This is a genomic window from Bartonella sp. CM31XJBT (genome assembly GCF_028618555.1).
Taxonomy (GTDB): Bacteria; Pseudomonadota; Alphaproteobacteria; order Rhizobiales; family Rhizobiaceae; genus Bartonella.
The window spans coordinates 55,457-97,749 of sequence record NZ_JAQITD010000007.1 but is presented as its reverse complement, the minus strand read 5'-3'; the positions used below and the strand labels follow the sequence as shown (position 1 = coordinate 97,749).

Below are 42,293 nucleotides of genomic sequence, written 5' to 3'. Positions count from 1 at the left end.
TCATCAAGGCTACCGCTGGTCCCCACACATTGCCATCTATTTTCCCAACCGGAAAAGAATGAAATGGAGAAAGCGCTGCATAATTGCGGCTGGTTATCGCCCCAGAGCGGGTGCGATAAGCATAATTACCAGGCAATTGTGCCCACCAAGCCGCCGCTAACCCTAAATCTTCCCGTGCAATCACAGCCCCACCATCTGTAAGACGAGAACGCGCTTTGGCAAGATTATCCGCTAACTCTTGTGGCGTATCAGCAAAAACTGCCAATGATAAATGATGCTCCCCTAAAACAAAACGATTGGATTCAAGATCATCAAGCGCATCATCCAGTTCCATAATTTGTGAGCCCGCACGGTCTCCTGCATTGACCATTTGGTTTTGTTTGCGCCCCATAATCTGCTTGGCAATGTTTTTGCTCTTGAAAACAAAAGATTGGGTGAAAATAAATTCAAAGGGAAGGGTGAGCAAACCATCCGCCATGCCTACCCTGGTTTTTGCTGGATATTCTTTCCAACCAAACATGCCCGCAAAACGCTGTCCCGCCTCGGTGCGTATTTCTATGATCTCTTTCCCAAAAATGAGACGGTCTGAATAAACAGTCGACGCTATCGTCCCCCATGTCAACGGTATGCGTTCACGACGACCGCCTACCAATTGGTGGATAAACTCACTTTGCTGCGAATAAATATTACCTTCATGTTCATAAAGGCTCAGTCTTTTTGCACCATAACGCTCTAAATTTTGAATAAGATCTGTCGTAATATCTTCAAGCTTGCGAATGGACTCTGCGTCAACTTCTGTCTTTTCTTGCTTGGCTTTGCCTAAACGTTTGAAAAACTCCACTAATTTATCCGTTTGATCAACGTGTGGATTCCACAAAATAGAAAGATAAAGATCATTGCGATAAAGCTCCTGTGAAATCATCCGTTCACGATATTTATCATCTAATTGCTTGGCAAATGCCGATCTAAAAGTCCCATCCGGATAAACGGTTTCACGCTTTCTGATAATATGGCTATAAAGCGCTATCCGTTCATCCGCGATGTTTTTAAACAGATTATTGAGCTGTTCGTGAAGAACGTTCAGATCAATAATATCCGCTGTCTCAAAGTTAATCCCTTCAAGTTTAATAACGGACATGAGAGCGCGTGAATCCAGCGCAATGATGTGTTTATTGACATGGCGCACATAAGGAATGATCGCTTCTGGCTGCTTTTCACGTTTGCGCTCTGTTCTATTCATTGTAATTCCTCATAATTACGAATTAATCGTAATGGAGAAATACTTCCCCCACCCCATAGACTCGAATTTCTGGCAAAAATAGATGTCTTTTGCCATGTCAGAAGAATACGAAATTTGTTATGGTCATGCTTTAGGATTTCCTTGAATATGAAATGCAGCATCACACCAAAGGTTAGAAGAAAAATATTGCCTGCCATAATGAACAATATCATCGTTCCTATCCCATTTAATCCCATAGCTTCCACCGTCACGCCTGCGATCATTGCAGGGCGCGTGCAAGCAAGAAATAACGTATCTTCTGTTAGCTTGTCGTGCTCTTTCATGGCTTTGAAAGGCAACGTTTAATGGGAAAACATTGATACAATTTGCGATGCACCCATAACAATGCCGATGCCAACACAAACAAAAAATGCTTTACGCATTTCAACATAACCAGCAATCCAGGCAAGCCCAATACCAGCAACCGCAATGGTTGCAATTGATGTTGCAATTTTTCCTGTTAAAGCTTCAATGATTTTATCAAGAGCAGTTTCAATTTTTCCGAAGCCGCCATCTGCAAATGCTGGTTCACTCAGTGCCATGAAGGCAATAAACAGCATCAATGCTGCTGTTAACCATTTCTTTTGGGTGTTAGATAGAATAGTTTTTTGTAAGGTATGTTCACAACTGAACGAATTATTCATGTTTTTCATGAAAATTTCCCCGCTTTATGTTTAAGTTGTTTATAAAATTAATATTCAAAATATTATTCGGGAATCATATAAATGAAAAAAATAATTTTTTCTATCGATAAATTAATAATATTTAATCTTTTATTATTTAATGAACAAAAAATATAGTAATATTCAAAATGATACTTTTAAAATATCTTCGAGCAGCGCCTAAATATATTGTCTTAATTTGTATTATTATTTTGGGATACTTTTATTTAAGTAAAAATAATGAACAACTTATGCAAACTTCTTTTTTAAAAGGATCAGAAAAGACAATAGAAAATCCCGTTCAAAATCCAAAGTCACAATTGATAGATTATGCAAACAAACAAGACGTAAACCAACAAAATGTGCTATTGCATTCAGAACCACTCGCATCACAATTTTATGAAGAAAATGTGCCGGTTTATTCCGGTGCTATACAGGTCACAAGTGGTGTGACCTTTAAAATGATCACGCTTGTGGATGATGGGTGGAGAAAAAAGATTGTCCGTGATATCCGCTTATATGGTGTGGAAAGCTGTGAAATGAGGCAATTTGCTTCACGCAATGGCGTTAAGTGGCCATGCGGTGCTTTTGTTACGGCTTGGCTTGTTTCAAAAACAATCGATAAAAAGGTTACTTGTCGGCAAGCACGTGTCATTCAACAGGTTCATTATGCACAATGTTTTGTGGATGGGGTTGATCTGGCACGTTTGGGGCTTGCTGAAGGGTTGATGGTGTTGACAAAAGATCAGCATAATTTCCCATCCCCTGCAGACTATAAAACCCTACAATCTGCTGCTCAAAAAGCACAAAATGGCTTGTGGTCGAGCAAATTTCAACAACCAGAAGATTGGCGAAGAGATCACGGAAGCTATAATCCCATTGACCATAATTAATTATTGACCATTATTGATAAAGCGTCCTCTCAAGCACTATTTAAAAATTAAGACAATATTTTACTGCGAGCTTTATCAGGGAAAAGTTGACCACAAGCTATATAGGGCTGGAGGGGCAACGCTCTTCATGGAAAATTATTGTGTTTAAAGTTTGCTGTTGGTCAGTGCTATAGGAGAGCGCGTTTCCTTCTCCTAAACAAAATAGTCATTGTAACAAACATGAGTGTTCAGAAAAATATGAACACATGCAAACTACTGATGTGACCTATGGTCATGAAAAAAGGCTTATGAAAAAATAGAGAAAAGGTAAAACTGAAAACACCTTGCCTTCAAAAAACAACCAATTGCTTCAAATCAAACCAGAATTTTTAACTGAAGCACATTGCCTCATGTTGCTATGTTTATGAAACATGGGTTGTGCAATCTGAAAGAGATTGTAGCGGTTCTATGGAATTTTTAACCAAAATGAAGGGGATTTCTTTTCAGGCGCTTGGAGAAGCTAAAGAGACTATGAGGAAAAAATGTGCTTTCTTTTATAGCAAAAGAAAGCACATTGAGAGGGGGATTTAGAGTGACAGCTTTACATATTTTACTCTGAAAAGCGGTCTTTTTTATCTTTTTTCCACAGAAAATAAGTTGCAAGTCCGAGAATGGGAACACCCAATTTGGCAAAAGGGAGATGTTGACTGAGAGCAGCAAGGCTGGAAACGGTCGCATCTGTCATTAGTTTATGGCGTTGTTCTTCTGTCTTTTTTTGTTGGTCATAGCGTTGATAAGCCTTGAAAACCCGACTGATAATAAGACCTAATCCCGCAAGAGAAAGACAAATTAAAAACATGATACTAGCAGCGGCAAGAGGCTTCATAACAGAACATAACGCAATAAAACCGATGATACATAAAAAAAGCAAAGACATGAAGAATGAAATGCCAATAAACCCATAGCAAATTGCTTGAAGGCGTACTTGCTTGACTGTGCTTTTAAGCCCTCCACCGACAAGATTGTTTAAAAGAGGAGCGATAAACTTATGCATTGCTTAACGACGCAGTAATTGAGAAAGAATAAAACCAACCCCTGCGGCAAACAAAACGCTTTTGCCAGGATTTTTGCGAACGCATTGATTCATGGTTTGTTCAAGATCACTGATTTTGTCTTTTGCTTGAGACATCATGTCTTCACCACTTTCTTTCGCTGAGTGATATAGTTTTTCCGCTTTGTCTTTGGCGGCGTTAAATTTGTTTGCACCAAGGTCTGTCAGAGTTGAGGTAATCCCTGAAACTTCAGTGCGTAACTTTTCTAATTGTCCTTGTAGGTCTTTTTCTACGACTGTTTTATCGTGCTGTGTTGTTTTATTATGGGCCATGATATTTTTCCCTCTTGATTCATTATATTTGTATTGGTGTGTTCATAGTGATCATTTGCATTGGAGTGAAAATTTTCACTGCTTGAGTAACGCCAAAAGTTTTTTTTGGTTCCTTTCATTTTGTCGAATTTAAAATTGTTTTTGATAAAATAAATCTCGCCTATACAATATGCTCTGTTCGTAAAGGATCACATCGGTTGAAAATTGTCTTATGCTTTTGCAGGAATTTAGCTCCATTCTTCAGTTTCTCATGGCGCAGTTTTTTTATAAAAGTTTTTTTAAAAAGCGTGTTGAGGCTTATTTTTTAGGCTTGTGACAGATAAAAAACATGGTTATTGTGATTTTGCGGCAGAAGTTAATGTCATTTTTATGCTTTTGCAGAAGAAAAAGAAAATAATATTGCTGTTCTTTGCTCTCTGTGTATTTGGGGGCAACAAGCGCTCTCCCGTTATACTTTATACTTTTGGTCAGTTTAAGATGCTAAAAATGTAAAGTATATTTTTATTTTCGGATAGAAGGTATTTTAGTGCACTGGTTGTTAAAGATGTGCATATCCTTTTCTCCAAGAATTTTATGATATTTTTACTGCTTATTCCATGTAAGCAAATATTTTGTTGGATTTAAAAGAGCTGCTGAAATGAGAGAAGCTTGGCGATATGAGGAATTCATTCAACAGGAACGATGATAAATTATTCTTATAAATGAAAATATTATATGCGATATTTCTTGTAAGTTTATCATTTTGCCTAATTTATGCAATAAATTGATTAGGTAAGAGAAACTTGTTGAATTGTTAGAGAAAATTTCCTGAGTGATTTCTTTAGAATAAGAGAGAGCTTGTGGAATAAAACTATACTTGATTTATCAAGTTTTCTTTCTTAAGAGAAATGCGAAAGTGACGTTAAAAGGGTAGTGGCATTGTGGAACAGTGATGCTATGCGGGGTGACGATCCAGCTCATAAAAAAGATAAGACTAGAAGAATGTGAGATAAAAATGGAATCTGAAACAGTCCCTTTAGATAAAACAGTCCCTTTAGATAATATGTCTGCTGTAGTGACAGCGCATGATTTTTCTCCTTTTTCTATGTTTATGGCTGCTGATTGGGTGGTAAAAGCTGTTATCATTATTTTGTTACTTGCCTCTCTTATGTCTTGGACAATTGCTTTTGTAAAAATTATTGAGATCACTTTAGCAAAACGAAGAGTACGTCATGAACTTCAATTGGTTCTTAATGCTCAGACTCTTACGCGTTTGGCAGCTAGCTTGAAAGAAAGTAAAGGGGCTGGAGTGTTTTTTCTCAAAGAAGTTCTGAAAGAGGTTTATCTTTCTGCACAACAGGTTCATTTTTCTGCTCCTGAAGGGATAAACGAAAGCTCTGGTGAAAAAATCAGTGCAGGGGAAAGTGCACAAACGATTGAAGATATTCTCTTTTATGAGGAGAGCAATCAATATGAAGATGTTTCCCGCGATGTTCGCGATGCTAAGGCTCGCGATGTTCATGAAGGTTTAAAAGAAAGGGTTCATTCGCTTTTGTCACGCTGCTTGTTGGCTGCTACACGCCGTGTTGCATGTGGAAGCGCTGTTCTTGCAACCATTGGTGCAATTGCTCCTTTTGTGGGTCTTTTTGCAACTGTTTGGGGAATTATGAACTCTTTTATTGGGATTGCTCAGTCTCAGACAACGCGACTTGATGTGGTGGCGCCTGGGATTGCTGAAGCCTTATTCGCAACGGCTATGGGGCTTTTTGTAGCTATTCCTGCCGTTGTTATGTATAATAGCCTTATGCGTGCTTTGAGTGGCTATCGTAATGATTTAGGCGATATCGCTGCGGCTCTTGAAAGGCTCTTGAGCCGTGAACTTGATAGACAAAGACAACAGAAAAGTCGTAAAAAATGAACGCAAGCCTTAATAATGATTGGGATACAGATGAGAGTGGGTTGCAAAGTGAAATCAATGTGACTCCTTTTATCGATGTTGTATTGGTGTTGCTTATTGTTTTTATGGTTGCTGCACCTTTAGCAACATCTGTCATTCCCGTTCAGCTTCCTTCGATAACTCAAGTACCTTCAGTGGTTCAGTCTGATGAACCTCTTTATGTTACGTTGCAAAAAGATCGTTCTCTTTACATTGGTGATCATCTTGTAGAACAAGCCGCTTTAAAAGACGCTTTGTTAAGAGAAACTATGCAAAATTTAGAGACAAAAATTTTAATCAAAGCGGATAGTGAAATTGATTATGGTACTGTCATCGATTTATTAAATCAAATACGCATGGCTGGATATAATAAAATCGGTCTTGTAGGATTGCAAAACGCTACCACTCTTTCCTCAAGAGGTGAGCTCAATAATAAAACAACAGGGGTAGCGGATGCTGCTGTCAATGGAGTGGCTGGTAGCGCGGGTGGTAACGTTGTGGGGCATGTGGATGCCGTAACAACGGGCACTGCGGTAAACGCTAATATTCCAGCTGATGCCTCTGACCAGTGATAAAAAACAGCCTTTGTTGCAGGAAGCACAGTATATTACTTAAGTCGTAGAGTGAAATTGATGAGAGTTTTCTCGTGGGTTTATTAAACCAAATACGCATGGGTTTGATATTACGCAGGGGATTGATCTATTAAATCGGTTTTGTAGGATTAAGCTCTACTAATCTTGCCTCAAGAGGTGCGATCAAGAAAAACAGCAAGGGTGATTGTTGTGTGTCTTAGGGTATCTTAAAGCCCTTTTTGCGACGGTGTTCAGAAGAGTACACACTCTCCATAAATGGTATGACAGTAAAGCCCTCGTAAAATAATAAAAAATCTATTGAACTTCACTATCTTTACGCTTAACAAAAGAGCAAGCGAGCACCATTATCGTATTTATACTTTTTCCCAATGTTGTGACAGTGCTATTCATTATAGGCATTTTTCCAGTTTTTATCTACATGCTAGCCACATTTTGAACGTGAGAGACATGCTTTTGATTGATTTAATATAAATAGATTTGCAATGAAACAATCTTACAGTATTGAGATCTCTCATTTAAGTTGCAAGACAATTAATTATTATTATACATCAATAAGATATACAGATTGTCGATATTACAAGCGGTGTGTGAGCTTTCAATGGTTAATGCCAATGTTTTTGTTATGGGAGAGGGGTATCGGGTGATAATGAAGTTTTGTATAGCGCAAGAAACGTAATTGAGAGATGATTATTTAGAGGGGTGTTTAGTGAAAGAGCTTTGAAAGCAAGTGTGCATTCCTCCTGCACTTTAAAAGCGCAAGGGGCGTTAAGTGATAGAGTGGTTAGAATAAGCGAGTGTTATATTTGAGGGTAGCGATTTTTCAGAGCTTTTTAAGTATGACCCGTTGAACCAAAACCTCCTGTTCCACGGCTCTCGTTATGGCTTTGGGTATTTTGCTCTGGTTCAATGGCACAAACATTAACTTGAGATACAGGGGCGATGACTGTTTGGGCAATGCGCATTCCCTGTTTAAATGGAAAAGTCTTCTTGTCCTAAATTGATAAGAAGGACTTTGACTTCACTTCCGGATAGTCACACTCAATCGTTCCTGGAGTGTTGAGGCATGTGATGCCCGTGTTTTAAGGCTAAGCCAGAGCGTGGATGGATGCGTGCTTCAAACCCCAAGAGATCAATGAAAAATGAGACCTGTTGGAATAAGTGCCCGCTGCTCCTGGGCAGCGGTGAGCGTTTTTTCTTTGCCAATTGTTGCTTGTAAGTCCAAGACCCATAGAACCTTCTGTCGCGTAGTGAGGAAGCTTTCTTGTTGCAAGCGTGCGATGCTAAAGGGATAAAGTCGGGGCATGTGAAGATTGAGAAGAGACAGGAGAAGAGTAAGGATGATTATTTAGAGGGGCGTTTAGTGAAAGAACTTTGAAAGCAAATGCGCATTCCTTCTGCACTTTAAAAGCCCAAGGGGTTTTAAGTGAAAGAGTGGTTAGAATACGTGTGTGTTATATTTTAAGGGTAGCGATTTTTCAGAGCTTCTTAAGTGTGACCCGTTGAACCAAAACCTCCTGTTCCACGGCTCTCGTTATGGCTTTGGGTATTTTGCTCTGGTTCAATGGCACAAACATTAACTTGGGATACAGGGGCGATGACTGTTTGGGCAATGCGCATTCCCCGTTGGATGGAAAAGTCTTCTTGTCCTAAATTGATAAGAAGGACTTTAACTTCACCACGGTAGTCACTATCAATCGTTCCTGGAGTGTTGAGGCATGTGATGCCATGTTTTAAGGCTAAGCCAGAGCGTGGACGTATTTGTGCTTCAAACCCAAGAGATAAATGGAAAATGAGACCTGTTGGAATAAGTGCCCGCTGCCCAGGGGCAAGAACAAGCGTTTCTTCTTCTCCAATAGCTGCCCGTAGATCAAGACCCGCAGAACCAGCTGTCGCGTAGCAAGGAAGTTCTAAACCTTCTCCGTGTGCAAGACGCTGAACAAATAAAGTCCGGGCATGTGAAGATTGAGAAGAGACAGGATGATTGTTTAGAGGGCTGTTTGTTTCAGTGTGCGACATGATCAAGGCATTTCCAAAATATGAGGTCTAGAAGAAAATGACACTTTAACAAAAGATATCCATAAAACCAAGTCGATAAAGGTGTGTGGATACAGGTTGTCCCCAGAGCTTGGTTATCATCTCTTGCTAATCTAGAATATTCCAAAACACCCCCTAAAAGCACTATCAATGGCATTTTTCAATATGGCATCAGCAATGATGGCTTATACCTAGGAGTATGCGCTTATTTGAGATCTAAATTATGGTTACAGATAAGATTTTTTAGATACTACCGATAAGAATACCCGTGGCAAAAACCAGAGCACCACCAATGATGACCTGTAAAGAGGCGCGCCAAAAGGGAGTTGACATGAATTTGTTTTGGATCCAGACGATGGCCCCTAGTTCGAAAAAAACAATGATAAAAGCAATAATTGTTGCTACATAAAAAGAGTTGATCAAATAGGGAAGAGTATGGCCTAGTCCTCCTAATGTTGTCATAATGCCGCTGGCAAGACCTCTTTTTAACGGCGAACCACGCCCTGATAATTTGCCGTCATCGTGGGCTGCTTCTGTGAAACCCATTGAAAGTCCGGCACCAATTGAAGCTGAGAGCCCTATCAAAAAAGTTTGGTGCGTGTCTCCCGTGGCAAAAGCTGCTGCAAAAATGGGGGCAAGGGTAGAGACAGAGCCATCCATTAACCCTGCAAGACCTGGTTGAATCCAAGTCAAAAGTGTTTGTCTTTGCGTTTTTGAAGGTTTTTTTATGGTGTGATTTGCCGCTGTTGTTTTTTGGGAGGGATGGCGGCTCTTTCCTTTCACAAGAGAAGTTTTGTCACATAATGAACCGATAGTGTTTGCACGATTATGACAAGAAAGGCACAAAAGTTGCTTATAATTTTTAAGCTCTTGAAGCCCCATGGCGGTAAAAACCGCGGCTTCCTTAGAGGAATAAGGTTCTAGAGCTTTTGCATATTTTAAATAGAGCGCCGCATGTTGCTCTTTTATTTTGAGCGCTTTAAGTATCACGTTTTGTGCTGAACGAAAGGACAGAGCTTTACGTTGTACAAATGAAAAAAACGATCTCAACATTTTCTGTTCCTCTGCACTTTAGAATAATTCTAAAACATAAGAAAAATAAACCGAAAGTCAATCTAAAAGTTAAAAACTGACAAATTACAAAAAGGTTGCACTGAGAAAAAAGGTGATGGGATGCTGAGAAAGTACAAGGAGATTTATCAAATGGAGACGACAGGGGCGTATGAAAGAAATGATTACGTGAAAAAATTTAAGAGACAATGTGCTTTATTTTGCTACAGGGGCGTTTGAATGGAGCATTCTAATGTATTGATGCTCGAGAATATAGGAAAGGAATAAGCTAGCATCATCATTCATTTGATGCGTTCAAAAGACTGTAACAGCTCTTAGAATTTGAAATGATTCTTTTAAAGGAGATCTTTATTCAAGGGATAAAAGCCCATTTAGCGAGGGGCCCCCGTGAAGAGTATAGAAGGGTAGAGCCGCAAAATTTCCATGAAATAATATAAACTCCATTGAGTCTTCTTAATCTTTACGCTTCATAAAAGAGCAAGCTGGCATCATCATACACCTTAGCTCCCAGTGTTGCGACAGTCTTTAGCACGGTTCATTATAGGCATGGCATTTTATTGTACAGTTTTACGCCACTCGATCCCACTTGTGGAGGTGTAAGACAGTATTCTTATGATATTTACGCGCATTTTAGCGTTGTTACAGCTTTTGCATTTAGGTGGATTTGTTAGCGTGTAACGAATTATCTTTTGTGCTGTAATTGCAGGGGCAGGTTTAAGGGTGGGAGTGCATAAATGAGAGAGATATTATCATATCAAATTATTTGATCACGCATAAAAATTTACCCTTTATGAAGGGGCATTTATTGCCTTGTAACTTGCCTGATATCTTGTATGAAAGCCCAAAATTCAGTAGGATTCCTCTCATTTCAAAACTTCTTATATTGAAGCAATTCAAATCATTTTCTTGTGGATCACAAGGAGGGGTGTGGGTGTGAGGCTATTAAAAAGTGTGATAAGTTGCAGTGTGAGGGGAGTATAATCTCTGTGTAGTGAAGGAGATTGCTCTTAGCGTTTTGAAAAATATGTTAAGTTTTGTAGAAAAAGCGGGGAATATATGGAAATTGATGAAAGTTTGAAATTTTGGCGGCTTTCTGAAAAACTAACGTTATTGCAGGCAGCGTTATTGATAGCGGGCTTGAATCCAGGAAAGTGTCTGTTTTTCAACGAATTAGAACCAGTAAAAGGTGATATTTACGAAGGAAGGCGGCAAATACCGTTTGATAAAATTGCTCATTTTCGAGGAGCTTATAATGCCATCGTTCAAGCGGGAAAAAGCAATCAATTAAAGATAGAATGGTCGTATAATCCTTTTGGTGATATAGATGCAGATTCCTCATATGTTCGCGTTGATGATTTAAAAGAATGGCTTTCATTGCGTGGTCTGCGTCCTGCGTTTTTTTTTCCTGAGGATGATTCTGCTGAGACTAAGGATCAAAAATATGCGTTTCAAGATCCAACGCATCCGCGTTATGCTCCAAAGCTTGCTGCTATTGTTGCGGCATGGGAAGCGGTGAGTGAGGCTGAGGGTGGTAAAACTGTTAAAGGAACGCTCATAAAGTGGCTTAGTGAACATGCCGTTCAGTACAAGTTGGTGGATGATGATAATTTACCAAGAGAGAAGCTCATTGAGGAATTAGCGGCTGTTGCGAATTGGGAACCTACCGGAGGGGCGCCTAAGACACCTGCCAATTAATTTTATCAAAAGAAAAAAATAAAAAGATCACTAAAATTGTGCTGCTTTTTTTGATAATTTTGAAGATAAACTCTTTTTCTGGGGGAGATTTTTACTTTTCTTCCCTAGATTATAAGTAATTGTTTTTCAATGAAAATAATTTTTATAGTGTTCCTCTGACTGTTCAGGCGGGGGAAAATAGACATTTTGGGGCAGTAAAATTTACCCTGTAGTTTTCGTAACTTACCTCTCTATTTTTGTTTGATTTTTTTGGTCATTTTTAAAATCCAAATCAATTAAAATGGAGTTGAATATGAGAAAAGTATTTTCTTTTTTTACGGTGCGTGGAAGTGCAAAAAATCCTCAAGTCAATGCACCGATAAATGCACCAATATTGAAGCAGCCTGTTGCCGATGAGGTGGTGCGTAAATCGTTTAGAATAGGTGTATTGTCGTGTTGGTTAAAGTTTGAACTTATCCTTGTTATGGAAAAGGTCAAAGCTGAGCGCCATACGCTTTCTCCATAAAGAAATCTTGTCATCTATGAGCGAGTGAGGATTTCTCTTGAAAAATTTGCACAATAGTAAAACTAGTTAGCAAAACCCGTTCTTTGGCGTAACAAAAATGATGTCATAAATGATTATCTCATCATAAATATGCTTTAAAAATAACCCGTGCGTGGCGAAAGTCTATGGCGTAATCGCTATAGATTTTTGCTCCGTGTGTGATGATCAATACTCTTGTTTATCTCTTGTCAATGCAAGTGCCCATGAAAGTGATGAGAGTCTATTGCTCCATTGTGATGCTTGGTGGTTCATGTTTAGAAACGACAAGTGTATTGAACGCGATAGGGCTGATAGAAAGGAAAACGTATCCTGTAAAAATAGGTATGTCTTTAAAATAAAGCTGATAAACGAAATTATTTTTTTATCTACCTTTTATATGGTGAGAAAAAAGGCATTCAAAGTGCAAGCATAAGCAATTCAGCAGTAAATCCCAAAATAGCATAGATCGTTTCTAGGAGAACAGGGAAGAAAATCTATCTGCAAAAGCTATGTTAGATCATGTGACCGGTGAAATAATGTGGTTAGGGCAATAAACAATTGTTTTTGGTGAAGAGATAGAAATCGGTCGGGTGTTGATTTCTGGTTTATTAGAGAATTTTCTTTGTTATCTCGTCAAATACGATCGTTTGAGGTGTGGTCATATAAAGCGAAGCTTTTTTTCAATCTTGGAAAGATATTCCCATTGCGGAAAATCATATAAGGTTTAAGCAACGGCAGCACGATTTTTTGTGCAATGAAATGATAAGTATGTACAATATCTCGGTAATCTCCATGGGAAACTTTACCGGATCCAAGGTGTGGATATTGTCTTCTGCTTACCCCAAATCGCAGATATTTCAAAACAACAACGGTGGAGAATGAATGTTGGATATGTTCTAGGGAAGGTTGCAAAAAATGGCAGTTTTCAAAAAAATACCAAAAATGACGAAAGGAGCGGTTGCCCACTCCTTCGTTCCTATCTCCCCTTGCGGGGAAGCGGTCACCATTACTGATGCCGTGTATGGGGGTGCATATACGCTTATTTTTCCCAAAAGTCAATACTGTAAATGCGGTAAATATTTGAGCATCAGAGCTACAACTTTATGAAAATCTTCGCAGGATAACCTTGGAACGGTACGTGAGCAACTTAAACGACTTACAGAAACTGTTGTGACATAATTGCAGATAATCCATGCTTTTTTATTCTCTATGGGAGATTGTATTGGATACGCAGCGGGATTATTGGGTTGTGATTTCGTTGAAAAAGGTAAAACTGTCACATTTCCATATAATTTTGCATTCTTAGAAAGCACTAAAACAGGCCGCTTTTTCCAAAATTCAGGGAGTATCGAATCATGAGGAAAATCGCACCAAAAAACTTGCCTGATGCGTGGTGCCGATTTGATTCGTGGTTTTATATGAGGTGGTTTTTCGTAAGGCGCATTTAAATCTCTTTCTTTTATATGCTCACGCCATGCATTATGATCATGTTCCATCATAACACATGGTTCTTCAAGTTTGGTTATATCTAAGGAAATAGGTGATAGGGTAGAAGGCTCTGTGTTCTTATCTTCAGCCATAGCAGACCATTTATATTTATTGGTCCCCTCACTTATTATTTTACGGCTTTTCTATCACGAGTTTTTATCAAAATGTTGCTTATAAGTACAGAGAGGTGAAACCATAAAATGGATGTATCTGCTTATTTTTGTCTTTTGAGTACAACGCTAGAGGAGGGATGTTGGTGACTCGTTGGTGTTGGTGGGTTGGTTTGGCGGTGGGTGGTTTTGGGTGGGGATTGGTGACTGGAGAGTTGTTGGTTAGGGGGGAAGCGATTGGAGAGAACGAGTGAACGCGGTTTCGTTTCTATTTTATGGTTAGAGTTTTTTATTGCTTGAAAGAATGCCTTTTGAAGTAATATAGAGGCTTATAAGGCTGAAAAATAGGCTTGAGACGACATTCCAACCGGCAAATGAAAGAAAAAGAAAGCGTGCGGATGCTTCAGAACAAGAAGGGGGATGAATGTTGTTTAATTGGCTGAGCAGCTGGTTAATGTCTGAGGTTTTTCTCACTGCGCTTAAACCACAACTGAGGGGAGCAGCCCAAAAGCCATATTCAACACCCGCATGATAAATGGCTAAAACAAGGCTGATGCACATTAAGACAAAAACACACAAAAATAAAAGTTGTACCCAAGCAGTTATGCGAAAAAAATATGCCCCAAAACCTGCTAAAAGCAAAAATGGTATGGCACCATAATAGGGGAAACGCTCTATGAGACATAAATCGCAAGGAAGATACCCTCCGAAATGTTCAAAACCAAGGGCAATACCTATTGTGGCAGACAAGCAAAAAGCAAGAAAAAAAGCCCACAAACTTTGTTCTTTTCTGCTGGGTTCAAGATGAAGGTGCTTGTGTAAAAGTGGGTGAGAAGACAAAACGCATGCCATTAAGTCTGTTCCTTATAAAAGCTTCCTGTTTAAAAAAGCTATGAAAATCCCATAAATTAAAAGGAGGCTAACACAACCAATGAGAACAATCCATTTGAAATGCTGTACTAAAAAATTCATTGCTTTTTGTCCAAAATGTTTAATCAGCCACGCGAGAAGATAAAAACGAGCGCCTCTAGAAAAAATACAAATAAGCATGAAAAGTTCAAGACGTACACTCATTACACCGGCCAAAATTGTGACAATCTTGATGGGGGGAAGATGAAAAAAACCTGATGTTATCAGTAAAATGATTAGAAATTGCAGGGTTGCACTATTTTTCAGAGATTCAAAACTTTCAACCTTACCATAAATTTCTAAAATGGGTTTGGCAAGGGTATCATAGGCAAAATGTCCGATAAACCAACCGGCAATGCCTCCTAATACAGAACAGATTGTCGCAATCAAAGCATAGCGATAAACCCGCTTTTGATGGATAAGAAGCATCGGAATATATAAAACATCTATGGGAATTGGAAAAACAGAACTTTCAATAAAGGCAATGAAACCAAGCCAGTGTGGTGCTGTACGCCGATTTGCTAAAGAAATCGTCCAAAGCTTTAATTTGTTTAATATCATGAGGCTTTTTATAAGTTTAAGAGGTAAAGACTTTACAAATGAGATTGCTATAAATCCGGTAGAGAAATCCAATAAAGAAAATATTCCATAAAATAGATAAGAAAATGATATGAATTCTTAAAAAATGAGAAGTCTTCTGTTGACGAATCTGTGCTTCTTCATATAGTGCAAAGGAATAATCGACAAGTCTATCTTTTATAGTCCTGTCTTTTATAAAAGTGTGCGGGTGTGGTGGAACTGGTAGACGCGCCAGACTCAAAATCTGGTTCCGAGAGGAGTGTCGGTTCGAGTCCGACCACCCGCACCATCTCATAAATATTTCCCTTGATCCTGTTATGGCGCATCACTTTGGTTTATAAAACATGGGATTTATAAAACATGGGGGGATTTATAAAACATGGGATTTATAGACCGTGTTCAATGTTTTGCATGTTGAATGAAAAACCTCGAATACCGTAGGATTTTCTCATTTCAAGTCTGCTTATAGTAAATCAACCAAAATCATGTCGCTCGTACGTTACAAGCTAGATGAGCTCGCGTGGAGTGAAATTTTACAAAAATGAATAAAAATGCCTCTTATGCCGTTTCAAGGGCATCATTGGAGGTAAAGTGTATGATGGATGGTGCCAGCTTGCACTTTTATGAAGTGTAGAGATGGTGCTCTATAGATTTTATATTCTTGTAGGTGCTGTCGCAAAATGGGCTTGAGGGTTTTGAGAGATGTTTCTTTAAAACACGCATGTGAGTTGGCAACCAAAGTGTCTTGAATTTGAGTGTGTTTGGTTTGAAGCGTTGTCGTATGACATGAGGGGCGTGATCGCCAAAAAGATATGTGAGCAACAAAAGCATGAGGCAATGCGTAATCTCCACTCTTTAAAAGACAGAGTTTTAGAGGTTTAAAAAATAGTGCTTTAGAGGCTTTATAGATTTTATATTCTTGTAGGTGCTGTCGCAAAATGGGCTTGAGGGTTTTGAGAGATGTTTCTTTAAAACACGCATGTGCATTGGCAACCAAAGTGTCTTGAATTTGAGTGTGTTTGGTTTGAAGAGTTGTCGTATGACATGAGGGGGATCGCCAAAAAGATATGTGAGCAACAAAAGCATGAGGCAATGCGTAATCTCCACTCTTTAAAAGACAGAGTTTTAGAGGTTTAAAAAAATAGTGCTTTAGAGGCTTTTGAAAGTTGTAAAGCAGAGGGAAATGGTAAGGTTGGAAATTGGTTTTTTACCTTGACAACTTCATGTTCTCTCCAAATGAAGCTGTCTCCCCGTTACAGAAATTACATAAACAGAAAACCGCAATATCCTTTCTCCACTCTGGCATACAATAGCTGTAAAATACTGTCGTTTGAAGTGTGGTAATATAGGGCATACTTCCTTGAAACGTTACAGTATTTTTTCGCTGTGTGTTGAATATTCTTCAGTGTGTTTGTCTTGCTTTAGGCTTAAGGGCATTCCATGAGGAGGAGCCCAGAGGAGACTGTCCCAAGAGTCCGTCCCAAGAGTCTCCCAGAGTTTTTGTGTTTTTACAAACGGATATGGTGTTTAAAAATGGGTGTTTAAAAATGGTTTTTGAAAGCTTTATCCTTCGAGAGAGGAGAGGCCAAGTTAACATCAGCCTATAAAATTGCAATTGATGCACAATATCCATATTTCTTTTAAAGAAATATCTCTTACATAACGGCGCTCATTTATTTTACGATGGCCCCAGTGGTGTGGTGGTAAAGCTTTTATATTCCATATGCATTACACGAAAGGGTGAGAGGATAGGAGCTTGCTTTAAAAGAGGGAGAGGCTTTATTGTTTCATGACTATTTTATAGTTTAGTCCTAGTTTTTAGAATCTGCGTCTTTTTAAGGGTAAAGGGGCATTAAAAAACCCCGTTTTTAACAGGGTTTTTTAATCGTTTAATTTTTCTACAAAACTTAGAATTTATAAGCAATGCCAAAGCGAACATCATGCGTTTGAGAAGAAATTTTAAGGTTATCGTTTGCAAATTTCTTTTTAAAAAAATCTGAATAACGATATTCTGTACGCATAATGATATTATCTGTCATTGCAAGATCAAAACCACCACCAATAGTGTAACCAAACATTGTTTTTGTCTCATCTAACACGTTGCCAGAAGCAAAAATTGTCGGACCTTCTTGCGATTTTAATAAAAGTGACATGATATATTGCATTTGTGTATAGGCTACACCCCCTGCAATATAAGGCATAAGACGATGGGAAGCAAAACCAATACGCGCGCGCGCAGCACCAGACCATGTTTCTTTCAATGTTACACTGCTGATAACAATGTCACCATAGTTGGGTATCGTTTCATCCTGAGCTACAGGTTTTTTGATAGGAATCCCAGCTTCTTTAAAGGCAATGTTAATAGAGTCTAATTCATATAGAATTTTCTTTCCATTGTCTGTTTGGGTGCTTTTCTTCCCAGACCAGACTATGTCCGTATCAAAACCGAAAACAAGGTTATCTCCCAGATCAATATTAGAACCTGCATACAAACCTGCTCTCAATCCTGACGGTTTCGGTGATAAATCTCTATCAACCCAAGCCCATTTTCCATCCCTGGCGTCTTGTGCGTAATTTAGAGTATTTTTACTGGAAAAATATCCAATTTGTCCCCCAAAATAAAAACCAGACCAAGAAAAAGGCGCAGAAACAGTAACCGGTGAGATATGTGATGATGAATCATTTTGCAATGAAACTTTCGGTTTTGATTGCTCAAAGATTACCGTATCTGCTGCTTGCGCTGTTGAAGTGGTAATGAAAGTGAAAATAGATAGTGCAATTAAACATTTTGTTTTCATAAAAAACGTCCCCAATTTATTTCGGATACAAAGTGTATTATATATAAATTGGTTAAAGAAATCTATATTTAATATCATTATGAAAATTAAAATACTCAAAAAATCTATAATTACCCATATTAAAGCGTTTTCAAAACCTGGTTTCGTGTTATTATTCCGCATAGGTATTAATTTTTAAGGTTTTTTTGTAAACTCTTTCAATGTTCCCTGCGTGTTCTTTATAGTTTTGGAAAAAAGTATGGTAAATAAGCCTTTGATTTATTTAAGAAACTATTATTTTATAGATTAAAATCACCCTTTGTTATTTAGTATTAAAGATATTATCCGTTATGACGGATATTGTTGTGCTTAATATTCAATTAGTGGTAAAATGCATATTGGCACCATCATATTTTTTATCATATTCTTTGCTTGTTTCTGATATTGTGTAGCTTTGTATTGCGATAGCCTTTTGAGTACTTGAGAGGATGAGCGACTTTATTTCTTTTGTATCTATATGCCACTTTTTCGTATGACAATCCAAGCTAATAGTTTTGTTTGGCGAATAGTTTTGATTGATTGAATAAAATACGAAGAATAAGAAGGAACAAAGTGCGAGAATCTAAAGTTTCATGGGCTTTCTCATATACCATGTAAAACGATAAACTCTCCTTTCCGTTCGCTTAAAGTCGGAACGTGGATAAGAGCCTAAAAAATGAATGTCGTTGGCAATTTTTAAGAGATTAACTTTAAAGAGATTAGTGCGTACACTCAGGTTTTTGTGGAAATGGGTGAGGGCGCCATGATAGGCAAATGCCTCAAATTTCTTGCGAGCTGTCAAGGATATCTCTGTCAGAGAGCTGATTGTTTCAGCAAAGGCCAAAACCTTTCGGTGCATTGAGTTTTTTTCCAGCAGCTGTTCCTCTATTGAGCACCCCTATCTTTATGCTTCATAAGGAGACGTCTTTCAATGTTCCCAAACCCATTTCACGACAGCGATTGTGAATGGTATCATGATAAATCCATTGAGCACCCCTATCTCTATGCTTTATAAAGGAAACATCTCTCAATACTCCTAAATCCATTTCACGATGGTGGCGCATGAATGGTATCATGATAAATCTATTAAGCACCCCTATCTCTATGCTTTATAAAGGAGCAAGCCGGTACCATTATTTTTTCCTGTTCGTGGGTACTGTGACAGCCCTTGGCACTTGAGGCGATTTCATTAGATGCGTTTTTAGTCCTTACCTTCTACAATTTCTATCCACACATTCATTCCGCTTATAATGTGCAAGTCAGTGATTTTGATTGATGCAACATGGGACAGATTTAAAAGGAGGAAATCTTACGGTATTCAGAATTCTCATTCAATATGGATAACGCTAGATGATCATTATAAATCAATACATCATCTCATTGAGACAAGAGCTACCTACAGAATGTATCAATAATGATAACATTGTAAAGCGTAACTACTATGAATTCATTAATCTTTATACTTCGATTGAAATTATGTCTATTAATACTGATTTTTTTGAGCTCATTCTGTTTGGTTGATAGCTAATTGATTTTCAAAATCAAGACGTGAAGCTAGAATGAAAACACCTTAAGATCATATCCATTTAAATCACTTTCTGCCAGTATAGCCATTGGGTGTTGAGCCATGACTATCCACTCCTTTCCAAAGCCCCATTCCTTTCCAAAGCCGTTGTGTCTTTTAAGTACAACGTAAGAAACAAAACCATCCATAGCATAAATGCGGACCAGAGCCTAAAATGAACGCTGTGGGTAATTGTTATCGGTCATCATCGGGGTGTTTGCACCCCGATTCTTTTGACAGACAGATTGGTTTTAAGATATTTGCATCTTTTTTAGTGGGTTGTTTATTGGTTTTATTGGGGAGCAATCATCTTTTTGGGATCAACTAATCGGTCATAATCCTCTACAAAAACGCCTGCTTTTAATGCTTCGGTGCGCAAAGTTGTATCATTTTTATGCGCTGCTTTGGCAATTTCAGCAGCTTTTTCATAGCCAATTTCTGGTGCAAGAGCTGTGACTAACATGAGTGAGCGCTCCATGAGCGAGTGAATATGAACGCGATTGGCCCGTAATCCTTGAATGCAATGCATATCAAAGGAACGCATGCAATCACCAAGAAGGGTAATTGATTGTAAAACGTTATAGCCAATAACAGGTTTATAAACGTTGAGTTCAAAATGTCCTTGGCTTGCGGCAAAGGTTACGCTGGTATGATTGCCAAAGACTTGGCATGCGACCATGGTTAAGGCTTCACATTGTGTGGGGTTGACTTTGCCGGGCATAATAGAAGATCCGGGTTCATTTTCGGGAAGACTGAGTTCCCCTAAACCGGAACGTGGACCAGAGCCTAAAAACCGAATGTCATTGGCAATTTTAAACAGATCAGCAGCAAGAGCATTCAAGCTCCCGTGGAAATGCGCAAGGGCGCCATGATGGGCGAGTGCTTCAAATTTATTGCTGGCAGTTTGGAACGTTATGCCTGTGAGAGCGCTTACTGTTTGCGCAAAAGCAATGTCAAAACCTTTGGGTGCATTCAGCCCTGTGCCAACAGCCGTGCCACCTTGAGCAAGCATGTGGACATCGGTTAGAGCATTTTCAATGCGCTGAAGATTGGCTTCTAATGCGGCACGATAGCCTGAAAATTCTTGCCCTAAGGTTAAAGGCGTTGCATCTTGGGTATGGGTGCGGCCGATTTTAATGATGTCTGCAAATTCTTGCTCTTTTTGTTTTAATGTAGCAATAAGAGCTTCAAGGATTGGTAGTAAGTGTTGGCGTGTTTGCAACGTGGTGGCAATGTGAAGCGCTGTGGGAAAGGAATCGTTCGATGATTGACTCATATTGACATGGTCATTGGGATGAACTGGTTTTTTGCTTCCAAGTTTTCCTCCCAAAATCTTACTCGCACGATTAGCAATGACTTCATTGACATTCATATTGCTTTGTGTGCCAGAACCTGTTTGCCAAACGGAGAGTGGAAAATGCGTATCAAAATCGCCGGCAAGCACTTCATCGGCGGCGGCAATAATTGCTTTTCCAATGTTTTCTGGTAGTTTTCCTTTGTCCATATTTACAACAGCTGCAGCTTTTTTGACAAGAACTAAGGCATAGATGATGGCAAGAGGCTGCTTTTCACTGCCAATATTAAAATTATGCAGAGAACGTTCAGTTTGTGCGCCCCAATAACGATCTTGACGTACCGAAATTGTTCCAAAGCTATCCGTTTCCTGACGTGTTTCAACCATGATAAGATCCTTTTTTGTTCACGGGTTCTTAAAAAAGATAGATAACGCGAAAGTGCAATAAGAGGCAAGACTTTGAAGCTTCATTTAGAGAAATTATTTTTAGGCTATTCTTGACATTGAGAGATGCCGATTTTATATCTAACTCATACTAGCACTCTCAAGCTATGAGTGCTAGCAAGAACTTTTAAGATTAATGCAATTATGTTCAGTTTTAAGGATTTAAAACATGGCTAATATACAATTCCGCCCACTTCACGACCGTGTCGTTGTCCGTCGGGTTGAATCTGAAAATAAAACGGCTGGTGGGATTATCATCCCTGATACAGCAAAAGAAAAACCCCAAGAAGGCGAAGTAATTGCTGTTGGCAATGGCGCTCTCGATGATAACGGCAAGCGTGTGCCTTTAGAGGTTAAAACAGGAGACCGTATCCTCTTTGGAAAATGGTCTGGGACTGAAGTCAAGATTAATGGGGAAGACCTCCTCATCATGAAAGAATCTGACATTATGGGAATTATGGGCTAATTGAAGCACTTAATTTTTCATTGTGTACTATTTTGAGAAAACTCCAAGGAGAAATTAAATGGCTGCTAAAGAAGTCAAATTTGGCCGTGAAGCGCGTGAGCGTTTGTTGCGCGGTGTCGACATCCTTGCTAATGCTGTTAAGGTGACACTCGGCCCTAAAGGTCGTAATGTGGTGATTGATAAATCATTCGGTGCGCCTCGCATCACAAAAGATGGTGTATCCGTTGCAAAGGAAATTGAACTTGAAGATAAGTTCGAAAATATGGGTGCACAAATGTTGCGCGAGGTTGCTTCTAAAACCAATGATATCGCTGGTGATGGAACAACAACAGCAACTGTTTTAGGACAAGCTATTGTGCAAGAAGGTGTTAAAGCTGTTGCTGCGGGCATGAACCCAATGGATCTTAAACGCGGGATTGATGCTGCTGTTGAAGAAGTTGTGGCAAACCTCTTCAAAAAAGCAAAAAAAATCCAAACTTCAGCAGAAATTGCACAGGTGGGAACCATTTCCGCTAATGGCGCTGCTGAAATCGGTAAAATGATCGCTGATGCTATGGAAAAAGTGGGCAATGAAGGCGTCATTACCGTGGAAGAAGCTAAAACCGCTGAAACGGAATTAGAAGTCGTTGAAGGAATGCAATTTGACCGTGGGTATCTTTCCCCTTATTTTGTCACAAATGCTGAGAAAATGGTCGCTGATCTTGATGATCCTTACATTCTCATTCATGAAAAGAAATTGTCTAATTTGCAATCTCTTCTTCCTGTTCTTGAAGCTGTTGTTCAGTCTGGAAAACCACTTCTCATTATTGCTGAAGATGTGGAAGGTGAAGCTTTGGCAACGCTCGTGGTCAACAAGTTGCGTGGTGGTTTAAAAATTGCTGCTGTAAAAGCACCTGGATTTGGTGATCGTCGTAAAGCAATGTTAGAGGATATCGCAATCTTGACATCTGGACAGGTTATTTCTGAAGATGTGGGCATTAAACTTGAAAATGTCACTTTGGATATGCTTGGACGTGCAAAGAAAGTCAATATTTCTAAAGAAAACACCACCATTATTGATGGTGCTGGACAAAAGAGCGAAATTACTGCTCGCGTCAATCAAATCAAGGCTCAGATCGAAGAAACAACTTCTGACTATGACCGTGAAAAATTGCAAGAAAGACTTGCTAAACTCGCTGGTGGTGTTGCTGTTATCCGTGTTGGTGGTGCAACAGAAGTTGAAGTGAAAGAAAAGAAAGACCGTGTTGATGATGCTTTGAATGCAACACGTGCTGCTGTTGAAGAAGGTATTGTTGCTGGTGGTGGTACCGCATTGTTGCGTGCAGCAAATGCGTTGACCGTTAAGGGAAGTAATCCTGACCAAGAAGCTGGTATTAGTATCGTTCGTCGTGCTCTACAAGCACCAGCGCGTCAGATTGCAAGCAATGCTGGTGAAGAAGCCGCGATTATTGTGGGCAAAGTGCTGGAAAACAATGCTGACACTTATGGTTACAATACCGCTACGGGTGAATTTGGTGATTTGATTGCTTTGGGAATTGTTGATCCAGTGAAAGTTGTGCGTTCTGCTCTTCAGAATGCGGCTTCAATTGCGAGCCTGCTGATTACAACAGAAGCAATGGTTGCTGAAGTTCCAAAGAAAGATACACCAATGCCTCCGATGCCTGCTGGTGGAATGGGTGGAATGGGCGGAATGGATTTCTAAGCTCTTTTCCATAGAAATAATAAAGAAACGGGTCTTCTGTGCCCGTTTTTTTTATGCTTTTTCATGTTTTTCAACCGGTGAATTTGGTGATTTGATTGCTTTCAAGAATTGTTGATCCTGTGAAAGTTTTTGCGTTCTGCTCTTCAGAATGCGGCTTCAATTGCGAGCCTTCTGATCACAACAGAAGCAAAGGTTGCTGAAGTTCCAAAGAAAGATACACCAATGCCTCCGATGCCTGCTGGTGGAATGGGTGGAATGGGCGGAATGGATTTCTAAGCTCTTATTCCATAGAAGTAATAAAGAAACGGGTCTTCTGTGCCCGTTTTTTTTTATGCTTTTTCATGTTTTTCAGCCGGTGAATTTGGTGATTTGATTGCTTTCAAGAATTGTTGATCCTGTGAAAGTTTGTGCGTTCTGCTCTTCAGAATGCGGCTTCAATTGCGAGCCTTCTGATCACAACAGAAGCAATGGTTGCTGAAGTTCCAAAGAAAGATACACCAATGCCTCCGATGCCTGCTGGCGGAATGGGTGGAATGGGCGGAATGGATTTCTAAGCTCTTATTCCATAGAAGTAATAAAGAAACGGGTCTTCTGTGCCCGTTTTTTTATATATTTCTTTTGTTCATACGAATTTTCCTTTTATGACAGTTTCTTTATCTTATAGGATTGTTCTACTCTCCTCTGGTTGATCTACCGTCATTGTGAATGAAGCTCACTCTTAATCCATAGCTTTTTCTCTTGTTTTTATGAAATGTTTCTATTGTGTGGGGATCGTGGTTTCCTTTGAAAATATTGTGCTAATAAAAATATAACTCTTTGATTTATAGTCATTTATTCCTAATGCAGTTCTATTTTTTCATTTTAGGTTTATGTATGCACCGTTAAAAAATCCTGTGTTTGTGCTTCATAAGGTGAGAGGTCACTACGGTTTTATGAACCAACGCAATCATTAAAAGTCAGTAGCTAAGAAGAGTCAGTAGCTAAGAGTTAGTACCTATTGAGCGTTGGAAAGACAGAGTTGAAAAGAGCATGATGGGGCTGGGTTGTTTTTTTATGAATAAGATGCTGGTATTTCAAGCTTTTGCATAGGAGAATAAGCATCTCTCTGTTTCGTTGATCTCTGAAATGGGGAGACTGCTCCATTTGAGAAGCTTAAAGATAAAAGCTAATTTTTCGCCTTGCTCTCATCTTTTTTTCGGTAAGCTCATCACCTAAATTGGAGCCAAACCCATGTTGTTATACTCAAGTTCTGTTTGTTGCCTATATTGTGACAGAAAATTCTTGAGTGGGGAGCAATTTTTGAGCTAAGGGGACCATGACAGGTAGCCGAAAAAAATCATTACGAGACAGTAGGCGCGCTTGTTTTAGAATTTTTAATGCTTCTGATGATAAAGGCACGCGAAATTCTGTTGTAGCCTCATGCCTTCTTTTCATATTTTCGAACCAAGGATTTTCCATATATTCTCTTCAACTTGACCTTTATGCATAGAACATAAGGGCATTGGGAGGCAGGGCATTGGGAGGCAGGGCATTGGGAGGCAGGGCATTGGGAGGCAGGGCATTGGGAGGCAGGGCATTGAGAGGCAGGGCATTGAGAGGCAGGGCATTGGGAGGCAGGGCATTGAGAGGCAGGGCATTGAGAGGCAGGGCATTGGTGGGAGGCAGGGAATTGGGAGGGTGGAAATTGAGAGGCAGGGCATTGGGAGGGTGGGAGGAGCCGGCTTGCTTTTTTATTCAACGTAAAGATGAGAAGTTTTATGTAAGGCTACCATTACATTGCTTGTTTATGCGCTTCTTTAAAAGAAATGTCTTTTAATACAAATTCTTGGCAATGCTATTTATGAAGAGTATAAAATCATTTGGATATCAATAGTTTATTAAAAAAATGTACGTTGGTATGATCCTTTTCTTATGTTACCAAAGTTGCTGACTTACGCGTTGGTTAAAAATCTCTCTTCATGCCCTTAAATTCATTTCATGAAAGCGTTTGTGAAGAGCACGACGTTTGTGAGGCGTGTAAAAATTTCTCGTGAGACGTGAAAAAATCATCAATAAAATCTCCGTGTTTTCAAAAAATAACGAATGGCTTTTTATATTTTAAAAAAAGATTTAACACGTCTCACGTTTTTTATTTATTTTAGAGCTGAATATTCGATTTTTGTGTAAAAATACTTCCCAGCACATCTATGATCCGTGAAAAATCAAGTGCTAATAAGAAAATGATGAATATAATCCACTTCGTATAGCGTGACATCATTTTTACACTTTTATACGTTGTGATGATTTCTTGTAGGATTTCTTTTTCCTTTTCTGTAAGCTCTGTTTTTTTTCTAGCCATGTTTCCACCCACACAAGCCTTCCCCTTGTTTGTTATGCTTTAAAATATCTCTTGCGAGATTTGAACTGATGATATTGAGATCTTTTTTGTCTAAATAAATGGGCATCCAACCAACGCAAGAAAAAGGCTCATTGATTGTTTTTATCGCGCAACCAGTGAGTAAGAGCAGCGCGTACATCAGCATCACTTTTTTGATTAATTTCATTTTCCACCTCTAGCCGTGTTGTTGATGACTTTAGCGTTTTTTCTATTTGCTTTTGTTGTTCAACCTTCTTTCCAAGAGTGAAAGCTTTTGCTAAAGCGATAAAAAAAGCGGTCAGAGCCGCTCCTGTTATCATCAGATTTTTTTTCAACCACCACATCATAAGCGCTGCTCCCGAAACCGTTTTGCCACAAAGAAAATGCCAACGCAGGCGGCTAAAACCATAATGGTTGCCAATGCCCATTGGATGGGACCATTGCCTGCCAATAAGCCCCAAAGTCCAGAAAAAGAACCAATAATCGGTGTAAGCGCTTCTGCTTTGAAAAATCCCATGGGTGTTTGCGTTTCTACGGTTTGGTAGTTGGGAGAAACATAAGCCCCTTTTGCCCATAATCCCGATTCTGCTGCACGACGGTGCACTAAACCGTGAAGACGTTTTCCTCCTGCTTTAGTCCACTTTTGTAACTCAGCAGGGACGGCTTCATATTCGCCATTATTGAGTTTTTTGAGCAGGGTCGAATTACAAAAAGCCGATGTTCCTATATTATAGCAAAACGATACGAGCGCGGCGAATTGTTCATCCGTTAAGGAAACCCGCACATGTTTTTCAACGGTATTCTCAAATTGTCTTAAATCTTGAGAAAGAACTTCTTCTGCTTGTTTTTCAGTAATGATCATGCCCTTGTGAACGAACGGTTTGCCAGCCGTGTTGGTATGACCATAGCCGATTGTCCACACCCCGATGGCATCTTTATAGGCATGTAAACGCAATCCTTCCCATTGTTTAATGAGTGCAAGCCCTGCTTTAGATATTTTTCTCATTTGCTTCTCCATAAAATAAAGCCTCACGGTAACGTGAGGCTGGTTGACAGATTAAAAATGAAATTTTTCACGCTTCAAAAACAGAAGAGATGTGAAACTTTTATGAAATCAAAAGGTTGGTTGTGACATCTTAGGGAATGGGGATAATGGTTGGCTAAGAGGGGTAATGGTTGGGCAAGTGAGATAATGGTTGGGCAAAGAGGGGTAATGGTTGGGCAAGAGGGGTAAATAGTTGGGCAAGAGGGGTAAATAGTTGGGTAAGAGGGGTAAATGGTTGGCAAAGAGGGGTAAATAGTTGGGCAAGAGGGATAATGGTTGGGTAAGAGGGATAATGGTTGGCAAAGAGGGGTAATGGTTGGCAAAGAGGGGTAATGGTTGGGCAAGTGGGGTAAATAGTTGGGCAAGAGGGATAATAGTTGGGCAAGAGGGGTAATGGTTGGGCAAGAGGGGTAATGGTTGGCAAAGAGGGGTAATGGTTGGCAAAGAGGGGTAAATAGTTGGGCAAGTGGGGTAATGGTTGGCAAAGAGGGATAATAGTTGGGCAAGAGGGGTAAATAGTTGGGCAAGAGGGATAATAGTTGGGCAAGAGGGGTAATAGTTGGGCAAGAGGGGTAATGGTTGGGCAAGAGGGGTAATGGTTGGCAAAGAGGGGTAATGGTTGGCAAAGAGGGATAATGGTTGGCAAAGAGGGATAATGGTTGGGCAAGAGGGGTAATGGTTGGGCAAAGAGGGGTAATGGTTGGGCAGGCGTTTTCCGTTAAGAGAGGTTGTTGATTTTAAGACCTTGTCTTGGTGTTTTTGATGGAGCTTTCTTCGTGCGGGCGGTTGTTTGGTTGATGCACGATAAGTGTGGTCTATTGCGGTTGTTTGGTCGTATGGCATTGATGTGGGGGTGTTTGAGATACGAAGTGGATACTCTCAGAAAAACAAGACATATGCTTTTACTGAAGACGAAAGCATTAAATATTTTATGTATCAAGCGTTTTGCTTATCCAAATAGTCTCATTATTACAAAGAGCTTTGGGCTAACAAGAGCTTTGGAATTTTGATACAATTTTAAGAGGGGATGGTTTTTATAGGACAATGGTGCTTTTTCTTTAAGAGGAAAGTTGTTTGCTATTTTTGTTTTATGAGCGCAAAAGCTGGTTTGCTTAGAGAAATCTTAGCTGTAAAGCAGCCTCTCTTCGTTCTTTGATGAATAGGAATATGGAAAAAGCCTCAATTACATCGATAAAGATTTGTATTCAGTGAGCCTTTTTTGGTGGGAGGAAACAGAAACAGTTTTTCCTTCTGTTGTTCTTAAGTTTTTTTCAAATCTCTCCCTCAGGGTTTCACCTTTTTTGTTTACTGTTTCATGTTCAGCATCCGGATTGGCTTTTAAATAGTGTTCTAGACGTCTTCTTCCTTGTGTGTGTTTATAAAAAGTGGTTGGAAGATAGGAATCTAACTTTTCAGCAGATAAAGATGAATTTTGTTCACATAATGCACCCTTAACATTATCTTTGTGCAATCTTGCTAATTTATCAGATTCAAGATGAAGCTTTTTGGCAAGGCTTAAGCTGAACATCCCACATTCAGAAGAGCTTCGCTGAATATCCATTTCTGCCGTGGTAAAATGAATGTTAGGCAATTGGTGATGTTCAATGGATTGTCGCGTTCTTAATGCCAGTAAGGCGGGGAGTGTGTCACGCAGTGAGGTAGGTTCTAAAAATATCAGAGATGTCTTGTCCCCTATGGTTTGATGATCAATGACAGCAAAATGAATTCCCCTATCTTTTGCGTTAACGATCAGCCTAGAAGATTTTATGCCCTTTTCGAGCGTTTCTTTTAGTGAGAGTGCAAAGTCGTCAGGTGTCATTGCAAGTTTAAGATTCATCTCTGGATATTTACGATTTGCTTGATCTACCAAGGCTGGCATCATGTAAAGATCTAAAATGTCATAATAATTTTTGATCCAACTGCCATCGGCATTATGTTGTTCTAAACCAGCAACAATATCTTTTAACTCGGCACGGTTGAAAGGAGTGTTTTTTATTTTTTCGATGTTAAGCCGTTCTAAATGTGCAGCAAGAGTGTCTAATGATGCATTTGCATGCGCCCCTTCAGGTGCGCTTGCGCCTTCTGGTGTTTGTGAGGAATGAGGTGGGGGAGAATCTTGTGGCTTCATAATCTTAGCCTCCATGCTGATGATCGATAGGTGATATTATCTTCTTCAATTCTGGCTAAACAATGTTTTGAAAAAAAGCCTTTGCATCTTGAAAGGTGAGGCGATGAGAGCATAATGATGCCGTTTTCATATTTTTATGCGTGTATTGCTCATCATTGCTGTGATGTATGATATTGGTATTTTATGGGGGGATTATTAGGGCGTTCTGTTGGGAGCCCGTAGTGAATACGGCTTGTTTTGAAAATCTCAAAATTATGGGGCTGTTGGTGATGCAAATTGGGTGATGCAAAAGAAAACAGTCAGAAAAAGACGAAAGATACCTTCAAACCGTAAAGTTTTAAACATTGTCGCGAAACACACTGTTTATAACAGTCTATAATAACTTATAATAGTCTATAATAATGCGAAAATTTTATGATGAAATCTGGACGCAGAAAACCCCTTACCGCACCTGTCATTAAATACGATTTTTCATATTCTGTCAACCGCAAAACGATTATTTTTCCTTTTTTATCGTGGAAAAAAATCTACAGAAAAAAGCTCATTCATTAGCTATGCAGCAAAATATCTTGTTTTAATGGAAAAGTTTTTGATGTGGCAAAAAACATTTTCTCCTTTGAGAAAGGCGTGGACAAGATGAAGGGAGAATTGTGGTTTTGAAATCCGTGGTATTTTATTGATGAAATTGGGAAGGTGGTGGTTGGATGGTGTTGCGGGGCAAAGCTTTAGGTGTTGGCGATTTGTGGGGGCGATTGGGGTTGTGCTGGCTGTCGTATTAGCGGTGGTGTGATGGGTGGAGGGTTATCGGTGCAGTTGTTGATGAGGGAGGAGATTGTTGGTAGGGGCTTTTTCTTTCCTTTAAGGGATGATGCTTTTAATTGTGTAAAGAAACTATGGGTTGTTTTAATGATAAGCTATTGATTTATAGTGGATATTTTATCATTATTTATTTTGAATGAGAAACCCAGATTATGCTGAAATAAAAGCCATAGCGTTTGTCCGTCATAAGATCAGGAAAGCCATATAGAATTGTACAAGAAAAGACGTAAAATGACGATAATGAATTGTCTTAAAAGCTAAGGATGTCGCGATATTGGGCGAAGTTTATGATGAGGGTGGTTTGTTACAATGGGGGTAGAGGGGAGAATGTTGCTGTTTTAAAGAGGGGCAAAATATTTATCCTGCCCATGCCGTGAATATGCCGTGAATTATTGTCCTTTGAGGCATGGTTAAGTGAGGCCATGGGTAGATTAAGGTTAAGTCTCTTTGACAGGTTGAAGTATTTTTTTAAGGGCGTGGTGGATATTTTAAAGCTTGTTTGTTGTGCGCTTTAAGCTTGTTAATTCCATGAAATTCTATGAAAGGGCAAGCTCAGTGGATCTCAAGTGCACTCTGCCAAAAGGGGACTTTATAAAGGAGCTGGTTATAAAGAGGCATGTTATAAAAGGAGGGGGAGAATCTTTATCCTGTGTGAAGGAGAAGAAACAATGGGTGTTTTAGCAAAGGCTCTTTGGGGTAGAACTGTCAAAATGTTTATAAAGGGCATCAAGAATAATACGCAACGAACCAACAAGATTAGGCAGCGGTTGATCTTCTATAACAAGATAGTGTAATGCCGCATGAAAGTTGTGTTGACGATGTAGATATTGTGCTTCTTTAATCGCTTCTTGCATATCTTCATAGTGTTCCGTTGCTCTTTGGACCCATTGCTTTTTTGCTTTCTCATCTGATGCGCTGTGTGTAAAACCATCGTAATAACCGTTTGGTAAACCTTTTGCACATAAATAGTCGTTTCTAATTTGCAAGTATTGTTGTGCCGTGTCATATTGCTCTTTACTGATGCCTGATGAAGCCTCTTTATAGCCAAGCAAACAAAGACGCCCAATATAGGTCCCAACAAGCGGATTTTTCGCTTCTTCGAGGCTTAAACCAAAGTGTTTTGCACGCATTTCAATCGCAGATTGAAGCGCAGATTCGCTGGAGCTTTGGGCACGTGAAATACGGCCTTTGGGCTCTCGCTTTCCTGTTATTTTCGGTCTACCGCGTTTTTTACGTATTTTCATGAACTTAACCATTTGAATGAAAAAGAAACTGTCTGTTGATGGGGGACAGTGATGTAAAAAGCACTTGGCGCAAATATTGGGGGGAGCAAATACTTAAGAGGGGGAAAATACTTAAGAGGGAGAAAATACTTAAAAGGAGGAAAATACTGGGGGGGGGGAGTGAGCAAATACTGGGAAATATCAGCCGTTGCAGATCAAAAAACAAACGATACTAAAGGCGTTTTAAATGCAAAGAAAAGCAACGGTGTGGGGCGAAAAAATCATCTTTTTTATCTTATCCCTATCAGTCTTATCTTCCGCCCCTGTCATGCTTATTTTTTCATGGATAGCGAATTATTTGCTTTTTAAATATTTCTTAACTGTTCTTGAGAGATTGAAGGAAAATTTTTGTCAAATGTGAATGAAAAAATAAGAATGGTGTTTCAAGGGCATGTCATCGTCTTTCTAATGGGAAGTTTTTTCTAATGGGATTATTTGTCTCTTTTTTCACGAGCGCTTTGTGGAAACTTTTCAATTCCACCTTTGAAAAGTCATTGTTTTCTTAAGTTGGGAGCTTGTTATTTGGGTTCTCTTATTTTTTTGTTGGTGGGCGCTTTCCCAAGATATTTGATATACATCACGCTGTTAAGCATATTTTTATCCTTTATAAGAGATATGTTGTCTTCTTTTGAGTGGCAGAGAGCGGCAAAAAGCAAACCTCCGTATCCTATTATAATAGCATAAGATGCTCTATGTTTTCAAATAAAATATCGTTTATCGGCTTAAAATAAACTGTGAATGATCTCGCTATTTGGTTTGGTATTTCCTTTATAAGTATCCTTTATAGAGTATAAAATTTTCCGTTTTAATGGATCTCATCATAAGACGAGGGGATGTCGTTTAAAGGAAAGGATGCATTATCGAAAGAAGCTGTTTTTATAAGAAGAAAATGCCTTTATAAAAAGATGCTTTTATGGGAGATGCCTTGATGAATGTAGGGGCTTTATAAATGTGGGGGCTGTGAGATATTTCATCTTTAATGAAGCCTTTTTAATTAAGAAGCTTTCAAATGAGGATTAAGGTTGTTTGTCGCGCGCTTTTCATACTGGATAATCGGTTGCTTGTTCGACTTTGTGTTGTGTTGCTTTTTAAAGAGCCATGTCTTAGGGCTTTCTTTTGACCATTTCGCAAGGGTGCTCATGAAGGGTATAACGATAAAGTCCCCCAATGAAATCCATATAAAGTTTGAATACTATAAAATCTATTGAAAACTTCCATTTTTACGCTTGTAAAGAAGAAAGTCCATAGCATCACACATTTTGCCAGCTCTCATTTTTGCGACAGCCCTTGGCATTTGAGACGCTTCCTTAGAGGCATTTATCATCCTTTCTTAATATTTTACTCTATATGGCTCTTTCTGCTTGTAACGCGCAAGAGACATGGTTTGGATTGGCCCAATATGGAACAGGTTTGGAATAAGACAATCCTATGCTATTTAGGGTTCTCATTTAAGGTGCTAAATAATAAATTGTTATAAATCAGTATGTTATTAGTAAAATTTTACACATCATATATTTTTTAGATTGAATATTTTTGCTTGTTGAGTTTTGTGAAACATTGTCTTTTAAGGTGTGGGTCATAGATAAGGAGACACAATAGCGTTTGTGCTTGTAAGCCTGAGAGATTGTATGTTGTCGCGTATAGGGAATTTAAAAAAATAGACTTAAAAAGTCCTATAGCACGGGTTTCATGGTGAAAAGAGTGCTCGATAAATCGGTTTTTCTGGTTGCATGTTTTCAAAGAGTGAGTGGGCATTTTAGAAGTGAGAAAATATCCATATGATCGAAGATAAATCACAACACCAATCTATCCATGAGAGAAATACGGCTTTTGCATCACAGCCAGGGGTGAATCAGTCTGCAGTTTTTAAAAAATGGACGGCTCTCTCAAGAAGAGATTACGTCATCATTTTGTGTTGGGCTATCCCCTTGTTGGTGCTTTTTGCCGCGACTGTCTATATGAGCCCTTTGGAGTTTTTTCACATTATATCTAAAGAACAGTTTCAAGCACTGGAGAAAATGGAACAAGGAGATCTTCGAAAAATGACTAAGGAGATTTTGAAACAGCCTTTTGAAAATAATCCTGCTGTCTTGTTTTTGCGTAACGTAGGATGGAATGGTGTTTGGGCTTGTTTATGTTTCTTACCGCAAATGATTTGGTTTTGTCTTGTGCTGTTCTTTCCATTCTTTTTTGTCTTTAACGCCATCTCTAAACGGGATGTCAAGGAAATGATGAAGCTGTGGGATACATTGCCAGAGCAGCAACAGTTAGACAACCAATCTCTCAACAGAACACAATAGGGAAACGAGAGGCTAATTCTTTTGTAAGGAGTTTTGGAATGTTGATCACAGGAGGGTTGGGTGCTTTCATGTTTCTCGGGGAGATCATGATACTGTTTTCTACCGTCATGACAATCTTTGCACTTTATTATTCGTTGATAAAACGGACAATATTGTTGTTTTGGATGCGGCGCAAATTAAAAAAGGGTGCAGCGCAGAATTTGGGGCATAATCAGGCAGGAGGGAAAGGACAGAATACAGTTTGTGCAATAGAATTAAGCCCCCTTTCTTTTAAAGAATCTTTGGAACTTTCAAGAAAAGATTATTTTATCATCTTTTTTCTAGCCTTCATTGTGATTGTATCTCTTACAGGTTTGATAGCTTTTTTTTCTTTTCTTATAAAATCTGCGATTGTTTTACACGGTTATATGGTTCTATTGTTTACGGTTGGCATGTTTGTCATGCAGCTGCTGTTGTGGTTCTGGCTATGGATTATTGTTTTTTTACCTGTCATTTTAATTCTCCATAGTTTCCTTCAGTATGGCGTGGAAAAAACAATGAAGAGGTTAGAAACATTTGTTTGAGCAGAGGATAAAAATGATGATTTCATATCAATGCGATAGGGGGGAAAAGTGACTATTGTTATAAAATGTTTGGCTGTTTTAGGGATCACCATCATTGCCATTTTAATGGCTATAGTTATGGTCAGGCTTCCTTACCTGTTGATCAAGCATATGAGGTTATCTTTTAAAATCGCTCAAGACTTGAAAAAGAGTACGATGCAACAAAAACAAGCCATACAACAATTGCGCAATGATCAGGGAGAAATGAAAAGACACAATCTTGTGCATAAGACCCTTGATGCGAAAATGCGCTTTCTTAACTTCAAAGAATCTCTGCCTCTTTCTTCAAAAGAATGTAAAATAATCTTTTTTATCTTTGTCCTCTTTTCTGTTTTGCGGGCTGCTTGCTCTATCGCAAATTTGGTATGGTGGAAGAGTGATATGATCAGCGGGATCATGTCACTGTTGAACGCTTCTCTATGGATTGGATTTCTTTTCTTTTTTCCGATCATTTGGGTGATGTGCATAAAGTTAACAAGAAAATTGAACAAAATACTTCCACAATTGGAAGAAGCAATAAAACAACGCGATCAGGCAATTCGTATGCAGAATGGGCGTGGAGGATAAAATGACGGGTAGTCTTATAACATTAATAGCCATTTCTTTCCTGTTATATATGATCGTAAATATTTTATTGTGGGTGCCAGTTTGGACAATTTGTTACTTGTTTATCAAGCGTGCGAGGCTTTATTGTCGCGTGAAAAAGGAACTGAAATGCGTGCTGAATGAACGCGATATTGCCTTAAAACAGATCTCCCAAAAATAAAAAAGCAGCAGAATGTTTGATAAAAAACAGCTTTCTCTTGTTTGGCAAGACTATAAAAAAATATTCTATCTTTCTACGGTCATGGCGACTGCTCCAATAGTTATAACTGTTGTCGTTAAAATATGGAGAGGGCAGGACTTTGTTTCTCTTGTCGTATTCGAGCCACTAGCATGGATGCTTGCCTGTGTTTTTTTATTCTTACCGATTGTTTTTATTATGCGTTTTATCGTGACCCGTCAGTTGAACAAAATGATACGGCAATTAGAAGAAGAGGTTGAGCAGAAAGGAGCTCCCGTCATATTATACGATGTGAGCGAGGGGAAAGTGAGCGAGGGAAAGTGAGCGAGGGGAAAAAGTGAAGAGAGGCTTTTGTTGAGCCTTGCTTTTGACTTGTTCATTAAGGTGCATGGGTGTACTTCTCGTTTTATGCTTTTTTATATTTGTGTCGTGTTTTTTAAAGAATTGGTGCTTTTGCTTGAGAGGTGCTCTTGCTTGAGTGGTACTTTTGTTTGAGTGGGATTCTTGTGAGCTTTTAAGGGGAAAGTGAAGAGGGGCTGCTCTTGGATTTTACTTGCTGTTGGTGTTTTCTTAAAGAGAGAAAATCTTGTAACTTATTGTCTTTTTATCAAGCATAAAAATGTGTTTTACCAAGCGATATTGAGAGCGAAAAATCTATACTTAAAGCAAAAGATATTCTGGTGTTTGGGGAAGAAGAGCCCATTTTTTTGCAGGTGGAGAGGTAAGACGCATAAAGAAGACGCGCCAAAAGCTTTAAGTTTTTGATCAAGACGTTTTGCTCCATGGAAAGTGTAATAGTGCTTTTAAAGAGCTTGGGGTGGAGGGGGAAAATTGAAAGAAAAGAGGGACATCTATTTATTTACGAGACCGCTAAGGACAGTTTCTCTCTCTCTCTGGATGAAAAAGGTTTTGTGCAATTTGGTTATGGAATTGTGAGAGACGCTGGTATTCATGCGGCGGCTTGCCAAATAATTAATCCTTATCATTTTGGGGCTTTATCATTTTGGGGGGGCCAGATTGACAACGAGGCATTGAGGCAAAGGGGTGGGTTTTAAGGAAAAGAGATTGAAAATTTTTGAGGAAAAGGTAAGCGTAGGGCGTTTACGTCGTGTGCTTGAGGAAGCTTTAGATGAGGCAATGACTGAGGTTGATCTGGGACTGAGGGTGATCTTGGCAGCGTGCTTGGCTTTCAATATGGGGGCACCACCTTGGGGAAAGGGGTGTTTTGGCTTGTAAGCGCCTCACGTATAGTGCTTCATGTATAAGCGCGTATAGGGCAAATGAATAAAATACGTAGAGGGGATTTATAGTGCTTGCATTACTCTGAGAAGGGTGCTAAGCGAATTTACCGCGCTGGTGGCGTGCTATCAAATATTGAAGAGTGGGAATTTTAGAAGTGGGGGAGTATCCGTATGATCGAAGATAAATCACAACACCAATTTGCCCATAAGGGAGATAAGGCTTTTGTATCACAGCCAGTGTTGAATCAATCGGCAACTTTCAAAAAATGGATGATGCTTTCAACAAGCGATTATATCATCATTTGTTGTTTGGCTATCCTCTTGTTGGTGCTTTTTTCCGCGTCTGCCTATATGGATCCTTTGGAATTTTTTCACGTTATATCCAAAGAACAGCTCCAAGCACTGGGACAAATGAAACAAGAAAGTCTTCAGGAAAGACTTCAGGAAAGTCTTAAACACCCTTTCCAAAATCCTATAATTCAGCATGTTCTTGATGCGGGGTGGAATAGTGTTTGGGCTTTTTTATGTCTCTTACCGCAAATGATTTTTGGCGTTCTTTTTGGTTTTTGTCCGCTCTTTTTTGTCTTTAACGCCGTATTTAAACGGGATGTGAAGGAAATGATGCTACAATGGGAAACCTTGCCAGAGCAGCAACAGCTAGACAACCAATCTCTTAACAGAAGACAATAGGGGGGAAAGTGACCGCTTCTTTAATCATTGGAATGTTGACTGCCGTAGGGACGACAATTTTTATTTGTTCTGCAATTTTTATGGTATTCCTTTCTACCGTGGTGACAATCGTTGCACTTTATTATTCGTTGATAAAACGGACAATCTTGTTATTGGTGACGCAGCGAAAATTAAAAAAGGGTGCAGCGCAGAATTTAGGGCATTATCAGGTAGAGGGTAGAGGACAGAGGACAGTTCTTACAACACAGTTGCGTGCCTTTTCTTTTCAAGAATCTTTGCTTCTCTCAAAAAAAGATTATTTTATGATCTTTTCTATCGCCTTCGTTATGGTTGCACTTTGCACAGGTTTTGTCGTTTTTTCAGCTTTTCTTCCAAAATCTGCGGTTTTTTTGCACAATTACGCGCCTATAGTGCTTCACATTATTGATTTTGTCATGAAACTGCTGTTTTGGGTCTGGGCATGTATTGTTGTTTCTTTACCTGTCATTTTAATTCTCCATAGTTTCCTTCAGTATGGCGTGCAAGAAACAGTAAAGGAATTAGAAACATTTGCTTGAGAAGAGAATAAAAATGATGATTTCACATCAATACGATAGGGAAAAAAAGGGAGCATTATGATGCAACATTTAGCTTTTTTAGGGGGCATCGTCATTGCCATTTTAATGGTTATGGTCATTGTTAGGCTTCCTTACCTGTTGATCAAATATATCAGGTTATCTTTTAAACTCGCTCAAGGCTTGAAAAAGAGTACGACGCAACAAAAGCAAGCCATACAACAATTGCGCAATGATCGGGGAGAAATGAAAAGACACAATCTCGCCCATAAGACCCTTGATGCGAAAATGCGCTTTCTTAACTTCAAAGAATCTCTGCCTTTTTATTCAAAAGAATGTAAAATAATCTTTTTTATCCTTATTCTCTTTTCTGTTTTGCAATCTGCTTTCTCTATCGCAAATTTTGTATGGTGGAAAAATGATAATGTTGCCTTTATCATGCAGCTGTTGAGCCTTATATGGTTAGGGGTTCTTCTCTTTTTTCCGATCATTGGGATCATGTGCATAAAGTTAACGAGAAAATTGAACAAAATACTTCAACAATTGGAAGAAGCGATACAACAACGCGATCAGGCAATGCGTATGCAGAATGTGGAAGGGGGACAAAATGACGAGTAGTCTTATAACATTAATAGCCATTTCTTTCCTGTTCTTTACGCTCTTAAGTGTTTTAATATGGGTGCCAATCGTTGTCATTTATTACCTGTTTATCAAGCGTGCGCGGTTGTATTGCCGCGTGAAAAAGGAACTGAAATGCGTGCTGAGTGAACGCGATATTGCCTTAAAACAGATCTCCCCAAAATAAAAAAGCAGCAGAATGTTTGATAAAAAACAGCTTTCTCTTGTTTGGCAAGACTATAAAAAAATATTCTATCTTTCTACGGTTATAGTGACTGCTCCAATAGTTATAACTGCTGTCGTTAAGATATGGAGAGGGGAGGACTTTGTTTCTCTTGTCGTATTCGAGCCACTAGCATGGATGCTTGCCTGTACTTTTTTATTCTTACCGATTGTTTTTATTATGCGTTTTATCGTGACCCGTCAGTTGAACAAAATGATACGGCAATTAGAAGAAGAGGTTGAGCAGAAAGGAGCTCCCGTCATATTATACGATGTGAGCGAGGGGAAAGTGAGCGAAGGGAAAGTGAGCGAGGGGAAAGTGAGCGAGGGGAAAATGAGCGAGGGAAAGTGAGCGAGAGAAAAATGAGCGAGGGAAAGTGAGCGAGGGGAAAGTGAGCGAGGGAAAGTGAGCGAGAGAAAAATGAGCGAGGGAAAGTGAGCGAGGGAAAGTGAGCGAGGGAAAGTGAGCGAGGGAAAGTGAGCGAGGGAAAGTGAGCGAGGGAAAGTGAGCGAGGGAAAGTGAGCGAGGGAAAGTGAGCGAGGGGAAAATGAGCGAGGGGAAAATGAGCGAGGGGAAAAAGTGAAGAGAGGCTTTTGTTGAGCCTTGCTTTTGACTTGTTCATTAAGGTGCATGGGTGTACTTCTCGTTTTATGCTTTTTTATATTTGTGTCGTGTTTTTTAAAGAATTGGTGCTTTTGCTTGAGAGGTGCTTTTGCTTGAGAGGTGCTCTTGCTTGAGTGGGGATTCTTGCTTGAGTGGGGATTCTTGTGAGCTTTTAAGGGGAAAGTGAAGAGGGGCTGCTCTTGGATTTTACTTGCTGTTGGTGTTTTCTTAAAGAGTGAAAATCTTGTAACTTATTTTCTTTTATCAAGCATAAAAATCTGTCTTACCAAGCGATATTGAGAGCGAAAAATCGATACTTGAAGCAAAAGATATTCTGGTGTTTGGGGAAGAAGAGCCCATTTTCTTGCAGGTGGAGAGGCAAGACGCATAGAGAAGACGCGCCAAAAGCTTAAGTTTTTGATCAAGACGTTTTGCTCTATGGAAAGTGTAATAGTGCTTTTAAAGAGCTTGGGGTGGAGGGGGGAAATTGAAAGAAAAGAGAGATATCTATTTATTTACGAGACCGTTATTTATTTACGAGACCGCTAAGGACAGTTTCTCTCTCTCTGGATGAAAAAGGTTTTGTGCAATTTGGTTATGGAATTGTGAGAGACGCTGGTATTCATGCGGCGGCTTGCCAAATAATTAATCCTTATCATTTTGGGGCTTTATCATTTTGGGGGGGTGCCAGATTGACAACGAGGCATTGAGGCAAAGGGGTGGGTTTTAAGGAAAAGAGATTGAAAATTTTTGAGGAAAAGGTAAGCGTAGGGCGTTTACGTCGTGTGCTTGAGGAAGCTTGAGATAAGGCGATGACTGAGGTTGATCTGGGACTGAGGGTGATCTTGGCCGCGTGTTTGGGCTTTCAATATGGGGGCACCACCTTGGGGAAAGGAAATTGTTCTATCTCTCAAGTGGCTTCTTCTTTACTTGCACACCCTTGGGGCTTTGACATTGCTTGCTGATGTTAACATTTGGCAGCTTTCTCATAAAAGCTTTATGGAAGATGAAAGTTTTGGCTTTGAAAAAAATATCGAAAAAATCAATTTGGGCCGGTTTTGTTGTTGATGATTCAAATCGTCATAAAGACAAAGCAACTTCGTTACGATTTTCTTGCACTCGTTTGCTTCTTCTTTGGAAAGCAGCTTATCTTCCTGAAAATAAAAAGAGCACTTAGAATTTTAGAGTCAGAGACCCAAATTTGTGCAATAGAAGAAGATATTTTTATGAAAATTTGATCGACGAGAAAAGAGAAGCCTTAAGACAGCAGAGAATATATTGTGGGGAAATAAAAACATGATGTTTGAAGTTGATGAAAAAAAAGCACCCCTGATATTGTCTTTATAAAAGATGAGGGATACAAACGCTTGATATTGATGAACCCTCATCCATTGTGAGGACGAAAGCTTCGGTTCATGAAAATGGCTTGAAAATTGAAACAAATGAGGGATAAAAAATGAGGGGCAATGGAAAAAATGCACCATTGTATGAAGAGTTACGGTCTTTTTCGCTTGAAGAAGCGTTTTTGACAAGCAAAAATTATAAAGTCATCTTTTGCATTGCTTTCATTATTACCGCTTTTAAAGTGGCACTCGTTATATTTTTTGAGTGGGATTTGACAGAGTGGTCGAATTATATCCTGTTCATTTTAACATTAATATTGGGTTTTATATCAATGCTTCTTTTTGTGCTCATTCCTGTTGCCTTTGTGGTCCGTATCATCTTTACGCGTTTGTTGAAAAAAAAGATCGATAAGTTGGATCAAGAAATCTGGCAGCGAAGAAAAACCGCTTACCAACAAAACAGCGCGTGAAGGGCGGGCAGAAAATGAATACTGGTCTTTATATATTCTCATGCGTTGTAGGAGAGACCTTCTATTCGTGCGATGTTTGAAGGTGATGGAAAAAAAATGCACTCTTGATATTGTCTTTATAAAAGATGAAGGATACAAGCGCTTGATATTGATGAACTCTCATTCATTGTGAGGACGAAAGCTTCGGTTCATGAAAATGGCTTAGAAATTGAAACAAATGAGGGATAAAAAATGAGGGGCAATGGAAAAAATTCACCATTGGATAAAGAACCACGGTCTTTTTCGCTTGAAGAAGCGTTTTTGACAAGCAAAAATTATAAAGTCATCTTTTGTATTGCTTTCATTGTGGCAGCTTTAAGAACGGCTCTTCTCTTCTTACTCATGTGGCTTGAGTGGAAGTTGGCGGGGTGGGAAGGGGATGTTATAACAGTTCTCTTTTGCATCGTGCAGGTTATATTAGATTTAATTTTTGTACTCATTCCTGTTGCCTTTGTGGTCCGTATCATCTTTACGCGTTTGTTGAAAAAAAAGATCGATATGTTGGATCAAGAAATCTGGCAGCGAAGAAAAACCGCTTCTCAACAAAACAGCGCGTGAAGGGAGGGCAGAAAATGAATACTGGTCTTTATATATTCTCATGCGTTGTAGGAGAGACCTTCTATTCGTGCGATGTTTGAAGGTGATGGAAAAAAAATGCACCCTTGATATTGTCTTTATAAAAGATGAGGGATACAAGCGCTTGATATTGATGAACCCTCATTCATTGTGAGGACGAAAGCTTCGGTTCATGAAAATGGCTTGAAAATTGAAACAAATGAGGGATAAAAAATGAGGGGCAATGGAAAAAATGTATCATTGGATGAGGAATTACGGTCTTTTGCGCTTGAAGAAGCGTTTCTGACACGCAAAAATTATAAAGTCATCTTTTGTATTGCTTTCATTGTGGCAGCTTTAAGAATGGCTCTTCGCTTCGTACCCATGTTGCTTGGGTGGAAGTTGGCGGAGTGGGAAGGGGATGTCGTGGCAGCTCTCTCGTTAATCATGCAGCTTATATCATGGTTTATTTTTTTGTTCATCCCTGTTGCCTTTGTGGTTCGTATCATTTTCACGGTTCTGTTGAAAGAAAAGATCGATATGTTGGAGCAAGCAATCTGGAAGCGGAGAAAAACCGCTTCTCAACAAAACAGCGCATGAAGGGGCAGGGAAAATGATAGATATTAAAATGATGGATATTGTTGTTGTACTCTCGTGGGGTGTGGGCTTGACGCTTTTCACGCTGCTTTCTGCTGTGTGCGTGATGTTTATTTGGGCATTGTATTACTCTACTTTCAAGCGGGTGAGACTGTATTGCCAAGTGACAAAAGAATTAAGCCGCGTGCTTGAACAACCTGTCGCTTTTGAGCCGTCTAGTGGAGAAACGCCGATGATTAAGCCGTTATCTGAGGAAAAAGAGTTTTCTCTTTCTGATGAAGAAATCTTAACGATGGAAAGTGCAACGGCGCTTTTAAAGAGTTTGGGGTGGAAGGTGGAAATTGAGGGAAAAGGGGATCATTTGGCCACCTATTATTTACCAGATCGTGAAGTGCAGTTTCTTTATAATGCTGAGAAGGGGTATCCGCGATTTGATTGTGCAATTGCGGTGGTTTCTGGTATCCATGCGGCGGCTTGCCAAACGATAGACCCTTATAATTCTGGAGGCTTGATTGCTCTTGAATTGAGTTTTGATGTGAAGGGGGTGGAAATTTTTGAAGAAAAGGTAAGCGTTGGATGTTTACGTCGTGCACTCGAGAAAGCTTTAGAAAAGGCAATGACTGAGGTTGATCTTGGCAAGATG

The 42,293-nt window shown here is 39.3% G+C and carries 44 protein-coding genes, 1 tRNA gene and 4 pseudogenes (1 of these 49 cut by a window edge); 27 read left to right on the top strand and 22 right to left on the bottom strand.

Translation table 11 applies throughout. From position 1 onward, the window contains the following. The 3 genes and pseudogenes from PVV63_RS04960 to PVV63_RS04950 form a co-directional block, all read right to left on the bottom strand. Window positions 1–1,240, bottom strand: a pseudogene (locus PVV63_RS04960) (transporter); the annotation flags it as partial. Next, complete coding sequence (locus PVV63_RS04955) at window positions 1,237–1,563, bottom strand: type IV secretion system protein VirB3 (RefSeq protein WP_273790924.1); 327 nt, start codon at window positions 1,561–1,563, stop codon at window positions 1,237–1,239. The gene PVV63_RS04955 and the pseudogene PVV63_RS04960, both read right to left, overlap by 4 nt. A gap of 18 nt (window positions 1,564–1,581) precedes the next feature. Next, a complete protein-coding gene (locus tag PVV63_RS04950) occupies window positions 1,582–1,932 on the bottom strand; it encodes a TrbC/VirB2 family protein (protein WP_273790923.1) in 351 nt (116 codons plus the stop codon). Window positions 1,933–2,090: 158 nt separating this feature from the next. Here PVV63_RS04950 and PVV63_RS04945 point away from each other — a divergent pair, with 158 nt between their 5' ends. Then, window positions 2,091–2,834, top strand: a complete 744-nt coding sequence (locus PVV63_RS04945) for a nuclease (protein WP_273790922.1) — start codon at window positions 2,091–2,093, stop codon at window positions 2,832–2,834. A gap of 589 nt (window positions 2,835–3,423) precedes the next feature. Here the strand turns inward: PVV63_RS04945 and PVV63_RS04940 are convergent. Both PVV63_RS04940 and PVV63_RS04935 read right to left on the bottom strand, forming a co-directional pair. Further along, window positions 3,424–3,867 carry a hypothetical protein gene (locus PVV63_RS04940; RefSeq protein ID WP_273790921.1) on the bottom strand — a complete coding sequence of 148 codons (444 nt, stop codon included), beginning with the start codon at window positions 3,865–3,867 and terminating at the stop codon, window positions 3,424–3,426. A gap of 3 nt (window positions 3,868–3,870) precedes the next feature. Then, a complete protein-coding gene (locus PVV63_RS04935) occupies window positions 3,871–4,197 on the bottom strand; it encodes a YqjD family protein (protein WP_273790920.1) in 327 nt (108 codons plus the stop codon). Between the two features lie 994 nt (window positions 4,198–5,191). Here PVV63_RS04935 and PVV63_RS04930 point away from each other — a divergent pair. Continuing rightward, entirely contained in the window at window positions 5,192–6,094 is a 903-nt protein-coding gene (locus tag PVV63_RS04930; RefSeq protein ID WP_273790919.1) for a MotA/TolQ/ExbB proton channel family protein, read from the top strand. Continuing rightward, window positions 6,091–6,684, top strand: coding sequence for a biopolymer transporter ExbD (locus tag PVV63_RS04925; protein ID WP_273790918.1), 594 nt, complete (start codon window positions 6,091–6,093; stop codon window positions 6,682–6,684). Before PVV63_RS04930 ends, PVV63_RS04925 begins: the two co-directional genes overlap by 4 nt. 851 nt (window positions 6,685–7,535) lie before the next feature. Here the strand turns inward: PVV63_RS04925 and PVV63_RS04920 are convergent. The 3 genes and pseudogenes from PVV63_RS04920 to PVV63_RS04910 form a co-directional block, all read right to left on the bottom strand. Continuing rightward, window positions 7,536–7,682: pseudogene (locus tag PVV63_RS04920) on the bottom strand (dUTP diphosphatase); the annotation flags it as partial. Between the two features lie 508 nt (window positions 7,683–8,190). Then, window positions 8,191–8,721 carry a dUTP diphosphatase gene (dut, locus tag PVV63_RS04915; protein ID WP_273790917.1) on the bottom strand — a complete coding sequence of 177 codons (531 nt, stop codon included), beginning with the start codon at window positions 8,719–8,721 and terminating at the stop codon, window positions 8,191–8,193. 261 nt (window positions 8,722–8,982) lie between these two features. Next, window positions 8,983–9,792: a VIT1/CCC1 transporter family protein gene (locus tag PVV63_RS04910; RefSeq protein WP_273790916.1), complete on the bottom strand. Its 810-nt coding sequence runs from the start codon at window positions 9,790–9,792 to the stop codon at window positions 8,983–8,985. Window positions 9,793–10,866: 1,074 nt separating this feature from the next. Between PVV63_RS04910 and PVV63_RS04905 the strand changes: the two genes are divergently transcribed. Next, entirely contained in the window at window positions 10,867–11,505 is a 639-nt protein-coding gene (locus PVV63_RS04905) for a hypothetical protein (protein ID WP_273790915.1), read from the top strand. A gap of 292 nt (window positions 11,506–11,797) precedes the next feature. Then, the gene (locus tag PVV63_RS04900) at window positions 11,798–12,010 is read left to right on the top strand and encodes a hypothetical protein (protein WP_273790914.1); all 213 of its coding nucleotides are present in this window, start codon (window positions 11,798–11,800) and stop codon (window positions 12,008–12,010) included. Between the two features lie 1,073 nt (window positions 12,011–13,083). Here PVV63_RS04900 and PVV63_RS04895 read toward each other — a convergent pair. From PVV63_RS04895 to PVV63_RS04885, 3 genes are all read right to left on the bottom strand, one after another. Continuing rightward, window positions 13,084–13,608, bottom strand: a complete 525-nt coding sequence (locus tag PVV63_RS04895; RefSeq protein ID WP_273790913.1) for a type II toxin-antitoxin system PemK/MazF family toxin — start codon at window positions 13,606–13,608, stop codon at window positions 13,084–13,086. A 297-nt stretch (window positions 13,609–13,905) separates the two neighbouring features. Continuing rightward, window positions 13,906–14,478: a disulfide bond formation protein B gene (locus tag PVV63_RS04890; RefSeq protein WP_273790912.1), complete on the bottom strand. Its 573-nt coding sequence runs from the start codon at window positions 14,476–14,478 to the stop codon at window positions 13,906–13,908. A 12-nt stretch (window positions 14,479–14,490) separates the two neighbouring features. Beyond that, window positions 14,491–15,096: a YqaA family protein gene (locus PVV63_RS04885; protein ID WP_273790911.1), complete on the bottom strand. Its 606-nt coding sequence runs from the start codon at window positions 15,094–15,096 to the stop codon at window positions 14,491–14,493. Window positions 15,097–15,318: 222 nt separating this feature from the next. On the opposite strand from PVV63_RS04885, the gene PVV63_RS04880 reads away from it, so the two are divergent. Next, window positions 15,319–15,403: transfer RNA gene (locus PVV63_RS04880), tRNA-Leu, on the top strand. A gap of 1,618 nt (window positions 15,404–17,021) precedes the next feature. Here the strand turns inward: PVV63_RS04880 and PVV63_RS04875 are convergent. From PVV63_RS04875 to fumC, 3 genes and pseudogenes are all read right to left on the bottom strand, one after another. Continuing rightward, window positions 17,022–17,912 (bottom strand): outer membrane protein, encoded by an 891-nt coding sequence (locus PVV63_RS04875; protein ID WP_273790910.1) that lies wholly within the window; start codon window positions 17,910–17,912, stop codon window positions 17,022–17,024. A 670-nt stretch (window positions 17,913–18,582) separates the two neighbouring features. Then, window positions 18,583–18,814, bottom strand: a pseudogene (locus tag PVV63_RS04870) (lyase family protein); the annotation flags it as partial. Window positions 18,815–19,786: 972 nt separating this feature from the next. Continuing rightward, window positions 19,787–21,175, bottom strand: coding sequence for a class II fumarate hydratase (gene fumC, locus PVV63_RS04865; RefSeq protein WP_273790909.1), 1,389 nt, complete (start codon window positions 21,173–21,175; stop codon window positions 19,787–19,789). 226 nt (window positions 21,176–21,401) lie between these two features. Here fumC and groES point away from each other — a divergent pair, with 226 nt between their 5' ends. The 4 genes and pseudogenes from groES to groEL form a co-directional block, all read left to right on the top strand. Beyond that, window positions 21,402–21,698, top strand: a complete 297-nt coding sequence (gene groES / locus PVV63_RS04860) for a co-chaperone GroES (protein WP_005774667.1) — start codon at window positions 21,402–21,404, stop codon at window positions 21,696–21,698. A 58-nt stretch (window positions 21,699–21,756) separates the two neighbouring features. Beyond that, complete coding sequence (gene groL / locus PVV63_RS04855) at window positions 21,757–23,400, top strand: chaperonin GroEL (RefSeq protein ID WP_273790908.1); 1,644 nt, start codon at window positions 21,757–21,759, stop codon at window positions 23,398–23,400. Window positions 23,401–23,529: 129 nt separating this feature from the next. Beyond that, window positions 23,530–23,676, top strand: coding sequence for a hypothetical protein (locus PVV63_RS04850; RefSeq protein WP_273790907.1), 147 nt, complete (start codon window positions 23,530–23,532; stop codon window positions 23,674–23,676). Window positions 23,677–23,748: 72 nt separating this feature from the next. Next, a pseudogene (gene groEL / locus PVV63_RS04845) lies at window positions 23,749–23,954 on the top strand (chaperonin GroEL); the annotation flags it as partial. A 706-nt stretch (window positions 23,955–24,660) separates the two neighbouring features. Here groEL and PVV63_RS04840 read toward each other — a convergent pair. From PVV63_RS04840 to PVV63_RS04820, 5 genes are all read right to left on the bottom strand, one after another. Further along, complete coding sequence (locus PVV63_RS04840) at window positions 24,661–24,858, bottom strand: hypothetical protein (protein WP_273790905.1); 198 nt, start codon at window positions 24,856–24,858, stop codon at window positions 24,661–24,663. A 679-nt stretch (window positions 24,859–25,537) separates the two neighbouring features. Then, on the bottom strand, window positions 25,538–25,738 hold the full coding sequence (locus tag PVV63_RS04835) for a hypothetical protein (protein WP_273790904.1): 201 nt from the start codon (window positions 25,736–25,738) through the stop codon (window positions 25,538–25,540). Then, on the bottom strand, window positions 25,731–25,943 hold the full coding sequence (locus PVV63_RS04830) for a hypothetical protein (protein ID WP_273790903.1): 213 nt from the start codon (window positions 25,941–25,943) through the stop codon (window positions 25,731–25,733). Before PVV63_RS04830 ends, PVV63_RS04835 begins: the two co-directional genes overlap by 8 nt. Then, window positions 25,867–26,103 carry a hypothetical protein gene (locus PVV63_RS04825; RefSeq protein ID WP_273790902.1) on the bottom strand — a complete coding sequence of 79 codons (237 nt, stop codon included), beginning with the start codon at window positions 26,101–26,103 and terminating at the stop codon, window positions 25,867–25,869. The genes PVV63_RS04830 and PVV63_RS04825 overlap by 77 nt, the downstream gene beginning before the upstream one ends. Next, window positions 26,100–26,762, bottom strand: coding sequence for a lysozyme (locus tag PVV63_RS04820; protein WP_273790901.1), 663 nt, complete (start codon window positions 26,760–26,762; stop codon window positions 26,100–26,102). Before PVV63_RS04820 ends, PVV63_RS04825 begins: the two co-directional genes overlap by 4 nt. Before the next feature lie 770 nt (window positions 26,763–27,532). On the opposite strand from PVV63_RS04820, the gene PVV63_RS04815 reads away from it, so the two are divergent. After that, window positions 27,533–27,811, top strand: a complete 279-nt coding sequence (locus PVV63_RS04815; protein ID WP_273790900.1) for a hypothetical protein — start codon at window positions 27,533–27,535, stop codon at window positions 27,809–27,811. Window positions 27,812–27,984: 173 nt separating this feature from the next. On the opposite strand, the gene PVV63_RS04810 is transcribed toward PVV63_RS04815, so the two are convergent. After that, window positions 27,985–28,929 carry a YopJ/AvrA family T3SS effector serine/threonine acetyltransferase gene (locus PVV63_RS04810; protein WP_273790899.1) on the bottom strand — a complete coding sequence of 315 codons (945 nt, stop codon included), beginning with the start codon at window positions 28,927–28,929 and terminating at the stop codon, window positions 27,985–27,987. 1,496 nt (window positions 28,930–30,425) lie between these two features. Next, window positions 30,426–30,992: a hypothetical protein gene (locus PVV63_RS04805; protein ID WP_273790898.1), complete on the bottom strand. Its 567-nt coding sequence runs from the start codon at window positions 30,990–30,992 to the stop codon at window positions 30,426–30,428. A 159-nt stretch (window positions 30,993–31,151) separates the two neighbouring features. On the opposite strand from PVV63_RS04805, the gene PVV63_RS04800 reads away from it, so the two are divergent. The 11 genes from PVV63_RS04800 to PVV63_RS04750 all read left to right on the top strand — a co-directional run bounded on the left by PVV63_RS04800 (window position 31,152) and on the right by PVV63_RS04750 (window position 38,394). After that, the gene (locus tag PVV63_RS04800) at window positions 31,152–31,340 is read left to right on the top strand and encodes a hypothetical protein (RefSeq protein WP_273790897.1); all 189 of its coding nucleotides are present in this window, start codon (window positions 31,152–31,154) and stop codon (window positions 31,338–31,340) included. Window positions 31,341–32,809: 1,469 nt separating this feature from the next. Then, entirely contained in the window at window positions 32,810–33,331 is a 522-nt protein-coding gene (locus tag PVV63_RS04795) for a hypothetical protein (protein WP_273790896.1), read from the top strand. 38 nt (window positions 33,332–33,369) lie between these two features. Beyond that, window positions 33,370–33,894: a hypothetical protein gene (locus tag PVV63_RS04790; protein WP_273790895.1), complete on the top strand. Its 525-nt coding sequence runs from the start codon at window positions 33,370–33,372 to the stop codon at window positions 33,892–33,894. 48 nt (window positions 33,895–33,942) lie between these two features. Beyond that, a complete protein-coding gene (locus PVV63_RS04785; RefSeq protein ID WP_273790894.1) occupies window positions 33,943–34,500 on the top strand; it encodes a hypothetical protein in 558 nt (185 codons plus the stop codon). A gap of 211 nt (window positions 34,501–34,711) precedes the next feature. Beyond that, complete coding sequence (locus tag PVV63_RS04780) at window positions 34,712–35,041, top strand: hypothetical protein (protein ID WP_273790893.1); 330 nt, start codon at window positions 34,712–34,714, stop codon at window positions 35,039–35,041. Window positions 35,042–35,499: 458 nt separating this feature from the next. Further along, the gene (locus tag PVV63_RS04775) at window positions 35,500–35,772 is read left to right on the top strand and encodes a hypothetical protein (protein WP_273790892.1); all 273 of its coding nucleotides are present in this window, start codon (window positions 35,500–35,502) and stop codon (window positions 35,770–35,772) included. A 10-nt stretch (window positions 35,773–35,782) separates the two neighbouring features. Continuing rightward, window positions 35,783–35,953, top strand: coding sequence for a hypothetical protein (locus tag PVV63_RS04770; protein ID WP_273790891.1), 171 nt, complete (start codon window positions 35,783–35,785; stop codon window positions 35,951–35,953). 176 nt (window positions 35,954–36,129) lie between these two features. Continuing rightward, complete coding sequence (locus tag PVV63_RS04765; RefSeq protein WP_273790890.1) at window positions 36,130–36,648, top strand: hypothetical protein; 519 nt, start codon at window positions 36,130–36,132, stop codon at window positions 36,646–36,648. An 8-nt stretch (window positions 36,649–36,656) separates the two neighbouring features. Then, window positions 36,657–37,205 carry a hypothetical protein gene (locus PVV63_RS04760; protein ID WP_273790889.1) on the top strand — a complete coding sequence of 183 codons (549 nt, stop codon included), beginning with the start codon at window positions 36,657–36,659 and terminating at the stop codon, window positions 37,203–37,205. 57 nt (window positions 37,206–37,262) lie between these two features. Beyond that, on the top strand, window positions 37,263–37,820 hold the full coding sequence (locus PVV63_RS04755) for a hypothetical protein (RefSeq protein ID WP_273790888.1): 558 nt from the start codon (window positions 37,263–37,265) through the stop codon (window positions 37,818–37,820). A gap of 199 nt (window positions 37,821–38,019) precedes the next feature. Beyond that, a complete protein-coding gene (locus PVV63_RS04750) occupies window positions 38,020–38,394 on the top strand; it encodes a hypothetical protein (RefSeq protein WP_273790887.1) in 375 nt (124 codons plus the stop codon). A 503-nt stretch (window positions 38,395–38,897) separates the two neighbouring features. Here the strand turns inward: PVV63_RS04750 and PVV63_RS04745 are convergent. Further along, window positions 38,898–39,071: a hypothetical protein gene (locus PVV63_RS04745; protein WP_273790886.1), complete on the bottom strand. Its 174-nt coding sequence runs from the start codon at window positions 39,069–39,071 to the stop codon at window positions 38,898–38,900. A gap of 445 nt (window positions 39,072–39,516) precedes the next feature. Here PVV63_RS04745 and PVV63_RS04740 point away from each other — a divergent pair, with 445 nt between their 5' ends. The 5 genes from PVV63_RS04740 to PVV63_RS04720 all read left to right on the top strand — a co-directional run. Beyond that, entirely contained in the window at window positions 39,517–39,714 is a 198-nt protein-coding gene (locus PVV63_RS04740) for a hypothetical protein (protein WP_273790885.1), read from the top strand. A gap of 388 nt (window positions 39,715–40,102) precedes the next feature. Then, on the top strand, window positions 40,103–40,459 hold the full coding sequence (locus tag PVV63_RS04735; protein ID WP_273790884.1) for a hypothetical protein: 357 nt from the start codon (window positions 40,103–40,105) through the stop codon (window positions 40,457–40,459). A gap of 231 nt (window positions 40,460–40,690) precedes the next feature. Further along, window positions 40,691–41,056, top strand: a complete 366-nt coding sequence (locus PVV63_RS04730; protein WP_273790883.1) for a hypothetical protein — start codon at window positions 40,691–40,693, stop codon at window positions 41,054–41,056. A 231-nt stretch (window positions 41,057–41,287) separates the two neighbouring features. Then, the gene (locus PVV63_RS04725) at window positions 41,288–41,653 is read left to right on the top strand and encodes a hypothetical protein (RefSeq protein WP_273790882.1); all 366 of its coding nucleotides are present in this window, start codon (window positions 41,288–41,290) and stop codon (window positions 41,651–41,653) included. A 13-nt stretch (window positions 41,654–41,666) separates the two neighbouring features. Next, window positions 41,667–42,293, top strand: the 5' portion of a protein-coding gene (locus PVV63_RS04720) for a DUF6990 domain-containing protein (protein ID WP_273790881.1). It continues 525 nt past the right edge of the window; 627 of the gene's 1,152 nt are visible here — the first part of the coding sequence; it begins with the start codon at window positions 41,667–41,669; its stop codon lies off the right edge, out of view.

What these genes read in the sequence shown, in the direction of transcription:
- PVV63_RS04955 (WP_273790924.1), bottom strand. Translation starts at nt 1,563, where the DNA reads ATGAAAGAGCACGACAAGCTAACAGAAGATACGTTATTTCTTGCTTGC.
- PVV63_RS04950 (WP_273790923.1), bottom strand. Translation starts at nt 1,932, where the DNA reads ATGAAAAACATGAATAATTCGTTCAGTTGTGAACATACCTTACAAAAA.
- PVV63_RS04945 (WP_273790922.1), top strand. Translation starts at nt 2,091, where the DNA reads ATGATACTTTTAAAATATCTTCGAGCAGCGCCTAAATATATTGTCTTA.
- PVV63_RS04940 (WP_273790921.1), bottom strand. Translation starts at nt 3,867, where the DNA reads ATGCATAAGTTTATCGCTCCTCTTTTAAACAATCTTGTCGGTGGAGGG.
- PVV63_RS04935 (WP_273790920.1), bottom strand. Translation starts at nt 4,197, where the DNA reads ATGGCCCATAATAAAACAACACAGCACGATAAAACAGTCGTAGAAAAA.
- PVV63_RS04930 (WP_273790919.1), top strand. Translation starts at nt 5,192, where the DNA reads ATGGAATCTGAAACAGTCCCTTTAGATAAAACAGTCCCTTTAGATAAT.
- PVV63_RS04925 (WP_273790918.1), top strand. Translation starts at nt 6,091, where the DNA reads ATGAACGCAAGCCTTAATAATGATTGGGATACAGATGAGAGTGGGTTG.
- dut (WP_273790917.1), bottom strand. Translation starts at nt 8,721, where the DNA reads ATGTCGCACACTGAAACAAACAGCCCTCTAAACAATCATCCTGTCTCT.
- PVV63_RS04910 (WP_273790916.1), bottom strand. Translation starts at nt 9,792, where the DNA reads ATGTTGAGATCGTTTTTTTCATTTGTACAACGTAAAGCTCTGTCCTTT.
- PVV63_RS04905 (WP_273790915.1), top strand. Translation starts at nt 10,867, where the DNA reads ATGGAAATTGATGAAAGTTTGAAATTTTGGCGGCTTTCTGAAAAACTA.
- PVV63_RS04900 (WP_273790914.1), top strand. Translation starts at nt 11,798, where the DNA reads ATGAGAAAAGTATTTTCTTTTTTTACGGTGCGTGGAAGTGCAAAAAAT.
- PVV63_RS04895 (WP_273790913.1), bottom strand. Translation starts at nt 13,608, where the DNA reads ATGGCTGAAGATAAGAACACAGAGCCTTCTACCCTATCACCTATTTCC.
- PVV63_RS04890 (WP_273790912.1), bottom strand. Translation starts at nt 14,478, where the DNA reads ATGGCATGCGTTTTGTCTTCTCACCCACTTTTACACAAGCACCTTCAT.
- PVV63_RS04885 (WP_273790911.1), bottom strand. Translation starts at nt 15,096, where the DNA reads ATGATATTAAACAAATTAAAGCTTTGGACGATTTCTTTAGCAAATCGG.
- PVV63_RS04875 (WP_273790910.1), bottom strand. Translation starts at nt 17,912, where the DNA reads ATGAAAACAAAATGTTTAATTGCACTATCTATTTTCACTTTCATTACC.
- fumC (WP_273790909.1), bottom strand. Translation starts at nt 21,175, where the DNA reads ATGGTTGAAACACGTCAGGAAACGGATAGCTTTGGAACAATTTCGGTA.
- groES (WP_005774667.1), top strand. Translation starts at nt 21,402, where the DNA reads ATGGCTAATATACAATTCCGCCCACTTCACGACCGTGTCGTTGTCCGT.
- groL (WP_273790908.1), top strand. Translation starts at nt 21,757, where the DNA reads ATGGCTGCTAAAGAAGTCAAATTTGGCCGTGAAGCGCGTGAGCGTTTG.
- PVV63_RS04840 (WP_273790905.1), bottom strand. Translation starts at nt 24,858, where the DNA reads ATGGAAAATCCTTGGTTCGAAAATATGAAAAGAAGGCATGAGGCTACA.
- PVV63_RS04835 (WP_273790904.1), bottom strand. Translation starts at nt 25,738, where the DNA reads ATGGCTAGAAAAAAAACAGAGCTTACAGAAAAGGAAAAAGAAATCCTA.
- PVV63_RS04830 (WP_273790903.1), bottom strand. Translation starts at nt 25,943, where the DNA reads ATGAAATTAATCAAAAAAGTGATGCTGATGTACGCGCTGCTCTTACTC.
- PVV63_RS04825 (WP_273790902.1), bottom strand. Translation starts at nt 26,103, where the DNA reads ATGATGTGGTGGTTGAAAAAAAATCTGATGATAACAGGAGCGGCTCTG.
- PVV63_RS04820 (WP_273790901.1), bottom strand. Translation starts at nt 26,762, where the DNA reads ATGAGAAAAATATCTAAAGCAGGGCTTGCACTCATTAAACAATGGGAA.
- PVV63_RS04810 (WP_273790899.1), bottom strand. Translation starts at nt 28,929, where the DNA reads ATGAAGCCACAAGATTCTCCCCCACCTCATTCCTCACAAACACCAGAA.
- PVV63_RS04805 (WP_273790898.1), bottom strand. Translation starts at nt 30,992, where the DNA reads ATGAAAATACGTAAAAAACGCGGTAGACCGAAAATAACAGGAAAGCGA.
- PVV63_RS04795 (WP_273790896.1), top strand. Translation starts at nt 32,810, where the DNA reads ATGATCGAAGATAAATCACAACACCAATCTATCCATGAGAGAAATACG.
- PVV63_RS04790 (WP_273790895.1), top strand. Translation starts at nt 33,370, where the DNA reads ATGTTGATCACAGGAGGGTTGGGTGCTTTCATGTTTCTCGGGGAGATC.
- PVV63_RS04780 (WP_273790893.1), top strand. Translation starts at nt 34,712, where the DNA reads ATGTTTGATAAAAAACAGCTTTCTCTTGTTTGGCAAGACTATAAAAAA.
- PVV63_RS04775 (WP_273790892.1), top strand. Translation starts at nt 35,500, where the DNA reads ATGGAAAGTGTAATAGTGCTTTTAAAGAGCTTGGGGTGGAGGGGGAAA.
- PVV63_RS04765 (WP_273790890.1), top strand. Translation starts at nt 36,130, where the DNA reads ATGATCGAAGATAAATCACAACACCAATTTGCCCATAAGGGAGATAAG.
- PVV63_RS04755 (WP_273790888.1), top strand. Translation starts at nt 37,263, where the DNA reads ATGATGCAACATTTAGCTTTTTTAGGGGGCATCGTCATTGCCATTTTA.
- PVV63_RS04750 (WP_273790887.1), top strand. Translation starts at nt 38,020, where the DNA reads ATGTTTGATAAAAAACAGCTTTCTCTTGTTTGGCAAGACTATAAAAAA.
- PVV63_RS04740 (WP_273790885.1), top strand. Translation starts at nt 39,517, where the DNA reads ATGGGGGCACCACCTTGGGGAAAGGAAATTGTTCTATCTCTCAAGTGG.
- PVV63_RS04735 (WP_273790884.1), top strand. Translation starts at nt 40,103, where the DNA reads ATGAGGGGCAATGGAAAAAATGCACCATTGTATGAAGAGTTACGGTCT.
- PVV63_RS04730 (WP_273790883.1), top strand. Translation starts at nt 40,691, where the DNA reads ATGAGGGGCAATGGAAAAAATTCACCATTGGATAAAGAACCACGGTCT.
- PVV63_RS04725 (WP_273790882.1), top strand. Translation starts at nt 41,288, where the DNA reads ATGAGGGGCAATGGAAAAAATGTATCATTGGATGAGGAATTACGGTCT.